Origin of the sequence: Bradyrhizobium sp. MOS002, assembly GCF_003020115.1 — a bacterium.
Classification (GTDB): domain Bacteria; phylum Pseudomonadota; class Alphaproteobacteria; order Rhizobiales; family Xanthobacteraceae; genus Bradyrhizobium.
Map to the genome: position 1 here is coordinate 630,763 of NZ_PYFX01000003.1, position 56,342 is coordinate 687,104.

Genomic DNA, 56,342 nt, shown 5'->3' on the forward strand with positions numbered 1-56,342 from the left:
TCGTCGAAGGTCAGACATTGCGGCAGTGGATGACGGACAATCCGCGCCCCGATCTCGAAACCGTCCGCGGACTGATCGAGCAAATTGCCGCGGGCCTGCGCGCCTTCCACCGCATGGAAATGCTGCATCAGGACCTCAGGCCCGACAACATCCTGATCGACAAGACCGGCACCGCGAAGATCATCGACTTCGGATCGGTCAAGGTGGCAGGCGTCGCGGAGGCCGCGCCGCAGGACGAGACCGACGAAATTCTGGGAACGGTCCAGTACACGGCGCCGGAATATTTTCTTGGACAAGGCGGCTCGCCGCGCTCCGACATGTTTTCACTCGCCGTGATCTGCTACCAGATGCTGACGGGAAAGCTTCCCTACGGCACTCAAATCGCCAGGATCCGGCGCAAGGCGGACGTGCGGAGGCTCAAATATCGCCCGGCCGACGACGACAGCAACGTGCCCGCCTGGGTCGACGGCGCGCTCAGACGTGCGCTCCATCCGGATCCCTACAAGCGGCACGAGGATCTGTCCGAATTCGTCTTCGAGCTTCGCACGCCCAATCCGGCCTATCTCGACACGCGGATCACGCCGCTTTTGGAGCGCAGCCCGCTGATGTTCTGGAAATTGACCACGGCGGCGCTCGCCTGCATCGTCGTGGTCCTGCTTGCGATGTTGCACGCACGCTGATCAGGGGTGTGGCCTCGCAAGGGTCACCACGTGATCAGCGGAGAACGATGCAGCCAGGCATCGGCGCGCACCTGATCCAGCACGAATTTCGCGACGTCTTCGCGCGCTATGCTGCCGCCATGGAAGCCCGAGAGATCCGTCAGGGCCCGGGCCGAGCCGCGGCCGGGCTTGCTATTCAGGATCGAGGGGCGAACCAGGACCCAGTCCAGCCCGCTGTCTCTGACGATCGCTTCCTGCCGGTTCTTGTCGTCGTACACCTTCTTCAGGAGAAGCGGAAAGATCACATTGTCGAACAGAAAGCCGCCATGCCCGGCACTGTCGCCGGCGCCCATTCCCGTGATGCAAACCAGCCGCGAGACCTGCTCGGCCTTCATCGCGTTCGCGAGCGCGCGCGTCGCGGTCGAGAGAAGCGTCACCTCGCGGAACGGACTTACCGGTGTACCCAGCGCACTGACGACGGCGTCACGGCCTTTGAGGGCTTCGCGCAAGACTCTTTCATCGCGGGCGTCTCCGACGATGAGATTCGCCCCCGTGATGTCACTTGCCTTCTCGGCGGAGCGCACCAGCACGGTGACGTCGTAGCCTCGCGCTACCGCCTGGCTGACGATCAGGCGACCGGTGGCACCGGTCGCTCCAAGCAGCAATATCTTCGTTGCGCCTTCCGGATCCGCCGGAACAGTAGCGGTTGAAGAGATCATGATAAGATTCCTTGTTGTCGTGATTGGGACGTGCCCCTGCCGTCAGGCAGAGGCCGATATCTCGGAGACGAAGTCGCGATAGGAGCGCAGGGGGCGGCCCAACAGCGCGGTCAGTCGCTCGACGTCGCCGGCCTCGGGGACCATTCCCTCGGTGAGGAAACGCTCGCTCATCAGCCGCATATCGAAAGCCATCCAGCTCGGCATGAACTGCCTGAGGTTCTTCTCGAAGCCGGCGGTATCGTCACCGGGATAGGCGATCGTGCGGCCCAGCACCTCCGACCAGACGGCGGCGGCTTGCGCGCCGGTCAGCGTATCAGGACCGACGAGATTGATGCGCGTGAGCGGAAGCGGTGTGGCGGCGCGCTCACGACGGATGAGCTCGAGAGCCGCGATCTCGCCGATGTCGCGTACATCGATCATGGCAAGCCCCTTGCTCCCGATCGGCATCGGGTAGATGCCATATCCGGTCACCACGTCCTTGATCGTGAGATCGTTGTTCATGAAATAGGCGGGGCGCAGGATGGTGGCGTTGAAGCCCATCTGCTCGATCATCCGCTCGACGCCGAACTTGCCGGCAAAGTGCGGCACGTTCACGTAGCGATCGCTGTGGATCACCGAGAGGTAGACGACCCGCTCGACGCCGGCCTCGCGGGCGAGGTTGAGCGCGATCAGTGCCTGCGTGAATTCATCCGGCACGACTGCGTTGAGCAGGAACAGGGTCGAGACGCCCGTGAACGCGCTGCGGACTGAGTCGACGTCGAGCAAATCACCCTGCAAGATGGTGACGCCAGCCGGCAAGTTTGCCTTTGCGGGATCGCGAGCGAGGGCGCGGACATCGGCGCCGCGCTTGACGAGCTGTTCGACGACGTTGCGGCCGATGGTGCCGGTTGCGCCAGTAACGAGGATGGTCATGGGGATCACTCCGGTTGGGGTTAGAAGACATCCCCAAATTAGTGATCCACATTCGGACCGATAGACGGTATAAATAGACAGACCGTCTCACTGGTGGAACGATGGACCTGCTCGCACTTGCCGATTTCAATCTCGTCGCCCGGCACGGCGGGTTCGGACGGGCCGCACGGGCCGCCGGACGCCCGAAAGCCACCCTGTCCCGGCGGGTCGCCGAGCTCGAAGCGGCGCTCGACCTGCGCCTGTTCGAACGGGGAGCGCGCACCCTGAAACTCACGCAGGAAGGGCGCGCCCTTTACGAGCGGACGGGGGCCTTGCTCACCGAGCTCGACGAGACGGCGACAGCGATCGCTTCGGGTGGGGACAGGCCGCGCGGGCACTTGCGGATCAGCGCGCCATTGCTGTTCTCGCAGACTGCAATGGGAAACCTCGCGGCCGGGTTTGCGCTCAGATACCCGGAGGTCCGTCTTGAGGTCACGACGGAAGACCGGTCCGTCGACATGGTGGAGGAAGGGTATGATTTGGTGATCCGGGTCAATCCCGATCCGGATGACAGCCTTGTCGGACGAATCTTTCTGCGCGATCGGCTGGTGGTGGTAGCGAGCCCGGACCTGAAACGACCGAGAGAGGGCATCGCTGTGCCGGCTGTCATGCGCGGCGCGGGCGACCAACTGACAAGCTGGGAATTCACCGTGCCAGGCGGAAGATCGCGCATCGCGATTGATCCGGTCCTTCGCCTGTCATCGCTCGTCATGGTTCGCGATGCAGTCCGGGCGGGCGTCGGCGCCGCCCGCCTTCCGGTGTCACTGGTCAGTCACGATTTGGCTGCCGGCACGCTGGTGCATTGGGGCGACATCGATGGACCAGAGATCGCGTTGTGGACGCTCTATCCGTCGCGCCGGCTCCTGAGCGCGCGCGTATCCGCCTTCCTCGACTTCATGAAAGAAGCCTTTCCGACGGGGACGCCTGACGAGCTGGCGGCCTTTATCGGGAGGTAAGAGGCGGCGCGCGCTGCTCGCGCCTGACGGTCAGGCGTGCTCGTCCGCCTTCGTCCCCAGCGGCTTCGGCGCCATGCCGCCGCCCGGCTTGAGGTGGAATTCGTAGCTCATCAGGTGCCACTGCCCGTTCGCCTTGGTGCCGTCGGGCATCTCAAGGTCGTTGCGCGGCTCGACCTTGGCGACGAGTTCGTCCTTCACACCGAACACCACGTCGGAATCCAGATATTTGTCGCCGTCCATGAAGACGTGGGTGATCAGCGGCTCGTAGCCCTTGGCATTGACCAGGAAGTGCACATGCGCCGGACGCATCGGGTGGCGGTTGGTCTGCACGATCATCTCGCCGACCGGGCCGTCGGTCGGGATCGGGTAGCTGCACGGCAAAATGGTGCGGAAGAAGAAGCGGCCGTCGCTGTCGGTGATGAAGCGCGCCCGCGCCGAGGCGCCGACCTCGTCATAGTTCGGCTTCTGCGAGTCGTAGAAGCCGTCATCGTCGGCATGCCAGACGTCGACGGGGACATTCGCGAGCGGCTTGCCCTTGAGATCGGTGACACGGCTCTGCACGAACATCCGTTCGCCGGTTTGATTGTTCGGAGAGATGTCGGTGCCGTGCGCCGTCACCTTGTGCTCGCCGACATAAAACGGCCCGAGCACGGTGGTCTGGGTGGCGCCCTCGCGCTCGCGATGGTTGACCGCGTCGACCAGCATGGAGACGCCGAGCACGTCGGACAGGAGGATGAATTCCTGGCGGGTGTCCGTGCACTTCTGGCCGGTGCGGGTCAGGAAATCGATGGCGTATTCCCATTCCTCGAAGGTGAGGCCGGTCTTGCTCACGTAATCGTGCAGCGACTTCACCAATTCCTGGAGCAGGAATTTCGCGCGCGGGTCGGGCGTCTGGTCAAAGCTCCGGACGACGGCTTCGGTGAGTTCGGTCTCGTTGAACTGGGTCATGGTGCGTTTGCCTGCGTTTTCTCATTGGCCCGTTGGGATCTTTTGGGCTGCTTGGAGGCGTTCCACCCTGGAGCCTACACCAAACAGCCGGCCGGCGTTAAGCGCGACCGGCTTGGAATGAGACCGCCATTTCGGCTATCAACGTCGGACAAACTGCCCGGAGGAACTGATGCTCGCCCCTACCCCCGCCTCGCCCGAATCCGTCGGTATGTCCAAGGTCGCGCTCGACCGCGTCGATGCGCATCTGAAGAGCCGGTACATCGATGCCGGTCGCTTCCCGGGCACGCATCTCCTGGTCTATCGCCGTGGCAAGATCGCCCACAGCTCGGTGCAGGGTTTTGCCGACCTCGAGCGCAAGCTGCCGGTCAAGGACGACACCATCTACCGCATCTATTCCATGACCAAGCCGCTCACCAGCGTCGCCTTCATGATGCTGGTCGAGCAAGGCCTCGTCGCGATCGACGAGCCCGTCGCCAAGTACATTCCGGAATGGAAGGATCTCGGCGTGTTCGTCGCCGGCACCGCGCCTTCCTTCCTGACCCGGCCGCCGTCGCGGCCGATGCTGATCGTCGACCTCTTGCGCCACACCTCCGGCCTGACTTACGGCTTCCAGCAGCGCTCGAACGTCGATGCCGCCTACCGCGCTGAAAAGATCGGCGAGGTCGAAAAATCAGGCACGCTCCAGACCATGATCGAGAGCCTCGCGAAAATCCCGCTGGAGTTCTCACCGGGCGAGGCCTGGAACTACTCGGTCGCGACCGACGTGCTCGGCTACCTCGTCGGCAAGATCTCCGGGATTCCCTTCGAGCAGTTCCTGAAACAACGCATCCTCGATCCGCTCGGCATGACCGACACCGACTTCCACGTGCAGGCTTCCAAGGCCCACCGGTTCGCCGCCTGTTACTCGGCCGACCCGGGTGGCGGCATGACCTTCCATGCCGGCCAGCGCCGTGAGGGCCTGACATTGCAGGACGATCCGGCGAAGAGCTCGTTCCTGTCACCGCCATCCTTGATCTCAGGCGGCGGCGGACTGTGCTCGACGACGGCCGACTATCTTACCTTCTGCCGTGCGCTGCTCAACGGCGGCGAACTCGGCGGCGTCAGGCTGATCGGACCGAAGACGCTGGCGCTGATGACGACCAACCACATTCCGGGCGGCCGCTTTCTCCCCGAGGTGTCGCGCTCGCTGTTCTCCGAAGCGACCTACAACGGCATCGGCTTCGGCCTCGGCTTCGCCGTGACCATGCGCCCGGCCGAGACGCTGGTTGCCGGCAGCCCCGGCGAATATAATTGGGGCGGTGCTGCCACGACGTCGTTCTGGATCGACCCGGCCGAGGAGATGATCACCATCTTCATGACGCAGGTGCTGCCATCCAGCGCCTACCCGCTCCGGCGCGAGCTGCGGAGCATGGTCTACGCCGCGATCACCGAGAGCAATCTCTAGGAAACACGACCGATCCCGCGGCATCAGAGCCGCGGGATCAAGCCCCGCTCATTTCAACATCTCCGGCACGATCAGGCGCGGCAGGAACAGGGAAACGCTGGGCCAAATGATGAGTGCCGCCAGCACGAGCAGCATGGGGATCAGCATGATCACCGTGTCCTTGAGCGCATAGCGCAGCCGCACCCCGGCGATCGAGCAGGCGATCATCAAGCACAGGCCATAAGGCGGCGTCACCAGCCCGAAGGCCAACGAAACGATCGAGATGATCGCAAACTGCACCGGATGAAGGTCGACCGATTTCGCCAGCGGTTCGAGAACGGTACCGACGATGATGATCGCCGGAATGGCGTCGAGGAAGCAGCCCACCACCAGAAAGCAGAACGCGATGAAGAAGCCGGCCCCGATCGCGCCCATGCCCCAGGTCGAGACGTTGGCCAGCAGTTCCTGCGGAATCCTGTAGTAAGCCAGCAGCCAGCCGAATGCGCTCGCGGTACCCACGCAGAAGAGCGCGACCCCGGCCAGACGCCCGGTGTCGAGCAGCGCCCTGTAGAGTTCGCGCGCGCCGGTTTCACGGTAAAAGAATGTCGACAGCGCCACGGAATAAAGCACCGCAACGCAGGCGGATTCGGTCGCGGTGAACCACCCCAGCAGGATGCCGCCGACAATGATGAACGGCGTCAGCAGCGCCGGTATCGAGCGCCAGATGGCGCAGCACATCTCCCTCCAGGTGTCCTTCGGATAGGTTGGATAGCCCCGGCGCACGGCATAGATATGCACCGTCGCCATCTGCGCGCCGGCGATCAGCAATCCCGGCACGATGCCCGCGAGGTACATCGCGGCGATCGAGGTCGAGATCAGTCCGCCCCACACGATCATCAGGATCGAGGGCGGGATGATGACGGCGAGCACCGCCGAGACCGCGGTGATGGCGATCGAGAAGGAGAGGTCGTAGCCTTCCTTGGTCTGGGCATCGATGAAGATCTTGGACTGGCTCGCCGCGTCCGCGGTGGAGGAGCCGGAGATGCCGGCAAAGAACACCGACAGTACGACGTTGATCTGCGCCAGCGATCCCGGCCAATGCCCGACCATCGAGCGGGACAGCGCCACCAGCCGGTCGGTGATGCCGCCGATGCTCATCAGATTGGCGGTGAGCAGGAAGAACGGCACCGCCAGCAGGATGAACGAATTGTAGGCGTTGAAGGTTTCCTGCGCGAGCGTCATCAGCGACAGATGCGGCTCGATCAGCAGGATCGGCACGCAGGCAAGGCCAAGCGCGAAGGCGACCGGCACGCGTATGATGAGCAGGCCAACGAAAGTACCGAACAGGACCATCGCGGCCTGCCCGGCAGAAAGAACATTGCCGCTCATTGATTTGCCCCAACCAGAATCCGCGTCTCGTCGACAATCTGTTCACCGGCGAACACGATCCAGGTTACGCCGGCAACCGGCCAGGCGACGTGGATCAGCCAAAGCGGCAGATCGGCCAGCTCCGAAGTTCTGTTCCAGGCGAAGCGGGTGAACTCGATCCCGGCGGATACGAAGACCACCGCCAGCGCCAGCACGCCGAGCCGCGCGAGAATCCGCACCATGGCTTCGCTTCGGCGTGACAGGTCAGGCCAGACGTCGACTTCAAAATGCTGCGACTCTCTGATGCCGACCATGGCGCCGATCATGATCGTCCAGATGAACATGAACCGCGCCATCTCCTCGGTCCAGATATAGGACGGAATCAAAGGCGTGTAGCGCGAGATGATCTGCAACGTGACCGGAATGACCAGAAGGCCGACAGAGGCTGCGAGCAGGATTTCCAGCAGTTTTGCATAGGCCGCCGTTGCTCGGCGCCATAGCGACGGGTTCGGTGGCATCGATATTTCCGTCATCACGTCTCCGGGGGATCACGATCACGCAATGGGCAAGCCGTCCGGCTTGCCCCGGCGTCCTGTCGCGTGGGCGGCGACAGTTCTCAGACGACGTTGATCTTCTCGAAAATGCCTTCCGCGCCGATTTCCTTGGCGTAGGTGGCCATCACGGGATCGGCGAGCTTCTTCATGGCGTCCCGTTCTTCGAAGGGAACGCGCTTGAGCTTGCCCGCCTTCTCCAGCGTGTCGAGCTTGACGACCTCTTCGCTCGACTCCAGCTGACGGCCGTAGTCGCCGGCCTCCTTGCCGGCCTTCATGATCGCGTCCTGCAAGTCCTTGGGCAAGGTCTTCAGCGTCTTCACCGAGAAGCAGATCGGCCGGATCGACACGGCGTGCTGGGTCAGGTTGAGATGCGGGGCCACTTCGTAGAACTTCATCGCCTCGACGCCGGCCGCCTCGTTCTCGCCGGCCGATATCACGCCGTTCTGGATCGCGTTGTAGATTTCGTTATAGGCGATCACCGTCGGGCTCATGCCCACGGCCGCAAAGGTCTTCGACCAGATCGGAGCGCCTTGTACGCGCACCTTGAGGCTCTTGAGGTCGGCGAGAGTCTTGAGCGGCTTGTTGGCGAAAATGTTGCGGATGCCCCCGCCGGAATAGCCGATCAGAACGACTTCGGCCTTGGCCGCGACTTCGTCGGCGATCGGCGCCAGGATATTGGCTTCGACGACCTTGTTCATGTGCTCGATGCCCTTGAACACGAAGGGCGCGTCGATGAACGGGGCCGCCTTGGCGAAGGTCGACATGTGAGCCGGCGAGACGATACCGTAATCGACGGCTTTGCCCTGCGACATGTACTCGAAATACTGCTTTTCGAGGCCGAGCGAAGAGTTCCTGTGCAGGGTGAAGTTGACGGGTTTGCCGTAGTACTTCTTGACCAGTTCTTCGAACCTGAGCAGAGCCCGGTTGAAGGCGTGGTCGTCGTTGAACTGGACCGCGCCGTTCAGCGTGATCGGCGACTGTGCCCTGACGATTGACGGCATGCCCATCGCAGCCGCCGCAGTGGTCGCGCCGAGCCCAGCGAGAAATGATCTTCGCTTCATCGTCTCCCCTCCTTTTGATGCTCCGGCCCTGTCGCCGGGCCGTGAGCGCAGCCGGTATGCGGCTTGCGAGAGGGAAGCGTATGGAAAACGTCGGCGGGACGGAAGTCATTTCGCGTGCGCGGAAGGTCCTCTTCGTCGCAGGGTCACCCCTTTCGCGAACTGCTGCACTGCAACTTGCCTCCCAGCCGATGCGTGGCAGGCGGACGGGCGGCCTCCTCCTCTCGTAGCAGACGGCTCGCGGGCCCGTGCGTTGCACGCACAGACCCGCTCGCCTTCCACTGCGGTTTAGTGCAGGTGGCCGATCAGATAGACGCCGCCGCCGATCACCAGCACGGCCGGCACGGCCCAGAGAATCAGAACGGGCATTTGTCATCCTCCTCAGTTGGACGTGCAGACCTTGACGGTCTTCATGCCGCTCTCGGCCTCGGTGCGCGACTTGTAGATCGTGCCCGATGGGCTGACGACGGTCATGGACGTGTCCGTCGGCTTCTTGTCGACGATCGTACACTTCTTGGTCTTGACGTCCTGCACGACATAGAACTCGTCGGCCGCGAACGCCGGCAGGGATATTGCGGCAAGCATCAGTGCTGCAGTCACTATCTTCATCTTCATTTGTAGTCCTCCTCCAGAGCCCGAGCCGGTCAGCCCGGTTATCTACAAACGGGAAAAACTGGCAATTCGTTCCCTCAGCCTGGAACGCTGTCGGCGATGAGGGGTTGTTGCGGCGCATATTCCAACGAGGAGAACGAGATGAAGAAGTTGTTCCTGCTTTCCGCCGCGGCGGTCCTGATTTCGACCGGTGCTTTCGCCCAGTCCACCGTCGTGACGACGACCGGGACCGGCCACGCAGCGGCCGTTCAGATCGAGCCGCAATACCGAACCAGGATCAAATCCTACGTCACCGAGCACCGCGTCCGTCCGGTGACGACGAAGGAAAAGATCGTCGTCGGCGCGGCCGTGCCAAGCGATGTCGAACTCGAGGCCGTTCCGGCCGACTGGGGCCCGTCCCTCACGAAGTATCGCTACGTCTATTCCGGCGAACGCGTGATGCTGGTCGACCCCGGCTCGCGCACGGTCGTCCAGGAAATCGATTGATCAAATTGATTGATCCAGGTGTTGGGCGGCTGCCTTGAAGGCGGCCGCCCTCTCCGGGAGTTGAAAATATGAAATCGCATCGAGAGGCCCGGATCGCCGGGCTCAGCCTGGCGGCCGTTTACGCCATGTGTCTCCTACTGACCGCAATCAGCATGAGCTGAGGCGCTGCCGCGGACTGCGCTGCAAAAAATCTTGTCCCTGGGCGGCTCGTCCGGACGCGAAAAATTATGGCGCAGCGCAAATCCCGCCCCTATGGTCTCCCAAAATCATAATCCGGCGCTCCCTTGCGCTGGAACCGGGACGCCCGCGTTTGTCAAAGCTCACTTTGCCGGTCCGGCTCGCTCTTCTGGTCACGGGAACGATGTTGCCGCTGATCGTGTTCGCGGTCGGTATTGCCGTCTACAATTACAAGCAGGACCGCAACGACGCGACCCGCCGCGTGCTCGAGAACGTGCGCAGCATGCGCCTCGTGCTGGATTCCGAGGTGCAGCGAATGACCGGCGGCCTGCAGGTGCTTGCGCTGACGAATTCGCTGCGGAACGACGACTTCCAGAACTTCCGCCGGATCGCGCTCGGCTTCGTCGACCAGTACGGCAAGGGCGGCCTCGTGCTGATCTCCGATCGCAACGGCCGGCTGTTGTTTTCCTCCGCGACCGAGGACACCGCAAGCCTGCCGCCACGGGGACATCTCGAGATCATCGAGAAGGTGTTTGCGACCAGGTCGCCGCAATATTCCGACCTGTTCACCGGCGCAATCAACGGGCGACAAGTGCTTACGGTCGAGGTTCCGGTACTCCGCGACGGCGAAGTGATCTACGACCTCTGCTTCAGCCCGCCGGTCAGCATCTTTCAAGACCTGGTCGAGAAGCAACGGCCCGACCGGGAGTGGACGGTTTCCCTGCTCGACACCAAGGCTTTCGTGTTCGCGCGCACGCCGAACCCTACGGAGACGTTCGGTAAGCGGGCTTCCGGCACCCTGTATGAGAGCATGTTGCGGACGCCGGAGGCCGCACTCTCGACGGTTTCGCTCGACGGCGTTGCGTTGTCCTCCGTCTATACGAAGTCGCGGCTGACCGGCTGGACCATCGTCGCCGGCGTCGCGGAGAGCTCGCTGATCGCTCCGCTCTGGCGCAACATCGCGATCACCAGCCTGATCGGCGGCATCCTGCTGCTGACCGGCCTGACCTTCGCGGTCAGGATGGCGACCACGATCGCGCGCGGCGAGATGCTGCACGATCTCCTGATCGACGAGCTCAACCATCGCGTCAAGAACACGCTCGCCCTGATGCAGGCGATCGCGGTACAGACCTTCCGCAGCGCCAGCCGGGACGAGCGGGTGAAGTTCGAGGGCCGGCTCGGCGCGCTGGCCGAAGCGCATAATTTGCTGAGCCAAGAGAAATGGGCAGGCTCCGAGCTGCGGGACGTGATCACCCGCGTGCTCCAGCCATTCCTGCTGAACAATCCCGAGCGCATCCGCATGGCCGGCCCCGCGGTGCCGCTGTCGCCGCGGCTCGCCGTGGTGCTGTCGATGATCGTGCACGAGATCGCCACCAACGCCGCGAAATACGGCGCGCTGTCCAACGAGGCCGGCCGGGTGACGCTGGAGTGGGAGGTCATGGTCGATGCGCCGAAGCCGCGGCTGCGCCTGATCTGGACCGAGACCGGCGGACCGCCGGTGACGGCGCCGGTGCAACGCGGCTTCGGCTCACGCCTGATCGAGCGCAGCGCGCGCGACCAGCTCGGCGGCGAGGCAACAGTCGACTTCCTGCCGCGCGGCGTGGTCTGCACGGTGATTTGCGCACTGGATGAGGCGCGGTGAACGGAGACCGGCGATGAAGATTGCAAGCGTTCGCACGCACATTCTCGAGGCAAAGCTGTCGCAGCCCTTTGCCTATTCGCGCGCCTGGTACGACACGCGCACCGCGATGCTGGTCGAGATCGTGACCGACAATGGTCTTGTCGGATGGGGTGAATGCTATGGGCCGGCGCGGATGACGGCAGCTGTGGTGCAAAGTATCGCGCCGTGGCTGATCGGCGAGGATCCGCTGCGCACCGACGTGCTGTGGCAGATGGTTTACGCGCTCCTGCGAGATCACGGCCAGAAGGGCGTCGTGATCCAGGGGATGAGCGGCATCGACATCGCGTTATGGGACATCAAGGGCAAGCATTTTGGCGTGCCCGCGCACCAGCTTCTCGGCGGCGCCGCGCGCAAGGAGGTTGCGGCCTATGCGACCGGTCTCTACCGGCGCAAGTCAGGCGATCCGCTGACCTATCTCCCGGAGGAAGCGGCGGGCTATGCCGCCGAAGGATTCCGCGCCGTGAAGCTGAAGGTCGGCTTCGGCATCGCGGAGGACGCCGCGGTCACCCGCGCGGTGCGCGAGGCGATCGGCCCCGATGTCGCGCTGATGGTCGATGCGAACCACGCCTATGACGCGGTCGCTGCGATCCGACTCGGCCGCCTGATCGAGCGCCATGACATCGGATGGTTCGAGGAGCCGGTGCCGCCGGAGGATGTCGCGGGCTACCGTGCGGTGAAATCCGCGCTCACTATTCCGGTCGCCGGCGGCGAGTGCGAATTCACGCGCTTCGGCTTCCGCGAACTGTTCGTCTCGCACGCGCTTGACATCGCCCAGCCCGACACCTGCGCGGCAGGTGGTCTCTCCGAATGCAAGAAGATCGCCGATATGAGCGAGGCGTTCGGCATCCGCTACAATCCGCACGTCTGGGGCACCGGCATCGCGATCGCGGCCTCGCTTCAGCTCCTCGCCGTGCTGCCGTCGCACACGCCGACTTCGCTGTCACCGCTCGACCCGATGCTTGAATTCGACCGCACCGAACATCCGATCCGGCAGGCGATTTTGAAGGAGCCGATCGAACATGCGAGAGGCGTCGTGCGGGTGCCCGAGGGGCCGGGCCTCGGAATTGAGATCGATCGCGCCGCGCTGGCGCGGTTTGCGGCGGAGGCCTAACCGAACGTCTGCAACGCCGGAAACGTCTCCAGCAGCCAGATGCTCACGTTCGAGACCGCGCCGGTGAGGAATCCAATGCCGGTGATCACCATCAGGACGCCCATGGCGCGCTCGACATTGACGAGATGGCCCTTCATGCGCGCGAACAGGGTGGAAAACTGCTCGATCATGAGAGCGGCAATCAGGAAGGGAATGCCGAGGCCGGCCGAATAGACCGCGAGCAGGCCGGCGCCCTTCGTCACTGTCGCTTCGGCCGCGGCGACCGAGAGGATCGCGGCGAGGATTGGACCGATGCAGGGTGTCCAGCCAAAGGCGAAGGCGAGCCCCATCACATAAGCGCCCCAGAGGCCGACGGGCTTGGGCGCGGTCAAGCGTCCCTCGCGCATCAACAGGCCGATGCGCGTCAGGCCGAGGAAGTGCAGGCCCATGACGATGATGACGATGCCGGCGAGGATCGACAGTTCGGCCGACCAGGCGCGGATAAGCCCGCCGACCAGCGAGGCGCTGGCGCCGAGCGCCACGAACACCGTGGAGAAACCGAGCACGAACAGGAGCGCCGACATCATGATCGCGCGTTTGGAGACTGATGCCGGCTCGTTGCTTTCGACATGCTCGATCGTCGCGCCCGTCAGATAGATCAGGTAGGGCGGAACCAGCGGCAGGACGCAAGGGGAGAGGAAGCTGACGAGGCCGGCAATCAGCGCCGCCGGGATCGAAACATTTTGCATGATGCAGTCGGAGCCATCTCAGGCACCGGCGCGGCGCGCGGGGAATACGCGCGGCCCGGAGCCGAACCGGCCCAGATGTAGCCGATGCCAGCGAATGCGCAACAGAGGCGCACAAAACCAGGGCTCCTCCCGATGCCGTCTCTGATCACAGATGCGGCATCGGGACACGCACAAATCTCGCCAAAAAGCGAGACTTGGCGGCGCGGCTACTTCACCACGCGGAGCAGCGGACGCCGGGGCTGGTCCTGCGTCTGCTTGGAGGGGGGCTGCGGTTCGCTGGTCGCGCTCCGCAACATTTCGTCGCACAGTGCCTTGAGATCGGCACTGTCAATTCCTTTGAGTTTCATCCGCACGTCCAGGATGACAATGGACAGCAGCTCGGCCGACTCGCGGCTGTTGCTCTCGTTGAGCACCCGGCGGCACTCTTCGAGCGTTTCCAGCACCGACTGCAACTGTTCGTCTGAATGCGACACCGGCGTTCTTCCCGCTAATTCGGCCTGTGAGACGTGGTTATGACGACCTCTTTGGCCCCATGGAGCATCGAGGATAACACGAGGCCGCTGCGCCCCCGAACATGATTTCAGTGTGTTGCTGCCTTGAAACCGCGGTTCCGGCGCGTGTCGTGTCGCGCCGCGGGCCGCCGTCGACCCACTCGGTCGTAAAACGTTCAATCCTGAAACGCCCGGCGTCCTGCAATTGATCCATCGCGAAAGGCAGCGCCGGCTCTCGCGCAAGGACGTCTATTGCGGACAGCACCGACGATCCCGCAGCCATGTTACGGCTCACAACGGAACTCACGCCACACCCCTTATAACGGGCGATGGTTTGCCCGATTCCCAGCCCCTGTTCCCAGCCTTGGCAGCACCAGAATACCACCCGCGGCATAGTAAGGATGACGTTCAAAACTCGTCGTTCCCCAACCCGCCGTGGTTGTGGTTTGCGCCAGATTCTGCCAGTTTAGCGACCCGAAGGGACTTGTATGCACTCCTTGGCGGAAAGGGGCGTTCCACTGGAGGAACGCCCAAAGACAAACATCAGCGGCCTCTCGGACTGGGATGCGGCGCGCATTTTCCTGGAAGTCGTCCGGTGCGGAAGTTTCCGCTCGGCAGCCGAGCGCCTGTCGCTGTCGATCAACGCCGTCCGCCGCCGGATCGATGATTTCGAACGCCAGACCGGTACCACCCTGTTCACCCGCGACGTCCACGGCACCCGTCTGACCGACGAAGGCGCGCTGGTGGTCTCCGCCGTCGAGCAAATGGAGGCGGCCGCGTTCGACGTGCTGCGCACCAGCGATTCGACGGCGAACGCCCTGTCCGGCGAGGTCCGCGTCGCCGTCACCGAGGGACTTGGCACATTCTGGCTCGCCCCGCGACTGGTCGAATTCCAGCAGGCCTATCCAAAGATCCTGGTCGACCTGCACTGCGCGATGCGCTCGGCCGACGTCTCCCGCCACGAGGCCGACGTCGCCATTCACCTGTCGCGGCCTGCGGCGCTCGACGTCAAGCTGGTGCGGCTCGGCCGCATGCATCTGATGTTCTGGGCCTCCGAGAAATACATTTCAAAACATGGCGCGCCGCGTTCGGCGATGGAGTTGATCAAGCACCGCCTGGTGCTGCAGTTCGCCGACCAGCTCGACGCCAAGCAAACTTTCGAGAGCTTCTTCCCCGGCGTTCCGGAGCGTGAGCTTCTGGTCATGAAGACCAACGTCTCGAGCGCCAATTACTGGGCGGTCGCGAATGGCGCCGGAATCGGCGTATTCCCGAGCTACGCCGTTGCGCTTGGCGGGAAGTTGATTCCACTGGAGGTCGAGCTGAACAGATCGCTGGATATCTGGTTGTCCTACCACCCTGGTAGCGGCCGGATTCCGCGCGTGCGGCACATGATTGACTGGCTGATCGAAGCCTTCAATCCGGCGCGTTTCCCGTGGTTTAAGGAAGAGTTCGTGCACCCGCATGAATTCAAGGACGAGTATATGGGCGAACCCCTGACCCAGCTCTTCGGGGGGTTTTCAACCGAAGACCGATGAGAAAAAAGATGAAGACAGCGGCGAAGAGAATGAAGCAGCGCAGTGCCGGCAAGCCGGATATTGAGCTGGGCAAGCGAATCCGTCTGCGGCGCGTCGAGATGAAGGTCTCGCAGGCCGAGCTCGGCGAGAAGCTCGGCGTCAGTTTCCAGCAGGTCCAGAAGTACGAGAAGGGCGTCAATCGCGTCGGCGCGGCCCGGCTTCAGCAGATCGCCACCGCCCTCGATGTGCCCGTGACCTTCTTCTATGACGGCGACAACAAGGCGCGCGAAGTCGAGAGCCTGCTCTTCCTCGATAGCGCCTTCAGCCTCCGCCTGCTGCGCGCCTACAGCAAGATCAAGGACCAGACGGTGCAGCGTCAGCTCGTCTCGCTGATGGAATCGATCGCAGCGAACGAAGCCTGAGCCGATCGGCGTTCGCGCCTTTCCGCCCGATGTTCAATCCGCCGCGTCACGGGGGCGCGGCTGGATTGGACGAGACCCGGACAAGATATATCCGGCCCGCGCGCTCGCGCGGACTTCTCGGGGCGGCATGACCGCCCCTTTTTGTTGAGCATTTTCCTGCCGCCGCCCGCGGTTTTCGCGAACCCATTCCGGCCCTGTCGCGACCCAATCCAGAGACCGCCGTCCGACGTGCGGGGCTCGTGATGCGCCGTGCTTAAGGGAGCCGCAACCGGGAGGCGCTAGCCTCCGGCCGATTTCTCGAATCAGCACAGCGAACCGGAAATTGCCGATGCGAGCGCCCGTCCGGGCCTCGCTCTCATGGAGAAGATGGGACACATGTCGAAACGCCATGCGATGATCCTTGCCGTCGGCATGCTTGCGAGCGCCTCTGCGCTTGCTCAGACCGAGACCGTTGGACAGGCCTGGCCCAGGCCGGCGACTGCAGGCACGGTGCCGACCACCGCCAATCCGGCCCACGCAGCCGCACCGAAAACCGCCGCGCCGGCGGCCGCTTCGACGGCAGAGAGCCGCTCGGCCGCGGCGCTCGCGCTGACGCATGAGCCGACCTATGACGAAGGATCCGCCCAGCGCATCAAGGATGCGGCGCTGAGCTATTCCGATCTCGCCGTGCGCGGCGGCTGGCCGGCGATCCCGGCAGACGCCAAATTCGCGCTCGGCGCCCAGGGCGCCAACGACGATCTCCTGCGCAAGCGGCTGATCGTCTCCGGCGATCTTGCCGCCGACAAGGCGAGCGGCGCCTTCGACCAGGATCTCGCCGACGCCGTGAAACGCTTCCAGGCCCGCCACGGCCTCGCACCGACCGCAACGATGACGCCGCGCACGATCGCGGCGATGAACGTGCCGGTGCAGATGCGCATCCGGCAGTTGGAGGCTTCGCTCCAGCGGCTCGAGAACATGGATTTCGGCTTCGGCCAGCGCTATGTCGTGGTCAACATCCCCGCCGCCTTCGCCGAAGCGGTCGAGAACGACGTCGTGGTGCGGCGCTATCGCGTGATCGTCGGCAAGACCGAAAAGCCCTCGCCGACGCTGACGACCCAGATCAGCAGCGTCGTCCTCAATCCGACCTGGACGGTGCCCTCCTCGATCGCCAAGACCGAGATCTCCGCGCATATGCGCAAGGACCCCACCTATCTGTCGCGCATGCACATGGAGGTGCTCGACGCCCACGACAATCCGATCGATCCGAATTCAGTCGACTGGTCCGGCACGCATACGCCGAATTTCACCGTGCGCCAGCACAACGGCACGTTCAACGCGCTTGGCGCGGTCAAGATCGACATGCCGAATTCCTATTCGGTCTACATGCACGACACCAACCAGCGCAATCTGTTCAGCGATGATTACCGCTTCGATTCCCATGGCTGCTCGCGCGTCGACAATGTGCGCGATCTCGCCGCCTGGCTGTTGAAGGACCAGCCGAAATGGAGCCGCGCCGCGATCGACGCGGAAATCGCCAGCGGCCAGCATCTCGACGTCGCCATGGCGAAGAAGGTGCCGGTGGCCTGGATCTATCTCACGGCGTGGATGACCAAGGACCAGACCGTCCAGTTCCGCAACGACGTCTATCACCAGGACGAGCAGCTGCTGGAGGCGACCGCCGAAGAGGCGGCATTTTTCAGCAATGCCGGCAGCCACCCGCTGACCGCACACATGACGAGATAGATTGGCCATGCAATCCCGGCACAGGCGGCTGCAAAGCCACGTCCGTTGCCGCGGTTGACCCAGGCCTCGCCGCGGCCGAACATTGCACCTCGCCAACGAAAGCGAGCGCGATGTCCGACATGTCCAGCACGACCGAAATTCCCTGCGCCGACGGCAAGATCCTCAAGCACACCGCCGGTGGCGTCGGCGTGATCACCTTCAACAATCCCGACAAGCGCAACGCGATGTCGCTGGAGATGTGGGAGGGATTTGGCGAGGCGCTGACAGCCTTGCGCGACGATGCTGCCGTGCGCGTCGTGATCCTGCGCGGCGCCGGTGGCAAAGCCTTCGTGTCGGGCGCCGACATCAGCCAGTTCGAGAAGACGCGCCATAACGCCGCCGCTTCAGAGGAATATGGCAAACGCAGCGCCGCCCAGCGCGCGCTGCTTGCCGATTATCCCAAGCCGACGATTGCCTGCATCCAGGGCTTTTGCCTCGGCGGCGGCATGCAGGTGGCGATGCTCGCCGACATCCGCATCGCCTCCCATGGCAGCCAGTTCGGCATTCCTGCGGCGAAACTCGGCATCGCCTACGGCTATGATGGCTTGAAGCACCTGGTGTCGCTGGTCGGACCGTCCTGGGCCCGGCTCCTGATGTACACAGGCATGCGCATCGATTCCACCGAAGCACTGCGAATCGGGCTGGTCGAGCGCGTGGTTCCGGATGATCAGCTCTGGGGCGAGACCATGGGCATCGCCGAGACGATCTCGCAAAATGCGCCGCTCGCGATCAAGGCCGCCAAGCTCACCATCGCGCAAGTGCTGAAGGACGAAAGCGCGCGCGACATGGACGCGATCAAGGCGGTCGGCACGGCCTGTATGGACAGTGCCGATTTTCGCGAGGGCAGGCAGGCCTTCATGGAGAAGCGCAAGCCGCAGTTTCAGGGACGATGATTCCACTATTGCCACAACGCGAAGCAACGACGGCAGGCAACGTGAACATGCATTCAGGAAGATTAAATTCCCCCGCTCCTGCAACACCATAGCAACCAGCTGATTTGCTGGAAGTTCTCTCGCCATCAAACGAGGGAGATTGCGATGAAACTCAAATTTGCTGTTCTTGGTCTGGCTGCCCTAGGCTGCGCCGCGCTAGCATCAGGACAGGCACTCGCGGCGATGCCGAACGGCATTCCGCAGGCCGACCGTATCGCGAGCGGCCCGGCAGCTGAGCTCGATCAGGTGCGCTGGGTGTGCAACCCATGGGGCCGCTGCTTCTGGCGTCCGAACTATTATGGCGCCTACGGGTATTACGGCGGCCCGCGACGCTTCTACGGTCCGCGCCCGTGGGGCTGGGGCGGTCACCGCCACTGGCGTCGCTGGTGAACTGCGAGGGGCCGCGAGGCCCCTCTTCCTTGACTACAGCGCCGCGAGCACCGCCTTCGTGATGTCGGCCGTGCCGTTGTTGCCGCCGAACTCCATCGGCTTGAGGCCGCCGGCGTAGACCTTGTCCACGGCGCGCTCGATGGTCTCGCCGGCCTCGGCCGCGCCCTCGACGCCGTGCTTGTCGGCGAGCCAGTCCAGCATCATCGCCGCCGACAGGATCATGCCGGTGGGATTGGCCTTGCCCTGCCCCATGATGTCGGGCGCGGTGCCGTGGCACGGCTGGAACACGGCATATTTGTCGCCGATGTCGGCGGACGGCGCCATGCCGAGGCCACCGATCAGGCTCGCGGTGATGTCGGAGACGATGTCGCCGAACATGTTCTCCATCACCATCACGTCGAAATCCCAGGGACGCTTCACCAGCATCGCCGAACAGGCATCGACATAGAGCCGGTCGGTCTTGACCTCCGGATGACGCTTGGCGATCTCGTCGAAGATGCCGCGGAAGAACGCAAAGGCCTTGAACACGTTCGCCTTGTCGACGCAGGCGAGCATCCCCGGCTTGCCGCGCGCCTTGCGGCGCTCGGCGAGGCGAAACGAGAACTCGAACAGGCGCTCGGACGTCTTGCGCGTGATCACCATGGTCTCGCGCGCCTCCTCATGGGCGACGACGCCCTTGCCCATCGATGCGAACAGGCCTTCGGTGGACTCCCTGATCACGACGAGATCGATGCCGCGCTGGTCGGCGCCGACGATCGGGCTCGGCACGCCCGGAATGAGCCGCGCAGGGCGCACACCGGCATAGAGATCGAAGATGAAGCGCAGCTCGATCTGCGGCGCGATCTCGGTGTTGTCAGGATAGCGCACCGACGGCAGGCCACAGGCGCCGAGCAAAATCGCGTCCGCCTCCTCGCACAGCTTGATGGTGGTATCAGGCATCGACTTGCCGGTGGCGAGATAATGGTTGGCGCCCGCCGGCGCCTCGGTGAAGCGGAAGCTCAAGCCGGATTTCGTCTCGATCTTGCGCAGGACCTCGATGGCCGGCGCCATGACTTCGGGCCCGATGCCGTCACCGGCGAGCACGGCAATGTGGAAGGCGTTATTTGCGGACATCGGGTTTCCTAAATGGCGAAAGGTGTGGCCTCATCATTGCGAGGAGCTCTTGCGACGAAGCAATCCAGACTGTTTCCACGGAGGGATTCTGGATTGCTTCGCTGCGCTCGCAATGACGGAGGATAGACCGAGGCTACGGTGTCAGCACCGTGCGGCCAACCACCGCGCCCTGCTGCAATTGCACCAGCGCGTCGTTGGCCTTGGCGAGCGGCTGCCGCGTCACGGGGATCGGCGCGATGTTCTTCGCCCGCACGAGGTCGAGCAGTTCCTGCGTCTCGCGCAAATTGCCGACATAGCTGCCCTGGATCGTCACCGCCTTGATCGGAATCAGCGGCAGTGCCCAGGTCGCCCCGCCGCCGAACAGGCCGACGATGACGAGCTTGCCGCCCTTGGTCAGGCAGTCGAAGCCGAGTTGCGTAGTGGCGGCGTTGCCGACGAGATCGAGCACCGCGCGGATGGGACCACCGGCTTTCTTGGCAAGCTGCTCCAGCGCGTCGGGCGCCTTGGGATCGACGGTCGCGAGCGCGCCGGCCTTCTCCGCGGCTTCGCGCTTCTTGGCGTCGATGTCGACCATGATCGCGCCCTTGCCGCCCATCGCCTTCAGCAGCGAAAGTGCCATCAGGCCGAGGCCTCCGGCACCGAACATCACGATCGGGGTGTCGAAGTGCTGCTCGAGCTTCTTCAGCGCGCTGTAAGTCGTGACGCCCGAGCAGGCGTAAGGTGCAGCCGACGCGGGATCGAGCCCTCTCAGATTGAGCAAATAGCGCGGATGCGGCACGAGCATGTGGTCGGAATAGCCACCGTCGCAATAGACGCCGAGCGAGCGCGGCGTCAGGCACATGTTCTCATCGCCGGCGAGACAGGTCGCGCATTTGCCGCAACCGATCCAGGGATAGACCAGGCCGACATCGCCAATCTTCACATCGCCCTGGTCCGACGACTTCACGTCCGGGCCGAAGGCGAGGATTTCACCGACGGTCTCGTGCCCCATGGTCAGCGGCAGGTTGATGCCGCGGTCCTTCAGCGACAACGGCTTGCGACCGTGGCCGAGATCGTAGCCACCTTCCCAGATGTGGAGGTCGCTGTGGCAGACGCCGGCGGCCTTCACCTTGATCAGCACCTGCGTGCCGGACGGCTGCGGCGTTGCCTCGTCGAACTCCTGCAGCGGCGCCTTGAAATCGGCGACCTTGAAACTTTTCATCGGTGTCCTCCCGGATACTTTTCTTGTCGCCGCCACCATGGCATGGGCGGCAGGACGAGACAAACTCGGACCTGTGTAGATGAGGCCGGCGGATGATGGCAAGCCGACCTCGCGCAAAGCCGCATTGCTTGCTGCACGAAGCTGTCCGTCAGACTTGCCGTCAGACTTGCGGTCAGACTTGCCGTCAGCTTTGCACGGCTGTCTTGCCTGACGGAATTGGCGCACCCTCGGTGAGGCCGATTTCCGCGCGCAGCCGGTCGGTGTGCTCGCCAAGCACGGCCATCGTCCTGGCCGGCGCTGTGTCGGCACCGGACATCCGGAACGGCAGATTGAGGACCTGGAACGAGCCGCCTTCGTCCTCCACAGACGAGAGCGCCTGCCGGTGCGCGATCTGCGGATCGGCCAGCGCCTCGGACACGCTGCGATAGGCCGAGGCCGGCACGCCGGCAGCGCCAAGCGCGGCGAGGCAGGCCTCGGTCGAGAACTGCCGCGACCAGGCTTCGACACCGTCCATCAAGTCGGCCCAATTGTCGCGACGCGCGGCATAGGTGGAGAAGCGCGGATCGGAGATCCATTCGGGGCGACCGATCACCCCCATCAGTCCCTTAAACGTCTTCTCGCTGGCAACCGTGATCATGACGTAGCCGCTCGCCGTCTCGGTCGGGCCAAACATCGGGCGCGGCGGCGGCTTCACGGTGAACTGCGAGTTTTGCAACTCGATCAACGTCAGCGTCAGCATCGATTCCAGCATGGAGACGTCGATGTGCTGGCCGAGCCCGGTGACCGTGCGCTGGTAGAGCGCCGACGCAATCGCGCCAAACCCGTAGGTGCCGGTGACGACGTCGGCATGGTAGATGCCGCAATAATCCGGGCGGCTGCGGCCGGGCTGGTAGGCGAGATGCGCCATGTCGTAGCCGGAGGCTGCATGGATCACCGGCGCGTAGGCCGGCAATTCGGCGGACGGGCCGCTCTGGCCGTAGCCGGAGATCGAGCAGTAGATCAGCTTCGGATTGACGGCGCGCATTCTGTCATAGTCGAGCCGCAGCCGGTGCATCACGCCGGGGCGGAAGTTCTCGACCAGGATGTCGGCAGTCACGGCCAGCCGGCGGACCGCCTCCTTGCCGTCCTCGGACTTGAGGTCGAGCACGACGCTCTTCTTGCCGACATTGAGCTGGCCGAACACGGTGCTGCAGCCCTTGCGCAGCGGCGGCCGGGTCCGCATCGTCTCGCCGCCGTCGGTCTCGATCTTGATGACCTCGGCGCCCATGTCGGCGAGCATCCGCGCACAATGGGGACCGGCGATGGTGGTCGAAAAATCCAGAACCCTGAGGCCGGCGAAGGCCTTTGTCGTCGTCCCCTCATGCTTATCTGATAGCTGCATGCCTGCTTGCGTCCTCGGGTCACTCAGGAACTATCGAAGTTCTCTGTTATTTGTGCGCCGACCCTAAAGGGCGGCAGCTGAGTAGGAAAGTCTTTACCGAACAGACACGTCTCGTGGGCGGGCTTGGGAATTCCAGGGCAACTGGACCCGTTCTTGCATAGCAGCAATCGGGCTCCGGCAGAGGGCAGCAGTTCTTGAGGGTCTTGTTCGTTACGACAGAAATGGACGACTTTGTCCGCGTCGGCGGACTCGGAGCCGTTTCCGCTGCACTCCCCCGAGCCCTTCGTCCTTTCGCCGACATCCGGGTCATGTTGCCCGGCTATCGCGACATCATCGAACAACTCACGCATATTCAGATCGTTGGCCGCTGTCCGGCGTTCGCGGAGATGCCGGCCTGCTCGCTCGGCCGGGCCGCGACCAAGGACGGCCTGCCGGTCTATGTGCTGTTGTGCTCGCAACTCTACGACCGGCCCGGCAATCCCTATGGGGACGAGTCCGGGCGCGACTGGCCCGACAACGACATCCGTTTCGCGCGCTTTGCATCGGCCGCCGCTGAGCTCGCGATGGGCAAGCTGGACAAGGATTGGGCAGCAGACCTGATCCATGCCAATGACTGGCAGGCTTCGCTCGTGCCGGCCTACCTCGCCTGGCGCGGCTCCAAGCTGCCGTCGATCCTGACCATTCACAACCTCGCCTATCAGGGCCTCTTCCCGAAGGAGTCGCTGCGGCGGATCGGCGCGCCGGAGAGCTCTTTCCACATCGACGGCGTCGAGTTCTACGACCAGCTCTCCTTCCTCAAGGCCGGGCTGGTCTACGCCTCGCATCTCACCACCGTCAGCGGCACCTACGCCCGGGAGATCACCACGGATGAATTCGGCTGCGGTCTCGAAGGCCTGCTGCGAGTCCGCTCCGACGCGGCCGAGCTCACCGGCATCCTCAACGGCATCGACGAGAGCTGGGACCCCCGTTCCTGCGCACAGCTCGCCCAGCAGTTCGGCGCCGGCGACTGGATCGGCAAAAAGGCCAATGCGGATTATGTGCGAAGGCAGTTCGGGCTCGCGGTGTCGCGCGGCCCGATATTCGGCATCGTCGCCCGGCTGGTGCACCAGAAGGGCATCGACCTCGTGCTGGCGGCGGCCGACGAGATCGTCGATGCCGGCGGTCAGATCGTGGTCACCGGCTCCGGCGAGCCGGCGCTCGAGCAGGCGCTGATCGACGCGCATCGCCGGCGCCCCGACGCCATCGGAGTCGCGATCGGCTTCAACGACGCCCAGGCGCGCCGCATCTTCGCCGGCAGCGATTTCACATTGATGCCCTCACGCTTCGAGCCCTGCGGGCTCAGCCAGATGTACGCCCAGCGCTTCGGCTCGCTACCGATCGGCCACCAGACCGGCGGCCTCGCCGAAACCATTACCGACGGCGAAACCGGCTTCCTGTTCTCAAAACCTTCGCACGAATCCTTCCTCGGCGGCGTCCGCCGGGCGTTCTCCGCCTTCGTGGCGCAGGACCAGCTCGACACCATGCGTCGCAGCGCGATGGGACGCTCGTTCTCCTGGAGCATCCCGGCCGGCAGCTACAACGCGCTGTACCGGAAGCTGGTGGCGGTGTGAGGCGCGCGGTGTTTCCTCGTCATTGCGAGCGCAGCGAAGCAATCCAGTCTGTTTCCGAGGCAGCAGCCTGGATTGCTTCGTCGCAAGGGCTCCTCGCAATGACGGTGGTTTGTGGCAGCGGCGGAGAACTTCACCCCTTCCCGCGCTGATCCATCTGCGGCCGCCCGATCCAGGCCCGGTTGAGACACCGCGTCATCCAGTCGGGCTGCGGCTCGCCGCGAAGCCGCGCTTGCGCTTCCTGGTAGGGACCGACATAGCGCAACCGATCTGGCAGTTTCGGGTAGACGCGCCGTATCCATCGGAGCGCGTTGTCGGCCGACCTGGCGTCGCGCTCATCAAGCTCGAACCCAAACCCCACACGCAGGCGTTCCGGCAGCAGGCTCGCCGTGAGCGCGCGATACCATCGCGGTGGCCGCAACCACGGACGGGCGCCGCCAAAAATCTGCTTCGCGATCTCGCGCGCGGCCAGGCTGACGGTCAACGTGTCCGATTGCGCCATCGCCGCGGTGTAGGCCGCAAAGCCCGACCAGTCCGCGGGCAGGTCGTGCGCCGTCAACCCGAACAAGGCACCGAACAACCGACTCTCGGCCCAGTAGCGCTCGCGCTCCTCTACCGAGAGCGGCGGCAAGACCAGATCATGCGCCATCAGCGCGGTCTCGACCAGCGTGGCATGAACCCAGCGCAGCGACGGGATGTCGTTGGCACAGTAGCGCGAGCCTGCCGCGAACGGACCGACGGTCTCGGGCATCTCGCCGACGATCATGCTGTGGCGCCGGTGCAATTGCCGCGACGACAACAGAGCACGGTCAAGCGAGCCGAACACCATGGCAAAGACGATGCCGAAGGTGCGGTGAAATCGTCCGATCGGATCGGCGAAGGTTTTCGAATGCTCGGCGATGGCAGCAGCGACCCAGGGATGCGCCAGCTGCAGCAACAGCGCACGACCGGCACCGAGAAAGATGACGGCCTCTCGGTCGATCTGCCAGGTCACCGTGTCAGGACCAAACACGCCGGCAACCGGTCCTGCCGCATCAGCGCGGACGTGATCGAGCGCCAGATCCAGATCGCTTCCCGATACCACTTGCCGGCCTTTCAGCTGCGGACGAAGACCGACGATCCGCAAGGCCTGTGGCAATTCGATGAACGGGGACGATCGCCTGCGGCTCTACTCCGCCGCCATCGGCATCTCGTCCATATGCTCGTGCAGCACTACGCCCGCAAGCGGATCGAATTCGCCGATCCACGGTTTTCGCGCCAATACCGACCTCGTGTGGGCATAGCCGGCATGCCAGCGCCGCGTGATCCCTGACGGACTGAAGTCGATATCCTTGGTATGGGTCTCGCGGTCGAGCTGCGGCGCCAGCAGCCGCACGACGTGCATACGGGTCGGACAGCCGTAGCTCATCAGCTCCCTCACCGCGGCATCGCCGCGTTCGCTCTCAGGCAGGCGTTCCGCAAGCTGGTTGATGACATGGCGCAGGCGATGGGCCTGCTGCTGGCGTTCGATCTGACTCGCGATCCGACTCGAATACATCACATCCTTGTGCCGGTTCAGCACCTCCGCCATCGTGGTCGGCTCGGCGCCGACGGGATTCCACAGATGCACGGAGAAGATCAGCGAATTCGTGCGCGGATTGTCGTCGAACACCGCTTCCGTCGGCGTATTCGAGAGGATGCCTCCGTCCCAATAGAGTTCGCCATCGATCCGCACTGCCGGGAATGCCGGCGGCAATGCGCCCGAAGCCATGACATGCTTCACCGTCAGCTCGCCGTCGCGGCTGTCGAAATAGCGCATCTGGCTGGTGCCGACATGAGCCGCGCCGACCGTCAGCCGCGGCGCGCAGCGGTTGGCCAGATCGAAATAGACCAGCTCGCGCAGCGTCTTCTCCAGCGGAGCGGTCGAATAGAAGCCGGCATGGTCGGCGCCCAGCGGATAGGCATCCCCAGCATGCGCCAGCGGATTGGGTCGGAAGAAGCCAGGAATGCCGTGGGTCACGGCCGACCAATAGGCCAGCTTCTCGTTGAAGCCGGGAAATGTGGTGCCCGAGTCCCAGACCGGCTTCTGCTCCATCCGCTTCCAGAACTCTCGCAGGCGCGCGAGCCGGTGCTCCGGCGCATTACCCGCAATAAGGCTGGCATTAATGGCACCGATCGAGGTGCCGATGATCCAGTCCGGCTCGATACCGGCCTCGTGCAGCGCCTGGTAGACGCCGGCCTGGTAGGAGCCTAACGCGCCGCCGCCTTGAAGCACGAGGACGACCTGACCCGGCAGGTCCATGCTCTTTCGGCGCCCGCTGTCCTGCATGCTGTTCATGTCTCGCTCCTGTCGAGCCGATGGTTATCATTCGTCAGGCGTAAGGCCATTGTTACGTCCTGCCGTTCTCCGCGATTGTCGGGCCCTTTGGAAATGCCGGCTGGCTTCCGAAACCATAGGCACGCGCTATTGCGGCCAGGATATCATTCCCGGCACCGATCGGTTAGATTTCCGGCCGATCCTGCCGGGAGCCGATCCATGGAAATGCACCAGGTCCGCTACTTCCTCGCGGTGGCGCAGCTCTTGAACTTCACGCGCGCCGCCGAGGAATGCAACGTGACGCAGCCTTCGCTGACGCGCGCGATCAAGCAGCTCGAGGCGGAGCTTGGCGGCGATCTGTTTCGCCGCGAACGGCCCGCGGCGCAATTGACCGAGCTTGGCCAGCGCATGCATCCGCTGCTCAAGCAGTGCTTTGACGCGGCCATCGGCGCACGCTCGCTTGCCTCCTCATTCCGGAGCGGCGAGATCGGCGCGCTCCGCGTCGCGCTGACGCATTCGATCGACCTGTCGCTGCTCATTCCTCATCTCAACCAGATCAAGCGGCAGTTCAACCGGCTCGAATTCCGCTTCCTGCGCGGCTCGAGCCGTGAAGTGGCCGACTTCCTGAAGAAGGGCGAGGCCGAGCTCGGAATTGCCGCCGACATCGACGAGGCCTGGGAGCGGCTCGATGTCTGGCCGCTGTTCACCGAGAGCTTCGAGCTCATGGTCAGCGACGGACACCGCCTGGCCGGCCGCAGCAGCATCGAACTGGACGATTTGCGCGCAGAGCAGCTGTTGAGCCGGACGTTTTGCGAGCATTCCCGCCGCATCTCCGCGAGCCTGCGCGAGCACGGCATCGCGGTCGAGCAGGGTCACGAAATCTCCAACGAGCGCGACCTGATCGAACTGGTCGAGGCCGACATCGGCGTCGCCATGGTGCCGCACACCTCGCCCGTGCCAGAGACGCTGACGCGCGCTGCGGTCGCCGGGCTGGATGCCCGTCGCACCGTCAGCCTTTACGGGGTGGCCGGCCGGCAGCGCACGGCGGTGGCCAATGCCGTGATGCGCATGCTGCGCGGTGCGGATTGGCGGGAGATTGCGGGTTAGCGGCGACGTTCGCTGCTAACCGTTCTAGGCCTCCCTGCTCGCGCCTTCCAACGCCTCGAGCAGATCATCGATCTCCATCCGCTTGCGGAAGTCCGGATCGACGAAGCGGGCTTTCACGAGACCGTCGCGACCGACGACGAACACGGCCGGGATCGGCAGCATCCAGCCATCATTGCCGTGGAATTTCGCCATGTCCTGATAGGACAACAGGCTCTGGATTTCGGCGCCGAGCCAGATCGCGAGATTGAGCGACAGCGCATAGCCGTTGTCGAGGTCGGTCAGGATCGGAAACGGCGCACCAGCTTCCGCTTTGAGCTGCTGGGTGTATTCCTGCGTCTCCGGCATGACCGCGACGATGCGCGCACCCATGGACTCGATGCGATCAAGCGCCTGGACCACCGCGCGGACATTGAGCCGGCAATAGGGGCACCAATGGCCGCGGAAAAACATCACGGCGACCGGGCCGCGCTCCAGCAGTGAGGACAGCTCGACGAGACGCCCGCTCTCGTCAGGCAACATGAACGGCGGCATTGCGTCGCCCGGGCGCGGCGCGGTCTCGCCGCCGCCGTTTCCGCCCAATCGCGCCACCAGGCGATCGACGGCCTCGCCATAGGCCGGGAAGACCTCGCGGCTGGCATCGGCATAGGCGCGGAGCTGTTCGTTCAGCGTGCCGTCCATGTCGCGGCAGCGCTGGAAAGCAAGCCTGAGCTGTTCGGTGTCGGCTGGCGAGAGAGACGTCATCTTCTGCTCCGGCATTCGTGGGGCGGATATTAGTTTCCCGGTTCGGCCGCCCGCAAGGGCGGCCGCGATGCCAGGACCGGTTTAGTTCACGTAGAAATTGCCGGTCGGATCCAGCCGCCCCGAAGTGGAATACAGCGATCCGTTGTCCATGAAGAAGACGGTGTTGTCGGGGACCTTCTTGGCGCCCTTCATCATGGCCTCGTGGTTCTTCTCCGCCGGGGCCATGGCCATCGCCGACATCTTGCCGGGTCCGCCATACATGTAGGCCATGCCAGCCTTGAAATCCCATGTGGCCTCCGAGAAGGCCGATGTGGCGATGACCGCGAACGCAGCCGTGGCAATCAAGGTCTTGGACAATTTCGTCATGAGATGCTTCTCCGGATTGACGTGAACGCCCGCCAATCGGGCGCCCTGCCATCGAACGCCAATCGCTCGGGAAGCGGAAATGCCGATCCCCAATCGGTTCGATAGCGAGCGCGTATCGGGCCCGATAGCGCCGGTCTATCGCAGCGAGAGCGAAAGAGCATTTCAAAACGAGCGCCCTCTCGACGACAGTCCCGACATAGCCGGCGACCATTTGCGGCTGCGGCCAACACAGGAGACGTCCCGATGTTCAAGCATCACACATTGTCGCGCGCGGTCTGGCCCGGCATTGCCATTCTCGGCGTATTGACACTCTCGGCGCAGCCAGTCTCCGCCGGCGAATGTCCGGCCGACAAGACCAAGCCGAACGCGCAGCAGATGGTCGATTACAAGCCGGTCGGCGTCACCGACGTCACGCTCGGCGCCATCGACCTCGGCAAGCAGCCGGCACACATCGAAGGTCGCGAGCTGCGCTTCCGCAAGCTGACCATCGAGCCCGGCGGCATCGTGCCCTGGCACAGCCATGACGACCGCCCTGCCCTGATCTTCGTGCAGCAAGGCGAGATCGTCGAACACGCTTCCAACTGCGTCGACCCGATCGTGCACAGGGCCGGCGACATCCGCCCCGAGGTCTACGGCACCTCGCACTGGTGGAAGAACCTCGGCAAGGAAACGGTCATTCTCTATGTCGGCGACGTCCGCAAGGACCCGCACGACCACAACATGTAACCAGCGCCCCGGCCCCAGCCTGATAGTTGCCGATGTGGCACCCGGATCCTCATGCCGGGCGCCACACCTTTCACGGGAGACGCAACGCCATGACTGAACTTTCCGCGTCCATCAGGCCGAGCGCGATGGCAACGGATCAACATTCCCCGCGGCTCATACTCCGCTCGCTCGTCATTGGATTGACCGCATTCCTGACGGTCGTCGATCTCTTCGCGACACAGGCAATCCTGCCCTCGCTGACGCGCCACTACGGCGTCACGCCGGCGGCGATGAGCTTGGCCGTCAACGCCAGCACGTTCGGCATGGCCGTCGCAGGCCTCGTCGTCGGGTTTCTCAGCCCGCACATCGACAGGCGGACCGGCATCCTGCTCAGCCTGACCCTGCTGGCGATTCCGACGAGCCTGTTGGCGACTGCGCCCAATCTTGCCGTTTTCACCGGCCTGCGGGTCGCGCAGGGCCTCTGCATGGCATCCGCCTTCGCGTTGACATTGGCTCATCTCGGCGAACAATGCAGCGCAATGGATTCCGGCGGCGCCTTTGCCGCTTACATCACGGGAAACGTCGCCAGCAATCTCGTCGGCCGGCTGGTCTCGGCCGCGATCGCGGATAGCCTCGGCCTGGCATGGAATTTCTATTTCTTCGCAGCCCTCAATCTGGCCGGCGCCGCACTGGTCTATTTCACCATTGCGCGTGTACAGCCGATGCGTACCTCCACGCCGACGGCATCGGCGTTTGCCGCGACGATCGCGCAGTGGCGGGACCCACGGCTGCGTGCCGCCTACGGCATCGGCTTCTGCATCCTGTTCGCATTCATCGGCACCTTTACATTCGTCAATTTCGTTCTGGTTCGGCCACCGCTGTCGCTGGGCATGATGGACCTCGGCTTCGTTTACTTCGTCTTCCTGCCGTCGGTGGTCACGACGTTGCTGGCCGGCAGAGTGGCATCGCGCCTCGGAACGCGTCCGACGATCTGGGGCTCGCTCGCGATCGCAGGGATCGGTCTGCCGCTGATGCTGGCCCCACACCTGGGCGCGGTCGTCGCCGGGATGGTTCTGGTCGGAATCGGTACCTTTTCCGCGCAAGCGGCTGCGACAGGATTCGTAGGACAGGCTGCGGCTGAAAACCGCGGCATCGCCAGCGGCACCTATCTCGCCTGCTATTTCTGTGGCGGGCTCATTGGCACGGCCGTCCTCGGCCGGTTGTTCGACGCGTATGGCTGGCATGCCTGCGTGGCCGGGGTGGGCCTGGCGCTCGCGGCCGCGGCCCTGCTGACGCTCCCCTTGAAGCGCTAGCGCTTGGCCGGCGCTTCCTGCGGCGGCTCGTCGTCGGCGATGGCGCGCCAGGCGGCGCCGTCGAGATCGTCGTACTGACCGCTCCGGAGCGACCAGAGGAAGGCGACGAGACCGGCGAGACCGAGCATCAGCGCCAGCGGCACTAGGATGACCAGGATTTCCATCACACTATCTCCCGCGAGGCGCTGCGCGCACGCAGCGAATTCAGCATCACCAGGATCGACGATCCACTCATGGCGGCAGCTGCGATCAGGGGTGTCACGACGCCACTGATCGCGACCGGCACTGCGAGGACGTTGTAGCCGATCGCAAGCCAGAGATTTTGCCGCATCACGTGCAGCGCCTTGCGCGAAGCGTCGATTGCGGCAACGACCGGGGCCAGCGGCCGGCCGAGGAAGACGAGATCGGCGGTCGCCTGGCTCAAATGCGCGGCCGAGATCGGCGACATCGAGACGTGCGCCGCCGCCAGCGACGGCGCATCGTTCATGCCGTCGCCGACCATCAGGACCTTCATGCCCCGCGCCTTCAAGACCTCGATCCGCGCGATCTTGTCGGCCGGCGTCACCCCGGCGCGCCATTCGGGGATGCCCAGCGCGTGGGCCGCCGCGATCACCGCCGGTTCACGGTCGCCGGAGAGAATCTCGATGCCGATATTGCGCGCCTTGAGCGCCGCGATCACGGCCTGCGCATCGGGACGGAGGCCCTGGCGCACAGAGAGGATGAATTTTTCGCTGCCCTTGCTGAAAGCCACGACCGAGGCTTCGGGATCGAGATTTGTCACGTCGGAGACCAGCGTCTCGGCGCCGCAGAAGGACGGACGGCCGAGGCGTATCTCGATGCCATCGACCACAGCGCGCACGCCCTGGCCGGCCTCCTCGACCGCGCCGACGATCGGCGATCCGGCGTCGGAGGCCTGCGCGACCGCGGCGGCGACCGGATGATGGCTCGACAGCGCGAGCCGGCCGGCAAGCTCGAAGATATCAGCGGCGATATCGGCCGCATTCATCACTTCGAGATCGGGCAGCGTCAGCGTGCCGGTCTTGTCGAAGACGACGTGATCGGCTTCCGCGAGACGCTCGATGGCATCGCCGGAATTAAGCAGGACACCCGCCTTGAACATCGCGCCCGAGGCCACTGTCTGCACCGTCGGGATGGCGAGCCCGAGCGCGCAGGGACAGGTGATGATCAGCACCGCGACGCCGGTCACGATCGCATCATGCCAGCCGGCCCCCGCGATGACCCAGCCGAGGATGGTGACGAGCGCGGTGGCATGCACCACCGGCGCGTAAAGTCGCGAGGCGCGGTCGGCGAGCCGCATGTAGCGCGAGCGCGCCTGCAGCGCATTGTCGAGCAGCCGCGTGATCTCGGCGAGCAATGTCCCCTCTGACGCCGCCGAGACCCGCACCCGCAAGGTGCCCGAGATGTTCATCGATCCCGCATAGACCGGCGTGCCTTGGCCTGCCGTGACGTAGAGCGTCTCGCCGGTGATCAGGCTCTGGTCGATCTCGGAACGGCCTTCGATCACGGTGCCGTCGACCGCGCAGCGCTCGCCGGGCCGCAGCAGCACGATGTCGCCGGGATGGATCGCGGCCACCGGCACTTGAGATATCTCGCCAGGCCCGACGAACTTGGCCGCGGTCTCTGCCTTGAGCGCGGCGAGATTGCCCGCGACCGCGCGGGTCCGCCGCCGCATGTTCTGGTCGAGGACGCGGCCGACCAGGAGGAAAGTGAGCAGCATGATCGCCGCGTCGAAATAGGCGTGCTCGGCGTGGTTGATGGTCTCGACCACGGACATGCCCAGCGCAAGACACACCCCGATCGAGATCGGGACGTCCATGTTGGTGGTCCTGGCCGACAGCGCGCGCCAGGCCGAGCGGAAGAACGGCTGGCCGGCATAGGCCGCTGCCGGCAGCGCGATCAGCGCAGACAGCCAGTGGAAGAAATCGCGCTGCTCCGGCAGCATGTCCGAGACGTTGCCGGACCACACCGGGATCGACAGCATCATCACGTTCATGGTGGCGAACGCGGCGACGCCGAGGCAGCGCAGCAGGAAGCGCGATTCGGCGACCTCGGTCGCCTCCGCGCTCTCGGTCTCGTAAGGATAGGCCTTGTAGCCGAGCTCCTCGAGGCGATCGATGAATCGGGCCGGATCGAGCGTGCCCGCCTTCCATTCCAGCGCAACGCGCCGGTCGGTGAGATTCACGCGCGCCAGCGTCACGTCGGGAATCGCGGACAGCCCGCGCTCGATCTTGGCCATGCAGCCGGCACAGTGAACGCCCTCGACCGCGAGATCGATGTGCTGGACGCCCTCGCCCGCAGTCCGGACGTAATGCGAAAAGTCCCGCGAGACGTGCATGGCAGAATCCTTCAGTTCAGGATCACGCGGTTGCGCGACATGAACACGCGCGTTCCCCGCGCCTCGCCCTCGATGACCAGGTCCCACTGGCCCGGCGCGACCGATGCGGCATTGCCGCGATAGAGGCCGATGCCGGCCTCCGAGAGTTCGACGGCGAGATCGGCGCGCTTGTCCGTCGGCCGCTCCAGGCGGCCGCCGAATTTCAGTCCGGCGATCGGCTGGCCGCTCGCATCGCGCGCCTCGACCTGAAGCACGGCGCCGCCATCGGCGCGGCGCTCGATGTGGGCGTTGACCTTCCATTTTCGCGCAGCCTGGTCCTGCGCCGCCGAAATTTCGCGATCATAGGCGAGCCCCGCGGCATAGGGACTGTCGACATCCGTGCCTGGCAGCGTCGCGATCGCGAGCTTCATCATGGTCACGTTGACGCCGATCACGACGCCGAAGAAGGCGACCAGCATCAGAAACACCTTGGTTCCGGTCAGCGGCTTGGTTGCCATGGCGAACTCCTGATTCTAGGGCGCGACGAAATTGTCGGTGGCGCTGGCGACTTCGCCGAGGCCGATATCGGTGACGTGAAAGCGAACCGGGATCGACTTCTCCGGATTGCCCTCCGCCGGCGCGGTCACGAGCAGCCGCAGCTCGCTGGTGGAGTCGCGCGGAACCACGATCATCGGCCGGTCCGGCGTCACGGAATCGATACCGATGACATGGATCGTCGCATTGACCGGACCGTTCGCGTCGATCGCGATGACGCGGTCGTAACCACTCTTGTTGAGCAGCCGCACGGTGTAGGCGTTGCGGATCGAGCCGTCGCTGAGCCTGACCGCGACCGGGTTGCGGTCGTGCAGCACGTTGACGTCGAGCAGGCTGCGGGTCGCCAGCGTATAGAACATGATGCCGCCGACCGCCGCGATGATCGCGCTGTAGGCGACGGTGCGGGCCCGGACGATGCGGTAGACCGGCGCCTTGCCTTCCTGGCGGCGCTGGATGTTGACGTCGTTGTCGTAGCCGATCAGCCGCTTCGGCCGGCCGATTTTCGTCATCACGTTGTCGCAAGCGTCGATGCAGAGCCCGCACTGGATGCATTCGAGCTGCGGTCCGTTGCGGATGTCGATGCCGGTCGGACACACGGCGACACATTGATAGCAGTCGACGCAGTCGCCGACTTGCTCGCCGAGCGCACGCAGCTCGGCCGCCTTCTTGACCGACGTACGCTTCTCGCCGCGATCGTAACGATAGGTCACGTTGAGCGCCCATTCGTCGGTGAGCGCGGCCTGGATCCGCGGCCACGGGCACATATAGGTGCAGACCTGCTCGCGCATGAAGCCGGCGAGCACGTAGGTCGTAGCCGTCAGGATTCCGATCCAGATATAGGCGATCATCGGCGCCTGAAAGGTGACGAGTTCCTTGACCAGCGTCGGTGCGTCGTTGAAATAGAGCACCCAGGCGCCGCCGGTCCACCACCCGATCAAGAGCCAGATCGAATGCTTGAGCACGATCTCGGAGATGCGCTCCAGCTTCATCGGGTCGGACGATTTGTCCTTCTTCATCCGCTCGCGCCGGTCGCCCTCGATCAGACGCTCGACCGCATAGAACAGGTCGGTCCACACCGTCTGCGGACAGAGATAGCCGCACCAGATGCGGCCGCCGACCGAGTTCATCAGGAATAGCGCCACCGCGGCGACGATCAGCAGGCCGGTGAAGTAGTAGACCTCCTGCGGCCACAGCTCGATGAAGAAGAAATAGAAGCGGCTGTTGGGAAGATCGATCAGCACCGCCTGGCTCGGAGCACCGAGGCCGCGGTTCCAGCGCACGAACGGCAGGAAGTAGTAGACCCCGAGGCAGAACGCCATCAGGCCCCATTTGATCCGGCGGAAGGTGCCGGAGATGCTCTGGGGATAGACTTTCTTCTGGGCCACATAGAGCGGCCCGTTGTCATCGTCTAATGGGAGGTCTTTTGGGTTCACGGGCCTGTTCATCGCCTGCAGCTTTCGAGAGGTGCGATAAAACCTAGACCCGACGCCGCCGCGTCAGTTGATCCAGCGCAAGCGGGGGCGTTTTTGTTCGCCCCCGCCTGTCCCGGATTGGCTATTTTCCGCCGCCCAGCGAGTGGACGTAAACTGCCATCGCCTTGATGGTGGCGGGATCGAGCCGCCCTTCCCAGGCCGGCATCACGCCCGCGCGGCCCTGGCTGATGGTCTCGATCAGCGTCGCCTCGTCCGAACCATAGAGCCAGATCTTGTCGGTCAGGTTGGGCGCGCCCATCTCCGGGTTGCCCTTGCCGCCGTCGCCATGGCAGGCGACGCAATTCTCCGCGAATATCTTCTCGCCCTTGGCCGCGTCATAGCCCTTGCGGGTCGGAAGGCCCGACAATGCCCGGACATAGTTGGCAGCCGTGACGATCTCGTCCGGCTTCAGCACGCCGTCCTTGCCGAATGCGAGCATCTGGCCTTCATGCGTCTTGGCATGGCCGGAACGTGCGCCGAACTGGATGGTCTGCATGATCTGGTCGAGCGATCCGCCCCACAGCCAGTCGTCGTCATTCAGGTTCGGATAGCCCTTGGCACCGGCGCCGCCTGAGCCGTGACATGGCGCGCAATTGTCGCCGAACACGGTCTTGCCCTTGGCGCGCGCGAGCGCGAGCAGGGCCGGATCCTTCTCGATGTCGGCGAGCGAGGCCGCGCCCAGCGCAACCATCTTGGCTCCGCGGATCTTCTCGAGGTTGGCGAGCTCGACCGCGACGTCGGCGCGCGTCGAGTAGCCGAACAGGCCCGTGGTGTTGCTGGAGATCAGCGGCCAGGCCGGATACACGATCCAGTAGCCGATCGCCCAGACGATGGTGAGGTAGAAGGTGATTACCCACCAGCGCGGCAGCGGCGTGTTGAGCTCCTTGATGCCGTCCCACTCGTGTCCGGTCGTGGACCTCCCGGAGACGGGATCGATGTCGCTATGATGATCGGTCATGATCTCTTACTCCTCCCGCAACGGCAGGTGTGCCGCTTCGTCGAAAGCTGCCTTGTTACGGGGCCATAATGCGTAGGCGATGATCGCGAGAAAGATCGCGACGAACACCGGCGTCCAGATCGTAGTCACGAGACCGGACGCGAGATTGTCGAGTGTCAGGATGGCTTTCATCGTTAGTGCCTTCTCAGCGAAGATTGGCTTTCTCGTTGTAGATCTTGAAGTCGACCAGCGTGCCGAGCATCTGGAGATAGGCGATCAGCGCGTCCATCTCGGTCGGCGTGCCGGCCTTGCCGTCGAAGTTGCGCACCACGGCCTTGGCGTAGCGCTTGGTGAAAGCGTCGGAGCCGGCGTTGTCAGGATCGGCCTGGGCCTTCATGTCGGCGCTCGCATTGGCGATCTGGTCGTCGGTGTAGGGCGTACCGACGATCCGCAGCGTGCGCATGTGGTCGGCGATCGTGTCCGGATCGACCTCGGTCTTGCTGAGGAACGGATAGCCCGGCATCACCGACTGCGGCACGATTGCGCGCGGGTTGGTCAGATGGGTGACATGCCAGTCGTCGGAATATTTGGCGCCGACGCGGGCGAGATCGGGACCGGTGCGCTTCGAGCCCCACTGGAACGGATGGTCGTACATGCTCTCGGCAGCCAGCGAGAAATGGCCGTAGCGCTCGACCTCGTCGCGCAAGGGGCGGATCATCTGCGAATGGCAGAGATAGCAGCCTTCGCGGATGTAGACGTTGCGCCCGGCGAGCTCCAGCGGGGTATACGGCCTGATCCCGTCGACCGCCTCGATCGTGCTCTTGAGATAGAACAGCGGGGTGATCTCGACGAGACCGCCGATCGCGATCACCAGCAGGATGCCGACGATCAGGATGATCGAGTTCTTTTCGAAGATTTGGTGGCGTGTCCAGAACGACATGGAAAACTCCTCATTCCGCCGGCTGAAGAGCGACGGGCATCTGGACTTCCTGTTCGCCGACGCGAACGGTCATCCAGAGATTATAGGCCATGATCAACGCGCCGATCAGGAACAGCCCGCCGCCGGCAGCGCGGATGATGTAGAAGGGGTGCATCGCCTCGACGGTCTCGATGAAGGAATATTCGAGGAAGCCGAGCGAGGTGTAGGCGCGCCACATCAGGCCCTGGAGGATGCCGGACACCCACATCGCCGAGATGTAGAGGACGATGCCAAGCGTCGCGATCCAGAAGTGCCAGTTGACGAGCTTGAGGCTGTAGAGGCCCTTCCGATTCCAGATCCAGGGCACCAGGCAGTAGAGCGCGCCGAAGGAGACGAAGCCGACCCAGCCGAGCGCGCCGGAGTGCACGTGGCCGATGGTCCAGTCGGTGTAGTGGCTGAGCGAGTTGACCACCTTGATCGACATCATCGGGCCTTCGAAGGTCGACATGCCGTAGAAGGCGACGGAGACGACGAGCATGCGCAGCACGGGATCGGTACGCAGCTTGTCCCAGGCGCCCGACAGCGTCATCAGGCCGTTGATCATGCCGCCCCAGGACGGCATCCACAGCATGATCGAGAAGGTCATGCCGAGCGTCTGGGTCCAGTCCGGCAGCGCCGTATAGTGCAGATGGTGCGGGCCGGCCCAGATATAGAGGAAGATCAGCGCCCAGAAGTGGATGATCGAGAGACGGTAGGAATAGATCGGCCGCTCGGCGCGCTTGGGGATGAAGTAGTACATGATGGCGAGGAAGCCGGCGGTCAGGAAGAAGCCGACCGCGTTGTGGCCGTACCACCACTGGAACATGGCGTCCTGGATGCCGCCCCAGGCGATGTAGGATTTCGAGCCGAACACCGAGACCGGCAGCGCCGGGTTGTTGCCGAGATGCAAGACCGCGATCGTCACGATGAAGGCGAGATAGAACCAGTTCGCGACGAAGATATGCGGCTCCTTGCGCTTGATGATCGTGGCAAGGAAGACCAGCAGATAGGTGACCCAGACGATGGTCAGCCACAGGTCGGAGTACCATTCCGGCTCGGCATATTCCTTCGACTGGGTGACGCCGAGCAGATAGCCCGTGCCGGCGATCAGGATGAAGAAGTTGTAGCCGACGACGACGAACCAGGGCGCGAGATCGCCGGCAAGGCGCACGCGGCAGGTCTTCTGCACGACGTAGAAGGAGGTCGCGATCAGGACGTTGCCGCCGAAGGCGAAGATCACTGCGGACGTGTGCAGCGGACGCAGGCGGCCGAAGCTGGTCCAGGGCAGATCGAAGTTCAGCGCTGGCCACGCCAGTTGCGAGGCGATGATGAGGCCGACGAGAAAGCCGGCAATGCCCCAGAACATCGCCATGACGGACGAGAACTTGATCGGCCCCATGTTGTAATTGGGGCGCCCATTGATCTCCGCAGGCGGCAACGCCGCCGGCCGGTCGAGGTAGCGGTTGATGATGCAGAAGACGGCGGCCAGGCTCGCCGCCGCGCTCAGCGCGGCGTGGAAGGCGAAGGGCGCATCGAGCGCCTTGGCCGAGGCAATCACGCAGAGGAAGGCGGTGACCGCGAACACGACAGCCAGGCCGCTTTCACCTGACGTCATGGACTTGGAGATGGAGGGCTGGCTCATGCGGATTCTCTCTGAAAGAACACAGGGCCAGAAACCACATTCACCCTCGCGAGGAATTGATTGAAATCAAGCTATGTGGATTTCTGTTAATGTGAGGGTTGCGCCACCGCCAGTTGATGTGCCCTCTCCCCTTGCGGGAGAGGGCGGCGAGAACAGTGCCGCAAACTCGCTCGGGTGAGGGGTTGGCGCCGCAACCACAACTCTCGCAGTTGGATATGCGGTGACATACCCCTCATCCGGCGCCATAGCCGAAGCTTCGCTTCGGCGTTCTTAAGAACGGCGGCCGAAGGCCGCCTATGCCACCTTCTCCCGCAAGGGGAGAAGGGGAAAAGTCAGTCTCTCGCCGTCGCCTTGAGCGCCGCGATGACGTCCTCGCGAGCGACGATTCCGACCAGCTTCTGCGCGCCGTTGAGCACGATGATGCTCCTGACGCGGTGTTCGACCATGATCTGGAGCACGCGCGTCAGCCGCGTGTCGGGGCTGACATAGATAAAGTCGGGCGTCATGACGTCGCCGATCTTGCGGCTCATCAGGTCGTGATAGCGCGGCAGCATCTGGCTCGGCGTGAAGGCGAAGCACTTCAGGATGTCGAACTTGGTGACGATGCCGACGACCTGCCCGTCGTCCTCGACGGGATAGGAATTGAAATCGTCGCGTTCGAACATCTCGCTGAGCGCGAGCAGGTCGAGGTCGCGCCTCACCGTCCTGACGTCGTGCGTCATGTAGCCGTCGACGGTCTGCTCAAGGAATCTGTACACGGCGCGTCCTCTTTGATTCGTCTTGCATCGCTCCCGCGTCAGTGCGACAGCAGCACGCAGCGGGCAGATTGAGTGACCAGATACTGGGTGACGCCGCCGAGGATCAGCTCGCGGAAGCGCGAATGACCGTAGGCACCGGCGACGATCAGGCTGGCGCCGACATCGCCGGCAATCTTCTCCAGTTGCCCGGCGACGGTTTCGTTGCGGGCCCCTTCGGAAACGCGCGCGATCGCGGTCACGCCATGGCGGGCAAGCCACGCCGTCACGTCGGTCACGCCGGCGATCGCGGCAGGGCGGTCGTCGTCGCCTTCGGGAATTGCGAGGACGGTGACATCCCTGGCCTTGCGCAATATCGGCAGCGCATCGGCCAGCGCCCGCCGGGCTTCCGGCGTATCCTTCCACGCCACGAGGACGCTGCGCAGATCGAGCCAGTTAACGCCGTCGGGCACGACCAGGATCGGCCGGGCGGCTTGCATCACCAGATCCTTTGGGCTCGCGAGCGCGAAGGCGTCGGAGAAGGCCGGGCTCTGCCCGCCGGCGACGACGATGTCGGCGCAACGCGCCTGGGTGAACGTAAAGCGCGCCGGGAAATCCATGGCGCTGCGCCATTCCACATGTCCGCCGCGATTCCTGATCGCGGCGCGGAATTGCGCCTCGAGTTCGCCCAGGCGTCGCTTGACTGAGGCTTCTCCCTCATCGATCAGTCCCTGCGCTGCGGCGCCATCGCTGAAATAGAGCGGCGGAGCGAACTGCGCCGCAGCAACGCCGATGATCGACGCCTCAAATCGTTCGGCAAGCTCGCCCGCGACCTGAAGCCGCGCGTCGTTGGGCTGATCGAGCGCCAGGCTGACCATTACGGTCGCGTATGTCATCGGAGTCTCCGGGGCAATGAGCTTTGATCCGATCGTAGGCCCGCCGCCGCCTGGCAGGATGAGATAGATCAAACCTTGGATCACCGCGCCGGCCGGAAATCTGCCAATGGTATAAGACATCGGAACTTGCCTCTGGCCTCTCCTTGGGTACATTGCCAGCGGTAACGCTGTGCGGTTCTCCGCATCGGAATGGGAGTGATCGTTTGGCGCCGACCCGTGTGATTCATCCGCAAGATGACGGCCGGGGCGAACATTTCCGTGTCCGCATCGAAGGATTTGGCGTCGGGACCTGGGATCTCGATCTCAAGACACTGGAATTGGAGTGGTCGGAGACGGCCAGAATCCTGTTCGGAGTCGAATCCGACCAATCGATGAGTTACGCTCTGTTCCTGTCTCGACTGGAGCCGAACGACCGCGAGCGGATCGAGATCGCGATCCGGCGCGTCTCCGAACGGGGCGGCAGCTTCGACGTGTCGTTCAGGGTCACGGGGGCGTCGGGCAGAGCGCAGTGGATCCGCGCCCGCGCGGGACTGATTCGGGACGACGCCGGCGCCGCCCGACATCTCAGCGGCATCTTTCTTGACGTCGATGAGGAGAAGCAGGTCGAGGAAACCTTGCGCACCCGCGAGAGTCACCTCCGCTCGATCCTCCAGACGATTCCCGACGCCATGATCGTCATCGACGGCCACGGCATCATCCAGTTCTTCAGCACGGCGGCCGAGCGCCTGTTCGGCTGGGTCGAGTCGGAGGCGATCGGCCAGAACGTCCGCATCCTGATGCCGGAGCCCGACAGCTCACGTCACGACGGCTACATCGCGCGTTACCGCGCCACCAGCGACCCGCACATCATCGGCATCGGCCGCATCGTGACCGGCAAGCGCCGCGACGGCACGACCTTCCCGATGCACCTGTCGATCGGCGAGATGCAGTCGGGCGGCGAGCCCTATTTTACCGGTTTCGTCCGCGATCTTACCGAGCATCAGAAAACCCAGGCGCGGCTCCAAGAACTGCAATCCGAACTCGTCCACGTCTCGCGGCTGAGCGCGATGGGCGAAATGGCGTCCGCGCTCGCCCACGAGCTCAACCAGCCGCTGGCAGCGATCAGCAACTACATGAAGGGGTCGCGACGGCTGCTCGCCGGTAGCCAGGATCCGAATACGCCGAAAATCGAGAGCGCGCTGGACCGCGCCGCCGAGCAGGCGTTGCGCGCCGGCCAGATCATCCGCCGCTTGCGCGACTTCGTCTCCCGCGGCGAATCTGAGAAAAGGGTCGAGAGCCTGTCCAAGCTGATCGAGGAGGCCGGCGCGCTCGGGCTCGCCGGCGCGCGCGAGCAGAACGTGCAGCTTCGGTTCAGCCTCAATCCAAATGCCGATCTCGTGCTCGCCGACCGGGTGCAAATCCAGCAGGTGCTGGTCAACCTCTTCCGCAACGCGCTGGAAGCGATGGCGCAGTCGCCACGGCGCGAGCTCGTCGTCACCAACTCTCGCGCCGCCGACGACATGATCGAGATCGAGGTCTCCGATTCCGGCTCCGGCTTCCAGGACGACGTCATGCCAAACCTGTTTCAGACTTTTTTCACCACCAAAGACACCGGCATGGGCGTGGGACTGTCCATCAGCCGCTCGATCATCGAGGCTCACGGCGGGCGGATGTGGGCCGAGAGCAACGCATCGGGTGGAGCGACATTCCGCTTCACGTTGCCGGCAGCCGATGAGAACTGATCCATGACGACCAAGGGAATCATCTACGTCATTGACGACGACGAGGCGATGCGAGATTCGCTGAACTTCCTGCTGGATTCAGCTGGCTTCGGCGTCACACTGTTCGACAACGCGCAGAGTTTTCTCGACGCCCTGCCCGGCCTCGCCTTCGGCTGCGTCGTTTCCGACGTGCGGATGCCCGGCATCGATGGGATCGAGTTACTGAAGCGCCTGAAGGCGCAGCGCAGCCGGTTTCCAATCCTGATCATGACCGGCCATGGCGACGTGCCCCTTGCGGTCGAGGCGATGAAGCTCGGCGCCATGGATTTCCTGGAAAAGCCGTTCGAAGATGACCGTCTCGTCGCCATGATCGAATCCGCGATCCGCGAGGGCGAGCCGGCGGCCAAGAACGAGGCCATAGCCCAGGACGTCGCCGCTCGCGTCGCTTCCTTGAGCCCCAGGGAACGCCAGGTCATGGAGGGGCTGATCGCGGGCCTCTCCAACAAGCTGATCGCCCGCGAGTACGACATCAGCCCGCGCACCATCGAGGTCTACCGGGCTAACGTGATGACCAAGATGCAGGCCAACAGTCTGTCGGAACTGGTGCGGCTGGCGATGCGCGCTGGAATGCTCAACGATTGAAGTCAGCAGGATTGAGGCAAGTCAAACCCCTCCGCCCGCCCTGTGCTAGCAGGTATGGATGATTGAGATCAGCTCCCATCCTGAGCGGCGCCCGATGTCGTCACCTGCAAAGCCAACCATCTATGTGGTCGACGACGATGCCGCTGTGCTCGGCTCGCTGAGGTTCTTGCTGGAAACTGACGGTTTTGCCGTGCGGACCTTCAGGAACGCCACGGCGCTGCTCAATGCGGCGAGCCCGTCCGGTGCAGACTGTTACGTGATCGACTACAAGATGCCCGACATCAACGGCATCGAGCTGGCCGGGCGACTGCGCCAGTCGGAGGGCGATACCCCGGTGATCCTGATCACCGGCTATCCCGACTCGAATATCTCGGCCCGGGCGGCGGCCGCAGGCGTGAATGAAGTGATTCTGAAGCCGCTTCTGGACGAAAACCTGGTCAAACGCATTCGCCACGCGATCCAGAACCGGGTCCATAGCTGACCTACGGGATTCTACGTAAGGCAACCCCCTTAAGATATCTCGCGAAATTTTCGAAGCCCCCGATACCGCCTACCAAAGCGTCATCACAACGGAGATGGCGCAGATGCTGACCCAGACCTTCAACACCCCGGCGATCAACACCCAGATCGGTGGCAAGATCGCACCCGCCCATCCCGTCTCAGACCAGTTCGGCGCGATTGCCGGCCATGTCGGCCTCGTTGCCACCGAGTTCTCCTACCGCAAGGAAGAGGAGATCTATGGTGAGGACGAGCCGGCCGAGTATGTCTATCAGGTCGTCACCGGCGCCGTGCGCAGCTACAAGCTTCTCTCCGACGGCCGCCGCCAGATCGGCTCCTTCCACCTTGCCGGCGACGTATTCGGCCTCGAATCCGGCACCACCCACCGCCTTGCTGCTGAAGCTATCATCGACACCACGGTGCGCCTCGTGAAGCGCGCGAGCCTCGAGAAGGCCGCAGCCACCGACGTCCAGGTCGCCCGCAAGCTCTGGGCCATGACCGCTGGTGAGCTTCGTCACGCCGAAGACCACATGCTGCTGCTGGGCCGCAAGACCGCCATGGAGCGCGTCGCAACTTTCCTGCTCGAGATGGACCGCCGCCTTGCGGTTGCCGGCATGATGGCGCTGCCGATGTGCCGCCGCGACATCGGCGACTATCTCGGTCTCACGCTCGAGACCGTCTCGCGCGCGCTGTCGCAGCTTCACGCCCAAGGCATTCTCGGCTTCTCCGGCGCCCGCCAGATCGTGCTGCGCAACCGGGCCCGCCTGCACAATCTCGACGCCTGATCTCCCCTCTCGCACCCCCTCATGGCCGGCTGAATTGGTTCAGCCGGCCATTTCTTTTGCTGCGATCATGCCCTTGCGCCGCGTCTCCGGCATCACGAGCAGAATAAGCAGAAGTCCCGTCGCCGCGACCCCGGACAGTCCTGTGAACGCCATGGCATTGCCGAATTTATCGCTGACATAGCCGCCAAGCGCGGTGCTCAGCGACGCACCGATGCCCATTGCCGTGCCGACGATGCCCTGCGCGAGGTTGAAGTGGCCGCTGCCGAAGGCGACGTCGGCCACGATCAGCGGGATCATCACCGCGAACACCGCCGCGGTGAGGCCGTCGAACACCTGCACCAGCACCAGCAGATACGGATCGCGCACGGTCGCGAACAGCAGACCGCGAATCGTCAGCGCCGCGAATCCAATCAGCAGCAGCGGCCTGCGGCCCCATGCTTGCGCTTTGCGCCCGACGCTCGGCGACAGCAGCGCCACGATCGCCTGCGGCACGACGATGCAAAAAGCGACGAGCACCGTCGCCCACTCGCTCGATCGCGCCGTCACCGCGCTTGCCATCAGCGGCATCATCGAGGCGTTCGCGAGTTGTAACAAGAGCACGCTGAGCGCAAAGACGATGAGCGGCCGCTGCCGGATCAGATGCCAGATATTGGTGTCGCCGCGATCCTCCGCCTCGCGGGGCATCTCGCCGTGACAGCGCGCGATGTCGACCTCGTGCTCGCGGATGCGGGAGAGTGCGATCAAAGTGGGGATTGCGAGCAGGAAGGTGACCAGGAATACCGAGCGGCTCGACAGCAGATAGCCGGCCGTTCCCATCACGGCGGCGGCAACGCCGTTGCCAAGCGAAGCAAAGCGCGCGTTGCGGCCGAGACGCTCGCCGATCGCGAGTGGGCCGACCAGACCGAGGCTGATCGCCGCGATCGCCGGTCCGAGCACGCAGCTTGCTGCCGCGTGCAAGGTGGCCGCAGCCACCACCACGGGGAAGATCGGCATCGCCGCATAGGCGAGCGCGCAGCAGCCGATGGTGGCGATGGCGAGGCCTGCAACCAGCCGCTCGGATTTCGCGGCATCGATGATGGCGCCGCCCGGCATCTGGCCGATCAGGGCAACGATGCCGCCGATCGACAGCACGAGGCCGATCTCGACCTGGGTCCATTTCTGGGTCGTCAGGTAGACCGCGATGAACGGCCCGAATCCGGTCTGCACGTCGGCGAGGAAGAAGATGAACCAGTCGAGGCCGCGCAGGCTCTGGCGCGACGGCGCCGGAATGCCGGCAGGCGACGGCGCCGAGACGTTGTCCTGCTCAACGCGGCCTTCGCGATCCCCATAATTCGGCTTCCTTGATAACAGCACCGGCGGCCATTCCTCCCCGCGCCTCACTGAACGGCTTGCAGAGGCTGCAGGCTGCCGGACGCGCCGAGCACCACCATCGGCGTGTCCTCCTTGTATTCCGGCGCGGCTGCGACCTGTGCCTTGGTCAATTCCAGCGTGATGCTGTCCTTCTTGTTGACGATCTTGCCGAACCGCATCGCGTTCCAGTCCACCACGATCTTGCGGCTGCCGACCCCGAGGAAGCCGCCGAAATCGATCACTGCGGCGCGGACGTGCCCACTCCGATCGACGATGACGTCGACGATGCGGCCCATGTCCTCGTTCGCCGCGCTGAGCACGTCACGGCCAAGCACACCGTGCGCATCGCTCGCGCCGATGATCGTCACCGACGGCGGTGGCGCGGCATTCTTTGGCGTGACGGGGACCGATGACGCCGGCGGCTGCATCGTCGGCGGTGCATTCGCTTCAGTCGAGGGTGCGGGCGACTCCTCCGCGGCGCGTGACACCGCGAGCGTCATTCCTCCGACCATCACGACGCCCAGGGCCAACCATCCGGCGGTACGCATGCACCCTCCTCCCGGCGCGCCGCTAGCGCGCCAGCACGATCGAGACCTGGATCTGGCCACGCGTGCGCAACACCTCCAGCGCCACGTCGTCGCCATGACGGCTGACGCGCAAATCGACGCTGGACTCGCCCAGACGCAAATCGCGCAAGATCACCTCGTGCAGGAACGCCGGCAGATGCGGATTGCGCAGCCGGATCTCGCCGCGCGCCACGTCGAACTCGATGCCCAGCGCCGCCTCCAATAGCGTGAACGCGGTTGCGCTGGCCCAGGCCTGCGGCGCGCAGGCGACCGGATAGAGCGTCGGGCCGCGCCGCTTTTCGCGTCGGAAACCGCAGAACAATTCGGGCAACCGGCGCAGGTCCATGTAGGTGGCGGCGTCGAACAGTCCCTTGAAGACATGCGCGACCGAATGCTTAAGCCCGTAGCGCGCGAGCCCGAGCGCGATCAGCGCATTGTCGTGCGGCCAGATCGACCCGTTATGATAGGACATCGGGTTGTAACGCACCTCGCCGACAGCGACGGTCCGGATGCCCCAGCCCGAGAAGAAATGCGGCTGCATCAAATCGGCGGCGACGAGGCGCGCGCGGTCCTCGCGGATCATGCCGCTGAACAGGATCTGGCCGGCGTTCGAGGTCCGCACCTTGCAGGGCCGCTTCCTGCCGTCGAGCGCAAGCGCATAGGTGCCGAGCTCCTCGCACCAGAACGCGGCCTCGAAACGCTCGGCCAGCGTCTTGGCCTCGGTCTCTAGCTTTTTGGCGAGATCAGGCTTGCCGAGCCGGAGCGCACACCGCGCGGCGAGCCGCTTGGCGGCAAAGACGTAACCCTGCACCTCGGCCAGCGCGAGATTGCCTTCCGCAAGCTGGCCATCGGCATGGAAGATCGCGTCGTAGGAATCCTTCCAGCCCTGGTTGGCGAGGCCCTTTTCCGTAGCCCGCTGATATTCGACGAAGCCGTCCTTGTCGGGGTCACCGGGCCCGTCGATCCAGGCCAGTCCCGCCTCGATCGCCGGCCACAGCTCGGTCAACGTGGTCTCGTCGCCGGTGCGCTCGAAATAGCTTCCCGCCAGCAGGACGAACAAGGCCGTGGAATCGACGCTGCCGTAATATTGCGCGAACGGCACCTCGCGCAGCGCCGCCATCTCGCCGCCGCGCATCTCATGCAGGATCTTGCCCGGCGCGGCATCGGCGAGCGGGTCGACCGCCTTGGCCTGGAAATGGGCGAGCCGCCGCAGCACGCCCTTGGCGATTCGCGGGTCGACCCACAGCATCTGCAGCGCGGTGATCAGCCCGTCGCGGCCGAACGTCGTCGAGTACCAGGGAATCCCCGCATAGGGATAGCGGCCCTGCGGCGTTTCCGTCATCAGCATGTTGAGGTCGGCCATGGCCTGGCACAGCACCTCGTTGAAGATGTTGTTGGAGGTCTCGATGCTGGCGGCCCCCATCGTCGATTGCCGCATCTCGCGGCGGTGGGCGAGCAGGCTCCTGAAAAAGCGCGCCGGCTTCTCCGCGATGGGCCGGTTGCAGGACACGGCCACGAACAGGGATTTCGACTCATGAGGGTCGAGTTCGAGCTGCCAGGTCGCGGCATTCACCGACAATTTCGTCGGACGCGGGTCGAAATGCAGGCCCGTGGTGCGCTCGGCGTCATCGAGACCGCGGTAGTCGAACAGCACGTCGGTCGGTCCTAACAGCCGGCTCGAGCCGATGCCGCGGCGCGGGCGCCGTTCGCCGCGGACCTCGAACAGATCGGCGAAATCGTTGTCGAACAGCAGCGTCAGCGCGAAGCCGGCCGGGCGGTCGCCGTGGTTCTGCACGCCGATGCGCTGATAGGCGGTGCCGCGCCACAGGAAGATCGTGCGCACGATGTGCAGCAGGTCCTTTTGCAGCACGAGGCTGCCCTGCCGGTAGATGTCCGGATTGGTGAGATCGACCGTCAGGGCTGAATTGTCGTCCCGCAGGTTCGAGCCCAGCAGCAACGGCTGGAGATCGTCGAGCACGAGCTCGAGCCGCGCAAGGTAGCGCGTGTCGTGATGAAACAGGCCATCGGGCCCGCCGGCCGAAGCGCCGATGTCGCCATGGCTGTCGAGCACGATAAAGGTGTCGTCGTGCTTGAGCGAACGCCGCGGCCGCGCCGACGGTCCCGTCATCGGAATATAGAAAGGCTGCTCCGCGACCTGGTCCAGGGTCCGCGTCACGGAGACGAATTGGGTAACGGCTTCAGCCGACATCAACAGCTCCCCTGCGCTTGTTTCGACACGCAACCGACTCGAACGCGACTGTTGGTTTACGCGGCGGCTTGGGCGAGCCGGCTCATTTCCTGCGTGACCAGCTCACGATAGGGCCCGTGGCCCTGCATCAGACGCTCGGGCGACCCGTCCTCGATGATCTTACCACCCCTCAACACGACCACGCGATCGAAATTGCGCAGGGTCGCGAGGCGATGCGCGATCGCGATGACCGTGCGGCCGCGCATCAGCCGCGACAAGGCCTCGCGGATCGCCTCCTCGGATTCGCTGTCGAGCGCGGCGGTCGCCTCGTCCAGCAGCAGGATCGGAGCGTCCTTCAGGAAGGCGCGCGCAATTGCGATGCGCTGGCGCTGACCGCCGGACATCTTGACGCCGCGGTCGCCGACCATGGTGTCGAGACCGCCAGGCAGGCTTTCGACGAAATCGCAGCGCGCCGCAATCGCCGCGCGCAGCACTTCGTCGTCGGTCGCGTTCGGGCGGCCATAGCGGATGTTCTCGCGAATCGAGCGGTGGAACAGGGAGATGTCCTGCGGCACGACGGAGATCGCCTCGCGCAGGCTCTGCTGCGTTACCTTGGATATGTCCTGGCCATCGATGGTGATGCTGCCTTCGTCGGTATCGTAGAAGCGCTGGAGCAGCGTGAACAGCGTCGACTTGCCGCCACCGGACTGGCCGACCAGGCCGACGCGCTGGCCGGGTTGCAGGCGCAGGCTGAAGCGCTCGAAGATCTTCTCGCTGCCGGGATAGCCGAAGGTGACATTGTTGTAAGCGATCGCGGCGCCGCTCTTCACCAGCGGCTCGGCCTCGGGGTGGTCGCGCAATTCATGCGGCACCAGCAGCGTGGCAATCGCCTCGGTCAGCCGGGCAACATGCTGGGTGACGTCGACCAGCGCCACCGCGAGATCGCGCGTCGCGTTCAGAATGGAGAGACCGAGGGTGCAGACCAGCACGACGTCGCCGGTGGTCGCCTGGCCATCCTGCCAAAGCATGATCGCCCAAGCCATCAGGGCGATCGTGAGCACGACAGTGACACCGGCATGGATAAGCCGCAACTTCTCCAGATAGCGCAGGCTGCGGCCCCGTGCAGTGAGCTCCCGGTTCACCGTCGCGTCGAACCGCTCATGCTCGTGCCCGATGCCGCAGAAGGCGCGCACCAGCGGCATGTTGCTGATGACGTCGATCATCTCGCCGTCAACGACGGCCGCCTTGTCGGCAAAGTCGTCATGCAGCGGCTTTCCCGCGGCAGCGAGGCGGAACATCGCAAGCACCATGCCGCCGGCAATCACGATCAGGCCCAGTGCCATATAGGGACTGACGGTTCCAATCAGCGCGATGGCCGCAACCGTTGCGATGCAGGGCGGCAGCACATTCCAGACGAACATGTTTTCGACCGTGAACACCGCATTCGACGTCGCCGTGATGCGGCTCGTCAGCATGCCGGGCATGCGGTCGGAGAAGTAGCTCGGCGCGTGGCCGGTCAGATGACGAAATATGTCACGGCGTAGATCACCCGTGACACGGACGAAAGTGAAACTGGCCGTCCAGCTCGCGATCCGCCAAAGGAAATTATCGGCGGCGATCAGCGTCATGAGGAAAATGAATGCCAGCCATACGCTTCCACCGTGCGAAGCGCCGCCCGACAAGCTGTCGACGAGGGATTTGACGCCGTACTGCGTGCCTACGGAGCAGGCAACTGCCGCCACCACAGCGGTCAGGATCACGAGATGCGACGCGAGGCGACGCCGAAGATAGCGCAAAACGAAGGCAAACGGCCGGTGCGCGTATCCAGAAAGATGATCCATGTGACTATCGACCCCGTCGTGATGTTTTCAATTTTTCTGTTAGTCGACTGAACATCGACCACTTCGCCTCGGTTCCCGGGCACACTGATCACGACATGCGGATGCGGGCGTTCTGCGATGATGTGATGGCAGCATCGCGACGAGCATCCGACGTGTCGAATAAGTAACGTTCGTAAGGAGGAACTTCGCAAGTGCGGGAACGTTCCCTTGATTGGCATGCCGGTGCTGAACAGGCGGGGGCTTTCTACAATCATGATCGCACAGAGGAGATGGTGAGATGCGCATCGCGCAGGTTGCTCCGTTGACGGAGGCAGTTCCACCCAAGCTTTATGGCGGCACCGAGCGGGTGGTGCATTGGTTGACGGAAGAGCTGGTGGCCCTTGGCCACGACGTGACGCTGTTCGCCAGCGGCGACTCCCAAACCTCGGCGAAGCTGGATGCGTTGTGGCCGCGGGCGCTCCGCCTCGACGGTTCCGTGCGCGATCCCAATGCGCTGCATATGGTGATGCTGGAGCGGGTGCGGCAGAAATGTGACGACGAGGAGTTCGATTTCCTCCACTTCCATCTCGATTATTATCCGTGGTCGCTGTTCTACCGGCAGCCGACGCCGTTCCTGACCACGCTGCACGGCCGGCTCGACCTGCCGGAGCATCAGCCGGTCTTCAACACCTTCTCGAAGGTCCCCGTCATCTCGATCTCGAACGCGCAGCGCCGGCCGGTGCCGCAGGCGAACTGGGTAAGGACGATCCACCACGGCCTGCCCGAGAACCTGCTGACGCCGAAGCAGGCGAAACAGGAATATCTCGCCGTGCTCGGCCGCATCGCGCCTGAAAAGGGCGTCGACCGCGCCATCAAGATCGCGACGCATTGCGGCATTCCGCTCAAGATCGCCGCCAAGGTCGATCGTGCCGACCAGGATTACTATGACGAGCTGATCCGGCCGATGATCGAGAACAATCCGCTGGTGGAATTCATCGGCGAGATCAGCGATCACGAGAAGTCGGACTTCTTGAGCGGCGCACTCGGTCTTTTGCTGCCCATCGACTGGCCGGAGCCGTTTGGCCTGGTGATGATCGAGGCCATGGCTTGCGGGACGCCGGTCGTCGCTTTCAATCGCGGCTCGGTGCCGGAGATCATCGACGAGGGCCTCACCGGCTTCGTCGTCGAGGACATCATCAGTGCAGCCGGCGTCGTCAAGCGCCTGCCGCAACTGGACCGCGCCGCCATCCGCAAGCAGTTCGAGACACGCTTCACGGCGCGGCGCATGGCGCTGGATTATCTCGCGGCCTATCGCAGCCTTGGCGAGGAACAGGCGCCGCGGATCAAGCTGGTGAGCAGCGCGGAGTAGCGACAATTCCTGCGATAGACGTCATGGCCGGGCTCGTCCCGGCCATCGACATTTGCAGGTAGTGCCCACTCTATCACCCGTCATTGCGAGCGCAGCGAAGCAATCCAGACCGCCTCCGTGGAAAGACTCTGGATTGCTTCGCTACGCTCGCAATGACGGGGAGAAGGCGGCGGCCTACCTCACCACCGCCCGCTTCGGTTCGACGATCTCGAACATGCGCGGGAATTCGTCCATCAACCCCATCAGCTCGGCGAGACGCATCGGGTTGCCGGCGAATTTGACCTTGCCGGCGGCCACGGCCTCCGGGAAGCTGGCCAGTTTTGCGATCACCTCATCGAGCGTCGACCGCGCCAGCGTGAAGCTGGCATCGGCGCTTTCCGCCTGCATGCCCTCTGTGTAGGTGAGCGCGCAGTTCTCCAGATTGAGCACGAAGGTCTCGCCGGTGTCGGAAAAGCTCCAGTTCAGCACGATGTGCTTTCCTTCCGCCTTCGGTCCGTTGAGGCGGATGCCGAGCACGTCCCAGAGCTGCGAGGTGCGTAGCGCCGCCAGCGTCTCGCGCGGCATCGGCGGGCGTGCCGGCACCTTCGGCATGCCCTGGCGCAATTCCTGCGCGCCGAACAGATAGGTATTGCGCCAGGTCGCGCTTTCAGCGGCGTAGCCGAGCTGCTCCAGCGTATCCGCCAGCAACGCACGCGCCGCCGCATTGTCCGGCTCGGCAAAGACGAGATGGCCGAGCGCCTGCGCCACGAAGCGGAATTCGCCCTTGTCGAAATCGACACGCGCCCGCGCGAGAATGGCGTCGGCGCCGCCCATGTACTCGACATATTTCTTTCCCGACTCCACCGGCGGCAGCGGATCGAGATTGACCGGATTGGCGTCGTACCACCCGAGATACTTTTGATAGATCGCCTTCACGTTATGGCGGATATGGCCATAATAACCACGGCCGTGCCAGGCGCCCTCCAGGCTCTTGGGCAGCTGGATCGTTTCGGCGATCTCGGCCGCGGTGAGGCCATGGTTCATCAGGCGAATGGTCTGGTCATGCGCGAACTTATAAAGGTCGCGCTGCTGCCGGATCATCGTGCCGATGCGTTCGCGTCCCCACACCGGCCAGTGATGCTGGCCGCACATCGCCTCCGCCTTGCCGTCCCAGAGCTGCAAGGCCTCATTGAGATATTTCGACCAGGCCAGCGCATCGCGCACGTCGGCGCCGCGGAACGGCAGCAGATTGTGAAAATTGTGGGTGCAGTTCTCGGCGAGGTTCAAAACCTTGTAACGCGGGATGAAGAAATGCATCTCCGCCGGCGCTTCGCTGTTCGGCGCCATCTGGAATTCGAATTCGACGCCATCGATCACGCGCCGGTCGCCGGTCGCCATGATCAGGTCGGTCGGCCGCAGCAGTGCCACTGAACCTGCCGCCATCGACTTGCCAAGACCACAATCGACCTGCCCGCGCGCGCCCTTGGCGAGGAGAGGCCCGAACTGGTACTGCGCCCGGCGCAGCATCGCAGGTCCCGCGATGATGTTCTCGGAGACGGCATGCTCCATGAACAAGTTGGGCGCGATGATCGGCACGCGGCCGATCGGGAGTGCATCCTCCTCCAGCACGCCGCGCGCGCCGCCCCAATGGTCGGTGTGGGTATGGGTGAAGATCACGGCCGCGACCGGTCGCTGGCCGCGATGCTTGTAGTAGAGATCGAGCGCGGCGCGCGCGCCCTCGATCGAGGTCAGGGTGTCGACGACGATGACGCCGCTATCGCCTTCGATCAGCGTCATGTTGGCGATGTCGAGCCCACGCACCTGGTAAACGCCGGGCACGACCTCGAACAGGCCGTGCTGCATGTTGAGCCGCGACTGCCGCCACAGGCTGGGATTGACCGTGGTCGGCGCCTGCTCGGCGGAGAGAAAGCCGTACGGCTCGAGGCTCCAGACCGTCCGCCCTTGCTGGTTGGTGATCTCAGCGTTCTCGATCGTGCCGAGGAAGCCGCGCGCGGCGTCGTCGAAATCCCGCGTGTCGGAAAACGGCAGCGCATTCAGCATCGCCGTCTGCTGCGCGATGACAGACGGCGTTGCGCCCTTCGGCGTGTCGGCGGCTTCGATGCTGCTCATAAGGCCCTCCCCGGCTCGTCTCTCTTGGGAGGCATCTAACCGCATCTCGATTGCGGCTCCAACAGGTCCTTACGCGGCCAAACCTCCGGCCACCGGCTTGCCGGAGGCGCGCATCTCCGCCATCCGCAGCTCCCGCGCCAGCACGTAGCCGCCGCCGTCCTGTTTCGCGCGGTACATCGCCCGGTCGGAGCGCGACAACAGCCCCTCCGCGGTACGCCCGTCCTGCGGCGCGACGGCAACGCCGACGCTGACGCCGAGCTCGATCACCTGCCCATCGACATCGTAGGGCGCGCTGATCGATTGCACGATCCGCCGTGCCATCGCTTCCGCATCGGCCGCCGCGCGCTGCACCAGGATGAACTCGTCGCCGCCCATCCGGACCACGAGATCATGAGCTGCGGCAAGCGCCTTGAGCCGCCCGGCCACCTGCTTGAGCAGCGCGTCGCCGACGGGATGGCCGAAGCGGTCATTGGCCTCCTTGAAGCGATCGAGATCGAGCGCGTGGACGGCGATCATGCTGGAATTTCCATCCGCCAGCATGCGCGGCAGATCCTCCGCCAGCACCGAGCGGTTGGAGACGCCGGTCATCGAGTCCGAGCGCGCGAGCTGCTCGAACTGCCGCTTGAGCGTGATCTGGCTGATCGAGGCATTGAAGCTCAGCCGCACCATCTCGAAGCTCGCGGCCACATACATCAGGATGAGGAGCCCGAGCCCGACATGGCGCAGATCGGGCTGCATGAACGTCACGATCGCGGCAGGCGCGGCGATGGCGACGAGATCGAGCAGCGCTGCAACCGGGCGCAGCGCCAGCCGCGCCACCACGCCGGCGCCAAAGCCGAAGCCGATGCCGATTGCCATCACGGAGCAGAGCGCATCGCCCAGCACGATGCTCCGCGCGGCAAACACGCCGAGCACCAGGGCGGTCATGACGGTGCCGGCAATGTACCGCCGTTCCCAGCGCGCGGCCTCGGCCCGGTCGAGCTGCGGCGGCTGCGCGAGGCGACGGCGGAACGCAGCGATTTCGAACAGACGGACGATGGCCACCACGACACCGGCGACCGTAAGGGCTGCCGTTACCGTGTCACCGGTCTCGTAGGTCGTGATCGCGCCGACCATCGCCTGGCAGACGGCGGCGAGAATGGTGGGCAACGTCGTGCCGTGCAGCCCCGTGATCACTTCCATGTAGACGGCGTCGGAAATCGACGCCCGTCCGGATTCCATTCTATTGAACAACATGCCAGCCTCATCCACTGGCATGGTCCTACCGCACATCCGTAAAAATGCGTGCACCGCACAGCGGTGGCATTTGAGCGAGCGGATTTACCGGGCGTTAGCCATGCATCGCCTGCGCCCGGTTACATGCCCAGCAATCTCGGCAGCCACAGCGACAGACCTGGCCAGTAGGTCACGACCACCAGGAATCCCAGCATCGTCAGCAGCCACGGCCACACCGCCACCGTGAGCTCGGTGATGCCCATCTTGGCGATGCCCGAGGCAACGTAGAGATTGAGGCCGACCGGCGGATGGCACAGCCCCACCTCCATGTTGACCGTCATCAGGATGCCGAAATGGATCGGATCGATGCCGAGCTTGATCGCAACCGGAAACAGGATCGGCGCCATGATCAGGATGATCGAGGACGGCTCCATCACGTTGCCCGCCAATAGCAGCAGGAGATTGACGACGAGGAGGAAGCCGATCCAGCCAAGGCCCTGGTCGATCATCCATTGCGCGAGCGCTTGCGGCACGTTCTCGTAAGTCATCAGGAACGAGAACAAGACGGCGTTGGTGATGATGTAGAGCAGCATCGCCGAAAGATTTGCCGATGACAGCAGCACGCGCGGCACGTCTCGCAGTTTCAGATCCTTGTAGATGAACACTGCGACGATGAAGGCGTACACCGCGCTGACGGCGGCGGCTTCGGTCGGTGTGAACAGGCCGCTGTAGATGCCGCCGATCACGATCACGATCAGCAGGATACCCCAGATCGACTTGCGGAACGCATCGAAGCGCTCATAGAGCGTCGCTTTCGGCATCCTCGGATAGTCGTTACGCCAGGCCCGATAGAACGTCGTTGCGCCGAGCAGCAGGGCGAGCACAAGCCCCGGCACGATGCCGGCGATGAACAGCTTGCCGACGGAGGTGTTGGTGGAGACGGCGAAAAGAACCATCGGAATCGAGGGTGGAATGAGAATTCCCAATGAGCCCGAGGTCGTGATCACGCCCGCCCCGAACCTCTTCGGAAATCCCTGCGCGACCATCGCGGGCAGGATCACCGATCCGATCGCCACCACGGTGGCCGGCGACGAGCCGGAGATCGCGGCGAACAGCGCGCAGGCCACCACGCCCGAGAGCGCAAGGCCGCCGTACCAATGGCCGACCAGCGACGTCGCGAACGTGATCATCCTGCGCGCCACACCGCCATGGGTCAGGAAGTTGCCGGCGAGGATGAAGAACGGGATCGCCATGATCTCGAAGCTCTCGATGCCGGTGAACAGCTTCAGCGCCACCGATTCCGTTCGCACGTCGGTCAGCGTGAACATGAAGCTGAGCACGGTCAGGCCCAGCGCAATCGAGATCGGCATGCCCGTGAGCATCAACGACAGCAGAAGGCCGAAAACCACGGCGACCCGCAGGCCCTGCGGCAGCGTGATCACGTGCGCCGAATGGGCGAAGCACACCGCGACGATCAAGACCGGCAACAACATCAGGACCCAGCCGAGCGGGCTGCGTTCGTCGCGGACGACCTGACTGCGCGTGACCGGGGCCGGATGAACCGGATCTACCTCGACGCCCTCGACGCCGGCCATGTCGTGATGCGGCAACTCGCCGGTGCGATAGAACGTCCACGCGACCTGCAGGAAGCGGAAGCACATCAGCCCGGAGCCGAGCGGGATGGTGAGATACACCAGCCACATCGGCGCTTCCAAATCGTTGGATTGCTGGCCGGTCTGCCACATCTGGCCGACGAACGCGGCTCCGAAATAGCATACGATGGCCGTGAAAAGGGCGCCG

At 64.2% G+C, this 56,342-nt stretch carries 53 protein-coding genes and 1 pseudogene (2 of these 54 only partly in view); 20 read left to right on the forward strand and 34 right to left on the reverse strand.

Features of this window, described 5'->3' with window-relative positions; translation table 11 throughout:
- A protein-coding gene (locus tag C7G41_RS11670; RefSeq protein ID WP_199198313.1) for a bifunctional protein-serine/threonine kinase/phosphatase crosses the window boundary here: on the forward strand, positions 1-680 show its 3' portion. It extends 1,057 nt beyond the left edge of the window; 680 of the gene's 1,737 nt are visible here — the last part of the coding sequence; its start codon lies beyond the left edge, outside the window; it ends in the stop codon at positions 678-680.
- Between the two features lie 23 nt (positions 681-703).
- Here C7G41_RS11670 and C7G41_RS11675 read toward each other — a convergent pair whose 3' ends face one another.
- Together C7G41_RS11675 and C7G41_RS11680 are read right to left on the reverse strand one after the other, a co-directional pair.
- Complete coding sequence (locus C7G41_RS11675) at positions 704-1,378, reverse strand: NAD(P)-dependent oxidoreductase (RefSeq protein ID WP_106942691.1); 675 nt, start codon at positions 1,376-1,378, stop codon at positions 704-706.
- A 42-nt stretch (positions 1,379-1,420) separates the two neighbouring features.
- Positions 1,421-2,290 carry an SDR family oxidoreductase gene (locus tag C7G41_RS11680; RefSeq protein ID WP_106942692.1) on the reverse strand — a complete coding sequence of 290 codons (870 nt, stop codon included), beginning with the start codon at positions 2,288-2,290 and terminating at the stop codon, positions 1,421-1,423.
- Positions 2,291-2,391: 101 nt separating this feature from the next.
- On the opposite strand from C7G41_RS11680, the gene C7G41_RS11685 reads away from it, so the two are divergent.
- A complete protein-coding gene (locus C7G41_RS11685; RefSeq protein WP_106942693.1) occupies positions 2,392-3,285 on the forward strand; it encodes a LysR family transcriptional regulator in 894 nt (297 codons plus the stop codon).
- Positions 3,286-3,315: 30 nt separating this feature from the next.
- Here the strand turns inward: C7G41_RS11685 and C7G41_RS11690 are convergent, their stop codons facing one another.
- A complete protein-coding gene (locus tag C7G41_RS11690; protein ID WP_106942694.1) occupies positions 3,316-4,233 on the reverse strand; it encodes an intradiol ring-cleavage dioxygenase in 918 nt (305 codons plus the stop codon).
- A gap of 169 nt (positions 4,234-4,402) precedes the next feature.
- Between C7G41_RS11690 and C7G41_RS11695 the strand changes: the two genes are divergently transcribed.
- Complete coding sequence (locus C7G41_RS11695; RefSeq protein ID WP_106942695.1) at positions 4,403-5,677, forward strand: serine hydrolase; 1,275 nt, start codon at positions 4,403-4,405, stop codon at positions 5,675-5,677.
- Positions 5,678-5,725: 48 nt separating this feature from the next.
- Here the strand turns inward: C7G41_RS11695 and C7G41_RS11700 are convergent, their stop codons facing one another.
- The 4 genes from C7G41_RS11700 to C7G41_RS11715 form a co-directional block, all read right to left on the reverse strand.
- On the reverse strand, positions 5,726-7,045 hold the full coding sequence (locus tag C7G41_RS11700; RefSeq protein ID WP_106942696.1) for a TRAP transporter large permease: 1,320 nt from the start codon (positions 7,043-7,045) through the stop codon (positions 5,726-5,728).
- Complete coding sequence (locus C7G41_RS11705) at positions 7,042-7,557, reverse strand: TRAP transporter small permease (protein ID WP_106942697.1); 516 nt, start codon at positions 7,555-7,557, stop codon at positions 7,042-7,044. The genes C7G41_RS11700 and C7G41_RS11705 overlap by 4 nt, the downstream gene beginning before the upstream one ends.
- Before the next feature lie 83 nt (positions 7,558-7,640).
- Positions 7,641-8,639: a TRAP transporter substrate-binding protein gene (locus C7G41_RS11710; protein WP_106942698.1), complete on the reverse strand. Its 999-nt coding sequence runs from the start codon at positions 8,637-8,639 to the stop codon at positions 7,641-7,643.
- A 378-nt stretch (positions 8,640-9,017) separates the two neighbouring features.
- The gene (locus tag C7G41_RS11715) at positions 9,018-9,251 is read right to left on the reverse strand and encodes a hypothetical protein (protein WP_106942699.1); all 234 of its coding nucleotides are present in this window, start codon (positions 9,249-9,251) and stop codon (positions 9,018-9,020) included.
- Between the two features lie 138 nt (positions 9,252-9,389).
- Here C7G41_RS11715 and C7G41_RS11720 point away from each other — a divergent pair, with 138 nt between their 5' ends.
- The 3 genes from C7G41_RS11720 (at position 9,390) to C7G41_RS11730 (ending at position 12,703) form a co-directional block, all read left to right on the forward strand.
- Positions 9,390-9,734: a DUF1236 domain-containing protein gene (locus tag C7G41_RS11720; protein WP_106942935.1), complete on the forward strand. Its 345-nt coding sequence runs from the start codon at positions 9,390-9,392 to the stop codon at positions 9,732-9,734.
- 361 nt (positions 9,735-10,095) lie between these two features.
- The gene (locus tag C7G41_RS11725; RefSeq protein ID WP_106942700.1) at positions 10,096-11,553 is read left to right on the forward strand and encodes a sensor histidine kinase; all 1,458 of its coding nucleotides are present in this window, start codon (positions 10,096-10,098) and stop codon (positions 11,551-11,553) included.
- A 13-nt stretch (positions 11,554-11,566) separates the two neighbouring features.
- On the forward strand, positions 11,567-12,703 hold the full coding sequence (locus tag C7G41_RS11730; RefSeq protein ID WP_106942701.1) for a mandelate racemase/muconate lactonizing enzyme family protein: 1,137 nt from the start codon (positions 11,567-11,569) through the stop codon (positions 12,701-12,703).
- Here C7G41_RS11730 and C7G41_RS11735 read toward each other — a convergent pair.
- On the reverse strand, positions 12,700-13,431 hold the full coding sequence (locus tag C7G41_RS11735) for a cytochrome c biogenesis CcdA family protein (RefSeq protein WP_106942702.1): 732 nt from the start codon (positions 13,429-13,431) through the stop codon (positions 12,700-12,702). The two genes, C7G41_RS11730 and C7G41_RS11735, sit on opposite strands and share 4 nt — an antisense overlap.
- Positions 13,432-13,637: 206 nt before the next feature.
- A complete protein-coding gene (locus C7G41_RS11740) occupies positions 13,638-13,904 on the reverse strand; it encodes a hypothetical protein (RefSeq protein ID WP_106942703.1) in 267 nt (88 codons plus the stop codon).
- A gap of 506 nt (positions 13,905-14,410) precedes the next feature.
- Here C7G41_RS11740 and C7G41_RS11750 point away from each other — a divergent pair.
- The 5 genes from C7G41_RS11750 to C7G41_RS11770 all read left to right on the forward strand — a co-directional run bounded on the left by C7G41_RS11750 (position 14,411) and on the right by C7G41_RS11770 (position 18,941).
- Complete coding sequence (locus C7G41_RS11750; RefSeq protein ID WP_106942704.1) at positions 14,411-15,457, forward strand: LysR family transcriptional regulator; 1,047 nt, start codon at positions 14,411-14,413, stop codon at positions 15,455-15,457.
- A 29-nt stretch (positions 15,458-15,486) separates the two neighbouring features.
- Entirely contained in the window at positions 15,487-15,858 is a 372-nt protein-coding gene (locus C7G41_RS11755) for a helix-turn-helix domain-containing protein (RefSeq protein ID WP_026233304.1), read from the forward strand.
- 375 nt (positions 15,859-16,233) lie between these two features.
- Positions 16,234-17,580 carry a murein L,D-transpeptidase gene (locus C7G41_RS11760; protein ID WP_106942936.1) on the forward strand — a complete coding sequence of 449 codons (1,347 nt, stop codon included), beginning with the start codon at positions 16,234-16,236 and terminating at the stop codon, positions 17,578-17,580.
- A 110-nt stretch (positions 17,581-17,690) separates the two neighbouring features.
- A complete protein-coding gene (locus tag C7G41_RS11765) occupies positions 17,691-18,512 on the forward strand; it encodes an enoyl-CoA hydratase (RefSeq protein WP_106942705.1) in 822 nt (273 codons plus the stop codon).
- Positions 18,513-18,656: 144 nt separating this feature from the next.
- A complete protein-coding gene (locus tag C7G41_RS11770) occupies positions 18,657-18,941 on the forward strand; it encodes a hypothetical protein (protein ID WP_106942706.1) in 285 nt (94 codons plus the stop codon).
- Between the two features lie 33 nt (positions 18,942-18,974).
- Here the strand turns inward: C7G41_RS11770 and C7G41_RS11775 are convergent, their stop codons facing one another.
- The 3 genes from C7G41_RS11775 to C7G41_RS11785 all read right to left on the reverse strand — a co-directional run bounded on the left by C7G41_RS11775 (position 18,975) and on the right by C7G41_RS11785 (position 22,636).
- Positions 18,975-20,054, reverse strand: a complete 1,080-nt coding sequence (locus tag C7G41_RS11775) for an isocitrate/isopropylmalate dehydrogenase family protein (RefSeq protein WP_106942707.1) — start codon at positions 20,052-20,054, stop codon at positions 18,975-18,977.
- Positions 20,055-20,187: 133 nt separating this feature from the next.
- On the reverse strand, positions 20,188-21,255 hold the full coding sequence (locus C7G41_RS11780) for an alcohol dehydrogenase (protein ID WP_106942708.1): 1,068 nt from the start codon (positions 21,253-21,255) through the stop codon (positions 20,188-20,190).
- A gap of 184 nt (positions 21,256-21,439) precedes the next feature.
- On the reverse strand, positions 21,440-22,636 hold the full coding sequence (locus C7G41_RS11785) for a CaiB/BaiF CoA-transferase family protein (protein ID WP_106942709.1): 1,197 nt from the start codon (positions 22,634-22,636) through the stop codon (positions 21,440-21,442).
- 194 nt (positions 22,637-22,830) lie between these two features.
- On the opposite strand from C7G41_RS11785, the gene glgA reads away from it, so the two are divergent.
- Entirely contained in the window at positions 22,831-24,246 is a 1,416-nt protein-coding gene (gene glgA, locus C7G41_RS11790) for a glycogen synthase GlgA (RefSeq protein ID WP_106942710.1), read from the forward strand.
- A gap of 130 nt (positions 24,247-24,376) precedes the next feature.
- On the opposite strand, the gene C7G41_RS11795 is transcribed toward glgA, so the two are convergent.
- A complete protein-coding gene (locus tag C7G41_RS11795; RefSeq protein ID WP_199198314.1) occupies positions 24,377-25,327 on the reverse strand; it encodes an oxygenase MpaB family protein in 951 nt (316 codons plus the stop codon).
- Positions 25,328-25,411: 84 nt separating this feature from the next.
- The gene (locus C7G41_RS11800) at positions 25,412-26,560 is read right to left on the reverse strand and encodes a patatin-like phospholipase family protein (protein ID WP_106942711.1); all 1,149 of its coding nucleotides are present in this window, start codon (positions 26,558-26,560) and stop codon (positions 25,412-25,414) included.
- A gap of 198 nt (positions 26,561-26,758) precedes the next feature.
- Here C7G41_RS11800 and C7G41_RS11805 point away from each other — a divergent pair, with 198 nt between their 5' ends.
- Positions 26,759-27,646 (forward strand): LysR family transcriptional regulator, encoded by an 888-nt coding sequence (locus tag C7G41_RS11805; RefSeq protein WP_199198315.1) that lies wholly within the window; start codon positions 26,759-26,761, stop codon positions 27,644-27,646.
- Positions 27,647-27,670: 24 nt separating this feature from the next.
- Here C7G41_RS11805 and C7G41_RS11810 read toward each other — a convergent pair whose 3' ends face one another.
- Positions 27,671-28,387: a peroxiredoxin-like family protein gene (locus tag C7G41_RS11810; RefSeq protein WP_106942938.1), complete on the reverse strand. Its 717-nt coding sequence runs from the start codon at positions 28,385-28,387 to the stop codon at positions 27,671-27,673.
- Between the two features lie 81 nt (positions 28,388-28,468).
- Positions 28,469-28,753 carry a hypothetical protein gene (locus tag C7G41_RS11815; RefSeq protein WP_106942939.1) on the reverse strand — a complete coding sequence of 95 codons (285 nt, stop codon included), beginning with the start codon at positions 28,751-28,753 and terminating at the stop codon, positions 28,469-28,471.
- A gap of 243 nt (positions 28,754-28,996) precedes the next feature.
- Here C7G41_RS11815 and C7G41_RS11820 point away from each other — a divergent pair, with 243 nt between their 5' ends.
- Both C7G41_RS11820 and C7G41_RS11825 read left to right on the forward strand, forming a co-directional pair.
- Positions 28,997-29,479 (forward strand): cupin, encoded by a 483-nt coding sequence (locus C7G41_RS11820; RefSeq protein WP_106942713.1) that lies wholly within the window; start codon positions 28,997-28,999, stop codon positions 29,477-29,479.
- An 89-nt stretch (positions 29,480-29,568) separates the two neighbouring features.
- On the forward strand, positions 29,569-30,771 hold the full coding sequence (locus C7G41_RS11825) for an MFS transporter (protein WP_106942714.1): 1,203 nt from the start codon (positions 29,569-29,571) through the stop codon (positions 30,769-30,771).
- Here C7G41_RS11825 and ccoS read toward each other — a convergent pair.
- The 10 genes from ccoS to C7G41_RS11880 all read right to left on the reverse strand — a co-directional run bounded on the left by ccoS (position 30,768) and on the right by C7G41_RS11880 (position 40,300).
- A complete protein-coding gene (gene ccoS / locus C7G41_RS11830) occupies positions 30,768-30,935 on the reverse strand; it encodes a cbb3-type cytochrome oxidase assembly protein CcoS (protein WP_007607689.1) in 168 nt (55 codons plus the stop codon). The two genes, C7G41_RS11825 and ccoS, sit on opposite strands and share 4 nt — an antisense overlap.
- On the reverse strand, positions 30,935-33,127 hold the full coding sequence (locus tag C7G41_RS11835) for a cation-translocating P-type ATPase (RefSeq protein WP_106942715.1): 2,193 nt from the start codon (positions 33,125-33,127) through the stop codon (positions 30,935-30,937). Before C7G41_RS11835 ends, ccoS begins: the two co-directional genes overlap by 1 nt.
- 11 nt (positions 33,128-33,138) lie before the next feature.
- A complete protein-coding gene (locus C7G41_RS11840; RefSeq protein WP_106942716.1) occupies positions 33,139-33,624 on the reverse strand; it encodes a FixH family protein in 486 nt (161 codons plus the stop codon).
- A 15-nt stretch (positions 33,625-33,639) separates the two neighbouring features.
- Positions 33,640-35,106, reverse strand: coding sequence for a cytochrome c oxidase accessory protein CcoG (gene ccoG / locus C7G41_RS11845; protein ID WP_106942717.1), 1,467 nt, complete (start codon positions 35,104-35,106; stop codon positions 33,640-33,642).
- 109 nt (positions 35,107-35,215) lie between these two features.
- A complete protein-coding gene (ccoP, locus tag C7G41_RS11850; RefSeq protein ID WP_106942718.1) occupies positions 35,216-36,091 on the reverse strand; it encodes a cytochrome-c oxidase, cbb3-type subunit III in 876 nt (291 codons plus the stop codon).
- Positions 36,092-36,097: 6 nt separating this feature from the next.
- Complete coding sequence (locus C7G41_RS11855) at positions 36,098-36,262, reverse strand: CcoQ/FixQ family Cbb3-type cytochrome c oxidase assembly chaperone (protein ID WP_018457132.1); 165 nt, start codon at positions 36,260-36,262, stop codon at positions 36,098-36,100.
- Between the two features lie 13 nt (positions 36,263-36,275).
- On the reverse strand, positions 36,276-37,010 hold the full coding sequence (ccoO, locus tag C7G41_RS11860) for a cytochrome-c oxidase, cbb3-type subunit II (RefSeq protein WP_106942719.1): 735 nt from the start codon (positions 37,008-37,010) through the stop codon (positions 36,276-36,278).
- A 10-nt stretch (positions 37,011-37,020) separates the two neighbouring features.
- A complete protein-coding gene (gene ccoN, locus C7G41_RS11865) occupies positions 37,021-38,670 on the reverse strand; it encodes a cytochrome-c oxidase, cbb3-type subunit I (RefSeq protein WP_106942720.1) in 1,650 nt (549 codons plus the stop codon).
- 332 nt (positions 38,671-39,002) lie between these two features.
- On the reverse strand, positions 39,003-39,428 hold the full coding sequence (locus C7G41_RS11875) for an HPP family protein (RefSeq protein WP_106942721.1): 426 nt from the start codon (positions 39,426-39,428) through the stop codon (positions 39,003-39,005).
- A 38-nt stretch (positions 39,429-39,466) separates the two neighbouring features.
- Positions 39,467-40,300: a universal stress protein gene (locus tag C7G41_RS11880; RefSeq protein WP_106942940.1), complete on the reverse strand. Its 834-nt coding sequence runs from the start codon at positions 40,298-40,300 to the stop codon at positions 39,467-39,469.
- A gap of 203 nt (positions 40,301-40,503) precedes the next feature.
- On the opposite strand from C7G41_RS11880, the gene fixL reads away from it, so the two are divergent.
- The 4 genes from fixL to C7G41_RS11900 all read left to right on the forward strand — a co-directional run bounded on the left by fixL (position 40,504) and on the right by C7G41_RS11900 (position 43,925).
- Entirely contained in the window at positions 40,504-42,021 is a 1,518-nt protein-coding gene (fixL, locus tag C7G41_RS11885; protein ID WP_106942722.1) for a sensor protein FixL, read from the forward strand.
- Between the two features lie 3 nt (positions 42,022-42,024).
- Complete coding sequence (fixJ, locus tag C7G41_RS11890; RefSeq protein ID WP_007607675.1) at positions 42,025-42,642, forward strand: response regulator FixJ; 618 nt, start codon at positions 42,025-42,027, stop codon at positions 42,640-42,642.
- Between the two features lie 58 nt (positions 42,643-42,700).
- Entirely contained in the window at positions 42,701-43,123 is a 423-nt protein-coding gene (locus C7G41_RS11895; RefSeq protein ID WP_106942723.1) for a response regulator, read from the forward strand.
- A gap of 103 nt (positions 43,124-43,226) precedes the next feature.
- Entirely contained in the window at positions 43,227-43,925 is a 699-nt protein-coding gene (locus C7G41_RS11900) for a helix-turn-helix domain-containing protein (RefSeq protein ID WP_199198316.1), read from the forward strand.
- A 39-nt stretch (positions 43,926-43,964) separates the two neighbouring features.
- On the opposite strand, the gene C7G41_RS11905 is transcribed toward C7G41_RS11900, so the two are convergent.
- The 4 genes from C7G41_RS11905 to C7G41_RS11920 are packed head-to-tail and all read right to left on the reverse strand — an operon-like array spanning position 43,965 to position 49,870.
- Entirely contained in the window at positions 43,965-45,278 is a 1,314-nt protein-coding gene (locus C7G41_RS11905) for an MFS transporter (RefSeq protein WP_199198317.1), read from the reverse strand.
- 23 nt (positions 45,279-45,301) lie between these two features.
- Complete coding sequence (locus C7G41_RS11910) at positions 45,302-45,823, reverse strand: PRC-barrel domain-containing protein (protein ID WP_199198318.1); 522 nt, start codon at positions 45,821-45,823, stop codon at positions 45,302-45,304.
- A gap of 22 nt (positions 45,824-45,845) precedes the next feature.
- Positions 45,846-48,050, reverse strand: a complete 2,205-nt coding sequence (locus C7G41_RS11915) for an amylo-alpha-1,6-glucosidase (RefSeq protein ID WP_106942726.1) — start codon at positions 48,048-48,050, stop codon at positions 45,846-45,848.
- 56 nt (positions 48,051-48,106) lie between these two features.
- Positions 48,107-49,870, reverse strand: a complete 1,764-nt coding sequence (locus C7G41_RS11920) for an ABC transporter ATP-binding protein (protein ID WP_106942727.1) — start codon at positions 49,868-49,870, stop codon at positions 48,107-48,109.
- A gap of 277 nt (positions 49,871-50,147) precedes the next feature.
- Between C7G41_RS11920 and C7G41_RS11925 the strand changes: the two genes are divergently transcribed.
- Positions 50,148-51,218 (forward strand): glycosyltransferase family 4 protein, encoded by a 1,071-nt coding sequence (locus C7G41_RS11925; RefSeq protein ID WP_106942728.1) that lies wholly within the window; start codon positions 50,148-50,150, stop codon positions 51,216-51,218.
- A gap of 174 nt (positions 51,219-51,392) precedes the next feature.
- Here C7G41_RS11925 and C7G41_RS11930 read toward each other — a convergent pair whose 3' ends face one another.
- The 4 genes and pseudogenes from C7G41_RS11930 to C7G41_RS38735 all read right to left on the reverse strand — a co-directional run.
- Positions 51,393-53,327 (reverse strand): alkyl/aryl-sulfatase, encoded by a 1,935-nt coding sequence (locus C7G41_RS11930; RefSeq protein ID WP_106942729.1) that lies wholly within the window; start codon positions 53,325-53,327, stop codon positions 51,393-51,395.
- Between the two features lie 69 nt (positions 53,328-53,396).
- Positions 53,397-54,563, reverse strand: coding sequence for a GGDEF domain-containing protein (locus C7G41_RS11935; protein WP_106942730.1), 1,167 nt, complete (start codon positions 54,561-54,563; stop codon positions 53,397-53,399).
- Positions 54,564-54,682: 119 nt separating this feature from the next.
- On the reverse strand, positions 54,683-55,963 hold the full coding sequence (locus tag C7G41_RS38230) for a TRAP transporter large permease (protein WP_245446519.1): 1,281 nt from the start codon (positions 55,961-55,963) through the stop codon (positions 54,683-54,685).
- Between the two features lie 219 nt (positions 55,964-56,182).
- Positions 56,183-56,342: pseudogene (locus tag C7G41_RS38735) on the reverse strand (TRAP transporter small permease) (its annotated part continues 401 nt past the right edge of the window); the annotation flags it as partial.

Excerpts from the sequence above, each read along its gene's own strand:
- C7G41_RS11810 (WP_106942938.1), bottom strand. The coding sequence starts at position 28,387 with ATGACGTCTCTCTCGCCAGCCGACACCGAACAGCTCAGGCTTGCTTTC.
- C7G41_RS11930 (WP_106942729.1), bottom strand. The coding sequence starts at position 53,327 with ATGAGCAGCATCGAAGCCGCCGACACGCCGAAGGGCGCAACGCCGTCT.
- C7G41_RS11880 (WP_106942940.1), bottom strand. The coding sequence starts at position 40,300 with ATGACATACGCGACCGTAATGGTCAGCCTGGCGCTCGATCAGCCCAAC.
- C7G41_RS11760 (WP_106942936.1), top strand. The coding sequence starts at position 16,234 with ATGTCGAAACGCCATGCGATGATCCTTGCCGTCGGCATGCTTGCGAGC.
- ccoP (WP_106942718.1), bottom strand. The coding sequence starts at position 36,091 with ATGACCGATCATCATAGCGACATCGATCCCGTCTCCGGGAGGTCCACG.
- C7G41_RS11710 (WP_106942698.1), bottom strand. The coding sequence starts at position 8,639 with ATGAAGCGAAGATCATTTCTCGCTGGGCTCGGCGCGACCACTGCGGCG.
- ccoG (WP_106942717.1), bottom strand. The coding sequence starts at position 35,106 with ATGAACAGGCCCGTGAACCCAAAAGACCTCCCATTAGACGATGACAAC.
- C7G41_RS11725 (WP_106942700.1), top strand. The coding sequence starts at position 10,096 with ATGTTGCCGCTGATCGTGTTCGCGGTCGGTATTGCCGTCTACAATTAC.
- C7G41_RS11705 (WP_106942697.1), bottom strand. The coding sequence starts at position 7,557 with ATGACGGAAATATCGATGCCACCGAACCCGTCGCTATGGCGCCGAGCA.
- C7G41_RS11680 (WP_106942692.1), bottom strand. The coding sequence starts at position 2,290 with ATGACCATCCTCGTTACTGGCGCAACCGGCACCATCGGCCGCAACGTC.
- C7G41_RS11765 (WP_106942705.1), top strand. The coding sequence starts at position 17,691 with ATGTCCGACATGTCCAGCACGACCGAAATTCCCTGCGCCGACGGCAAG.
- ccoS (WP_007607689.1), bottom strand. The coding sequence starts at position 30,935 with ATGGAAATCCTGGTCATCCTAGTGCCGCTGGCGCTGATGCTCGGTCTC.
- C7G41_RS11805 (WP_199198315.1), top strand. The coding sequence starts at position 26,759 with ATGGAAATGCACCAGGTCCGCTACTTCCTCGCGGTGGCGCAGCTCTTG.
- C7G41_RS11700 (WP_106942696.1), bottom strand. The coding sequence starts at position 7,045 with ATGAGCGGCAATGTTCTTTCTGCCGGGCAGGCCGCGATGGTCCTGTTC.
- fixJ (WP_007607675.1), top strand. The coding sequence starts at position 42,025 with ATGACGACCAAGGGAATCATCTACGTCATTGACGACGACGAGGCGATG.
- C7G41_RS11690 (WP_106942694.1), bottom strand. The coding sequence starts at position 4,233 with ATGACCCAGTTCAACGAGACCGAACTCACCGAAGCCGTCGTCCGGAGC.
- C7G41_RS11675 (WP_106942691.1), bottom strand. The coding sequence starts at position 1,378 with ATGATCTCTTCAACCGCTACTGTTCCGGCGGATCCGGAAGGCGCAACG.
- C7G41_RS11920 (WP_106942727.1), bottom strand. The coding sequence starts at position 49,870 with ATGGATCATCTTTCTGGATACGCGCACCGGCCGTTTGCCTTCGTTTTG.
- C7G41_RS11855 (WP_018457132.1), bottom strand. The coding sequence starts at position 36,262 with ATGAAAGCCATCCTGACACTCGACAATCTCGCGTCCGGTCTCGTGACT.
- C7G41_RS11785 (WP_106942709.1), bottom strand. The coding sequence starts at position 22,636 with ATGCAGCTATCAGATAAGCATGAGGGGACGACGACAAAGGCCTTCGCC.
- C7G41_RS11695 (WP_106942695.1), top strand. The coding sequence starts at position 4,403 with ATGCTCGCCCCTACCCCCGCCTCGCCCGAATCCGTCGGTATGTCCAAG.
- C7G41_RS11720 (WP_106942935.1), top strand. The coding sequence starts at position 9,390 with ATGAAGAAGTTGTTCCTGCTTTCCGCCGCGGCGGTCCTGATTTCGACC.
- ccoN (WP_106942720.1), bottom strand. The coding sequence starts at position 38,670 with ATGAGCCAGCCCTCCATCTCCAAGTCCATGACGTCAGGTGAAAGCGGC.
- C7G41_RS11750 (WP_106942704.1), top strand. The coding sequence starts at position 14,411 with ATGCACTCCTTGGCGGAAAGGGGCGTTCCACTGGAGGAACGCCCAAAG.
- C7G41_RS11715 (WP_106942699.1), bottom strand. The coding sequence starts at position 9,251 with ATGAAGATGAAGATAGTGACTGCAGCACTGATGCTTGCCGCAATATCC.
- C7G41_RS11895 (WP_106942723.1), top strand. The coding sequence starts at position 42,701 with ATGATTGAGATCAGCTCCCATCCTGAGCGGCGCCCGATGTCGTCACCT.
- C7G41_RS11900 (WP_199198316.1), top strand. The coding sequence starts at position 43,227 with ATGCTGACCCAGACCTTCAACACCCCGGCGATCAACACCCAGATCGGT.
- C7G41_RS11780 (WP_106942708.1), bottom strand. The coding sequence starts at position 21,255 with ATGAAAAGTTTCAAGGTCGCCGATTTCAAGGCGCCGCTGCAGGAGTTC.
- C7G41_RS11820 (WP_106942713.1), top strand. The coding sequence starts at position 28,997 with ATGTTCAAGCATCACACATTGTCGCGCGCGGTCTGGCCCGGCATTGCC.
- C7G41_RS11755 (WP_026233304.1), top strand. The coding sequence starts at position 15,487 with ATGAAGCAGCGCAGTGCCGGCAAGCCGGATATTGAGCTGGGCAAGCGA.
- C7G41_RS11800 (WP_106942711.1), bottom strand. The coding sequence starts at position 26,560 with ATGAACAGCATGCAGGACAGCGGGCGCCGAAAGAGCATGGACCTGCCG.
- C7G41_RS11735 (WP_106942702.1), bottom strand. The coding sequence starts at position 13,431 with ATGCAAAATGTTTCGATCCCGGCGGCGCTGATTGCCGGCCTCGTCAGC.
- C7G41_RS11840 (WP_106942716.1), bottom strand. The coding sequence starts at position 33,624 with ATGGCAACCAAGCCGCTGACCGGAACCAAGGTGTTTCTGATGCTGGTC.
- C7G41_RS11770 (WP_106942706.1), top strand. The coding sequence starts at position 18,657 with ATGAAACTCAAATTTGCTGTTCTTGGTCTGGCTGCCCTAGGCTGCGCC.
- C7G41_RS11925 (WP_106942728.1), top strand. The coding sequence starts at position 50,148 with ATGCGCATCGCGCAGGTTGCTCCGTTGACGGAGGCAGTTCCACCCAAG.
- C7G41_RS11910 (WP_199198318.1), bottom strand. The coding sequence starts at position 45,823 with ATGCGTACCGCCGGATGGTTGGCCCTGGGCGTCGTGATGGTCGGAGGA.
- C7G41_RS11935 (WP_106942730.1), bottom strand. The coding sequence starts at position 54,563 with ATGTTGTTCAATAGAATGGAATCCGGACGGGCGTCGATTTCCGACGCC.
- C7G41_RS11825 (WP_106942714.1), top strand. The coding sequence starts at position 29,569 with ATGACTGAACTTTCCGCGTCCATCAGGCCGAGCGCGATGGCAACGGAT.
- C7G41_RS11915 (WP_106942726.1), bottom strand. The coding sequence starts at position 48,050 with ATGTCGGCTGAAGCCGTTACCCAATTCGTCTCCGTGACGCGGACCCTG.
- C7G41_RS11730 (WP_106942701.1), top strand. The coding sequence starts at position 11,567 with ATGAAGATTGCAAGCGTTCGCACGCACATTCTCGAGGCAAAGCTGTCG.
- C7G41_RS11815 (WP_106942939.1), bottom strand. The coding sequence starts at position 28,753 with ATGACGAAATTGTCCAAGACCTTGATTGCCACGGCTGCGTTCGCGGTC.
- C7G41_RS11775 (WP_106942707.1), bottom strand. The coding sequence starts at position 20,054 with ATGTCCGCAAATAACGCCTTCCACATTGCCGTGCTCGCCGGTGACGGC.
- ccoO (WP_106942719.1), bottom strand. The coding sequence starts at position 37,010 with ATGTCGTTCTGGACACGCCACCAAATCTTCGAAAAGAACTCGATCATC.
- C7G41_RS11835 (WP_106942715.1), bottom strand. The coding sequence starts at position 33,127 with ATGCACGTCTCGCGGGACTTTTCGCATTACGTCCGGACTGCGGGCGAG.
- C7G41_RS11685 (WP_106942693.1), top strand. The coding sequence starts at position 2,392 with ATGGACCTGCTCGCACTTGCCGATTTCAATCTCGTCGCCCGGCACGGC.